This is a genomic window from Paenibacillus sp. NPDC058898 (genome assembly GCF_049316025.1).
Classification (GTDB): Bacteria; Bacillota; Bacilli; order Paenibacillales; family Paenibacillaceae; genus Paenibacillus_AQ.
The window spans coordinates 518,416-576,086 of the sequence record NZ_JBMOSM010000003.1; the positions used below are offsets into that span (position 1 = coordinate 518,416).

Consider the following 57,671-nt stretch of genomic DNA (forward strand, 5'->3'; position numbering starts at 1 on the left):
TCGATGTAATCCGGCACAACGACAATACCGCCGGGATGCTGGCCCGTGCTTCGCTTGACGCCGGTACAGCCTGACGCAAGCCGGTTCAACTCCGCGCCCCGCCAGCGCTTGTTGTTGTGTTCCTCGTATTTTTTAGCGAAACCAAACGCCGTCTTCTCTGCCACGGTACCGATGGTTCCGGCACGGAATACATTCTCCTCGCCAAACATCTCTTTGGTGAAATTATGGGCATGCGGCTGATATTCACCGGAGAAGTTCAAGTCAATATCGGGAACCTTATCCCCTTTAAAACCCAGGAAGGTTTCAAAAGGTATATCCTGTCCCTCGCCTTTCATCTTGTTTCCGCATTCCGGACAAGCTTTGTCCGGCAAGTCAAATCCACTCGGCACGCTGCCGTCCAGGAACCATTCGCTGTGCTTGCAGTCGCTGTTCAAGCAAATGTAATGGGCGGGAAGCGGGTTAACTTCGGATATGCCGAGGAATGTGGCAACGACGGATGAGCCTACGGAACCCCGTGAACCAACCAAATAGCCGTCCCGGTTCGATTTCTTCACCAGTTTCTCGGAAATCAAATAGTTCGCTGAGAAACCGTATTTAATGATCGGCTCAAGCTCTTTCTCCAACCGGGCCACTACGACCTCCGGCAAGTTCTCGCCATAAATGGACTTGGCCGTGTCGTAGCAGGTGTTGCGGATTTCTTCATCCGCGCCATCCAGAATCGGCGTAAACAGCTTATCCGGGAACAATTCCAACTCTTCAAAGCGATCGGCCAGCTCGCTAGTGTTCGTCACAACAACTTCATAACATTTGTTCTGTCCCAAAAACCCGAACTCTTCGAGCATCTCTTCCGTAGTCCGAAAATGCGCGTCAGGCTTGCGCATATCCTTGAGCGGGCTGAAACCGGTAATCCCATGGATGGTAATGTCCCGGAACAGCTTATCCCGCGGTTCAAGATAGTGCACGTTTCCTGTGGCGATGACTGGCTTGTTCAGCTTTTCCCCAATGCGCACGACTTTGGAAATTGCGGTTTTTATCTCTTCGGGACTGCCTACCAAGCCTTTGTCCACCAGATGCATATACATCGTCAACGGCAGAATCTCCAAAACATCGTAGAAGTCCGCAATCTCTTCGGCTTCCTCCTCCGTTTTGTTCAGCACCGTTTCGAAGAACTCCCCTTTTTCGCAGCCGGATAGCACCAGTAACCCATCTCGCATCTCTTGAAGCTTGGATTTAGGAATACACGGCACTCTCTTAAAATATTCGGTATGTGACATGGAGATCAGCTTGTACAAGTTTTTCTTGCCCGTCATATTCAAAGCATAAATACCGCAGTGGAAAGGACGGGTATTGGACAGATCCTTACCGACGTAATCATTGAGGCGGTCCAGCATCTTGACGCCTTTGGTTTTGTCCACATCGCTAAGGAGCCCGTTCAGGATTCCAGCCAGCGCAATCGTATCGTCAATCGCGCGGTGATGGCTTTCGAGCAGTACCTTATACTTATCTGCTAATGTGTTAAGACGATGATTTTTAAGTCCCGGATGCACCAGACGTGCAAGCTCCAGCGTATCCAGGTAGGGATTGTCAAGCGTATCCATCCCGGCATTCTTGAGTGCTGCCTGAATGAACCCCATGTCAAATCGAGCGTTGTGAGCCACAAGTACGGCATCCCCAACGAATTCAACAAACTCTTTCAATACCGGCTCCAATTCAGGAGCATCCTTAACCATATCGTCATTGATATTGGTCAATTGCTGGATATGATATGGAATTCGCTCATGCGGGTTAACGAAGGTTGCGTATCGATCAATCTCCTTGCCATCGTTCATCTTCACGGCAGCAAGCTCGATGATTTTGTTTGCGGTAATGGACAGACCTGTGGTTTCAATATCGAATACCACATAAGTGGCACTGCTGAGTTCAATCGACTGCGCCTGTTCCACGATGTTGACGGCATCATTCACGACATTGGCCTCAACGCCGTACATCATTTTAATCCCATGCTTCTTGGCGTTCTTTGCTGCATCAGGATAACACTGTACACCACCATGATCACTTACGGCGATGGCTTTATGTCCCCAGTTCGCCGCTGTTTTGATATAACGGTCGATCGGCGTGACCGCGTCCATCGTGCTCATGGTCGTATGCAGATGGAATTCAACCCGCTTCTCGGCCGCGTTATCCTTGCGCGAAGGAGGCGACGGTACTTCGTTGAGATCAGACGGGATCATCACCAGCTCAGGCACCTGCATAAACCGGTCGTATTCAACCCGTCCGCGAGCCTTCACCCACTTGCCGTTTTCAAGCAGGCTCAATACCTTAAGATCGTCCTTCGTCTTGCCAAACATTTTCATTTGCAAGGAATCGCTGAAATCCGTCAGATAGAATGTGAATAACGTACTGCCGTTACGAAGCTCCTTACGATCCAATCCGAAGATGGTCCCCTGAATCGTAATTTTCTTCTCTTCGTCTTGGATCTCCTGGAGCGGAACCGGTTGATCCTTGATATCATACCCAACCTGCAGCCGAACCGCGCCCTCTTCCTCATCCTCCGCGTCCAGCTCAGCTTCCATGCTGCTCATGATCTGCTCGATCACTTCGCGCTCTTCTTCTCGCTTCCTCTGCTCGAACTCCTCATAAGCTGCCTGACCATTATCACCAACCTGCATCTTCACACGCAGCGTCAGATCAAAATATTGTCCGAAAAAACGGGTAATGGCGGCATCGATCTGTTTCTTTCGGGCAAGCTCAAGTGACATGCCATCCGACATGGAGAGAAGGACTTGCCCATCCTCCACCTCGTATTTGGCCCTTGCCATCCATCCATTAACTGAAGGGATCTCCCGATGTGCCCACTCTAGAAACAATCCCCAATATTCTTGCACGATATCTGCTTCGGGAACGCCGCTTCCATATCGGAACACAAATTTGATCTTCGCGATATGCCCCATCTTCTCCTGAATTCTTAGACAAAATGTGCGATAGACCTCAGCTGGAACCAAGGTCTCCTTCAGGACGGTTATTCTCCAGTCCTTGCTGGCCCTGCTTGTCTCTACTTGCTCGATCACACCATCCAAAAAATAGGGTTCCACCAGATTGGCCGGAACATCTCCCTGCTTGACCAGCAGTTCAAATCGCTTCCTTTTATCTTCTGTTGTGTCCATGGTTCCCTCCCCCTGCATTGCACAAAGCTATAAGAAAAACTTCTATCGACGTACATCCACAGAAGACAAACTGCGTTTAGTCGATGTAAAAAAATAGAATAAAGCCTCCGCTGGCAGCACCCATTCGTCCTGCCCCAAAAAGAAGAGCGTCCGCCATACTGCCATCCGGAAGCTTACTCCAGATGATGAATCCCGGTTTTGGACGAAGGACTCCTCCCTCACCCAAACTTGCCGGGAACTCATATTATCGATTTACTAGTACGCTCTCGCGAACAGCACCGTATGTTTCGCATCATCACCGCATACGAGACACTTGGTTTTCTTCTCAGACGGTTCAAACGGAATGTTTCTGCTCGTAGCACCGGTTTCTTGCTTGACAGTATCTTCACAAGCTTCCGAACCGCACCATCCTGCCAAGGTAAACCCGCGTTTTTCTTCCATGCTTTCCTTCATTTCATCCAGCGTTTCCACGGAATAGAAATGATCCTCACGGAACTGCTTTGCGCGCTCGAACATTTCCTGGTGCACCTGCTCCAGCATATTCTCTACTTCCTGTGTCAGATTAGCCTGTTCTACGATTTTCTTCTCACCTGTTATGCGGGAGACAAGCACGCACACGCCATTCTCCATGTCACGTGGCCCGATCTCCAGACGCACCGGAACTCCGCGCATTTCATACTCATTGAATTTCCAGCCTGGACGCACATCCGGATTATCGTCAACGCGTACGCGGATGCCTGCTGATTTCAGTTCACGGAACAACTCGTCCGTACGACCCACAACCGCATCTCTCGTCTTCGGTGGACCGATTGGAATCATGATCACTTGCGTTGGCGCGACTTTAGGAGGAAGCACCAATCCGCGGTCATCCCCGTGAACCATAATCAAGGAACCAATGAGACGCGTGCTGACGCCCCAGGATGTTGTATGAGCGTATTCCAGCGTATTTTCACGGTTCAAATATTGAATGTCAAAAGCTTGTGAGAAGTTGGTACCCATATAATGCGAAGTACCTGCCTGTACAGCTCGTCCGTCTTTCATCATCGCTTCGATCGAGAATGTATCCACGGCGCCTGCGAATTTCTCCGAAGGTGTCTTCTGTCCTTTGATTACCGGAATCGCGAGATAGTCCTCTACGAATTGCTGATAGATATCCAGCATTTGCATGGTTTCCCCTCTTGCCTCAACTTCCGTTTCATGAGCAGTATGGCCTTCTTGCCATAGAAACTCGCTCGTGCGAAGGAATGGCAGCGTGCGTTTTTCCCAGCGTACCACGTTGGCCCACTGGTTGATCAGCACAGGGAGATCACGATAGGATTGAATCCATTTGGAATACATATGCCCGAACATCGTTTCAGAAGTCGGACGGATTGCCAGACGCTCTTCCAGCTTCTCTCCTGCCGCTTCCGTTACCCATGGCAGCTCCGGATTAAATCCTTCGACATGCTCCTTCTCCTTCTGGAAAAAGCTCTCGGGAATGAACAGCGGGAAATACGCATTCCGATGGCCCGTCGCCTTAAAGCGCCGATCCAACTCCTCCTGGATATGCTCCCAAATTTCATAACCGTCCGGTTTGAAGACGATGCAGCCTCTGACTGGAGAATAATCCATCAGGTCCGCTTTTTTGATGACATCGATATACCAGCGCGAGAAATCTTCCGCTTGCGGCGTAATCTCCGTCACGAATTGTTTATCCTTCGATTCCTTAGACATATAAATCGTGTGCCTCCCATTAATAAAACGCATGGTCAAAGCTCCTGATTCAGGCGGCTCGACTGGCGTTATTGGCGATATGTGTGAACGAGCTGCGGCTATAAAGCCAGCCCTTATAGTAACTCCATTTGCTAGATAGTGAAGCGTCATAATCTGCTAACAATAGAAAAGGTACGGCATTCGTTGCGGCTGGCGCACCGAGCCGTACCTTAGGGTTTATCCGTTGATCAAACGTAAAATATCGTTATAGGTTACGGCTATCATTAACAGGAACAGCATTGCAAACCCGATAAAATGAACCATGCCTTCTCGGTTCGGGTCAACTGGCTTGCCCCTTAAAGCTTCGATCCCTAAGAATACGAGCCGGCTTCCATCCAATGCCGGTATCGGCAGCAGATTGAATATGCCCAGATACAAGCTTAGAATGGCTGCCCAATAGGTCAGCTGTGCGATACCCTGTTTGGCAATTTGTCCCGTCACTTCGAACGTCCGTACAGGACCGCCAAGATCATCCATGGAGAACTTCTGAATCAACTGTCTGAAGCCCTGGAAAATAATATTCGTTGTATCTACCATCGCGGTCCCGGAACTGGTAATTGTCTCCCCAATCCCTGCGGATCGGGTAGGAAGCTTGGGAACTATCCCGACCTTGCCGCCTTCCTGACCCTCCATGGTCCGCGGAGTTAAGGTCAGATCAAATGACTCTTCACCCCGGCGTACCGTCCATTCCATCGGCTTGTCCTTGGAAGCCGCAATCAATTCGATCATCTTCTGATAATCGGCACCAATAGCGGTTCCGTTAATGCTCTCAATGATGTCTCCCTCTTTCAGATTGGCTTCATCGGCAGGCATGCCTTTGGTAATCTCGCCAATCTGTACATAGGTTGGATTCTCAACCGGTATACCGGCCATTTGGATGTGAAGAGCAAACAGCACGAAGGCCAGAATGAAGTTCATGACAGGACCTGCAAAAATCGCAAGCGCTCTTTGGCCCACGGTTTTGCTGCCGAATTGGCGGTCTCTCGGTGCGATCTGCGTCTCTACACCTTTGGCTACCGTTAAGGCTTGCGGATGGATTTCAAATTGCTGGAATTCACCATCCACATCAAGCCTAACCGACAAACGATCCACCATATCCATAAACTGGACTTCGCCGCGAATAACATTCTTACGGTTGTCGAGTTGATCCAGATAAATCTTTTTCACTTGATTCTCTGCATTCAATCGAACCGCAATCGTCTGACCGGGTTGAATCTCGACAAGTTCCGGATCTTCTCCGGCCATGCGGGCATATCCGCCGAATGGAAGAAGACGAAGCGTAAACTGCGTTTCATTGCGTTTATATGAGAACAGCTTTGGACCAAATCCAATCGCGAACTCGCGTACCAAGATTCCGGCACGCCGGGCAAAATAATAGTGACCCCATTCGTGCACGGTAACGATCACAAAAAACATGAGCACCGTTAAAAAAACGACCCGAACCATTTCCAATTCTTTACATCCCCCTTTTCCTCTGAGAACGCAGTATGTCCCTATAGATTATCATTATTCTCCTGTCGTCCACAAGAGAATCACAAGCTGTCCGCTTTTTTTTCAAGGGAGATTTCAAAAACACTTCAAATCCTATAGTCGGGAAGCTAATTCACGTGCGATTCGATCATTCTCTTCAATCGTCTCCAGTGCCGGTTCCGGCACAGCATGATGGCTTTGCAGCACTTCCTCAATGATCTCTTCTATCCGCAGAAAAGAGATTTCGCCGCGGAGAAACCGGGCAACCGCAATTTCATTGGCAGCATTGAATACCGTTGGCGCTGTCCCACCCATTTTACCACATTCATAAGCAAGCCTTAAACAAGGAAAACGTTCAAGGTCCATCTCCCGGAAATGCAGCTTGCCCGCTTCTACCAAAGATAGCCTTGGCGCAGGCGAAGACCAACGCTCCGGATAAGTAAGCGCATATTGAATCGGAACCCGCATATCCGGGTTGCCGAGCTGGGCAATAATACTCGAATCACGGAATTCCACAAAAGAGTGAATGATGCTTTCCGGATGAAGAAGCACGGAAATATTGTCATAAGGAATATCATACAACCAGTGGGCCTCCATCACCTCCAGCCCTTTATTGACCATGGTGGCCGAATCAATCGTGATTTTGGCACCCATGGACCAGTTTGGATGTTTAAGCGCATCCTCCACCGTAACGTTAACCAGTTGTTCACGGGTATAATCCCGGAATGAGCCTCCGGAAGCCGTCAGCGTGATCCGTTCAATATCTTCATGCCGCTCTCCGTTGAGGCATTGGAATATGGCGGAATGCTCACTATCAATCGGCAAGAGTTTTACCCCATTTGCAGCCGCTCGAGCCGTAACCAGATGACCAGCAGTTACCAATGTTTCCTTATTGGCAAGCCCGATTGTCTTCCCCTCATCGATCGCTGCAAGCGTAGAGGACAGCCCCATGCTTCCAACGACCGCTGTAACCACCATTTCCGCATCCGTCGCTGCCGCAATCTCGATCAAGCCTTCATGACCATGGAACACTTCGGTTCCGGCAGGAAGATCATGCCTGATGCTGTCAGCAAGCTCTTTTGTGGCAACGGACACTTTACGCGGAGAAAACTCCTTGACCTGCTGAAGCAGCAATTCCTTATTACTCCCTGCTGCAAGGCCCTCAATCTGAAAATGTTCCCGGTGTTTCCTCACGACATCCAAGGTCTGGGTACCAATGGAGCCAGTGGAGCCGAGTACGCTGATCTTCTTCATGCACATCTTTCCTTTCATTAGTAAGGCAGGAGACTCAATATATGTACAAACGGAAATACGACGATCCAACTGTCACATCGATCCAGTATCCCTCCATGGCCCGGCAGCAGTTTGCCCGAATCCTTGATGTCATACACCCGTTTATAAGCGGATTGCACCAAATCTCCGAGTTGACCGATAACAGCGCAGGAAAGTCCAATCAGAATCGCTTGTCCAGCCGTCAGGAATCCATCTGAGAAGAATGAAAAGAGCAGTGATGTGAACACGGCAATGACCACACCGCCGAGCGCACCCTCAACCGTTTTGTTCGGGCTTATGGAAGGCCATAATTTATGGCGCCCCATGGCGCGTCCGACAAAATACGCTCCCGCATCACTTGCCCAGATCGAGGCCAGAAGCAGAAAAGTCCAGAATACGCCATGGCCGTCAGGAGCATGTCGTGATTCGGCGATAAAGGAAAATCCGATTCCGATATACGCTGATGCCAAAAATAATAATGAAACCCGTTTGATATCAATTACATTCTTCGTCGTTACGGTCGCCAGCAAAAATAAAAGCAGCAGGAGCCAAAGTACATGTTCCCACGGGATCTGAATATTCAAATTAAGAGGTCCCCATGGAAATACAAGCAGCAGCACCCCCGCGTACCCAATCCATGCCGTTCCCCCGAACGGTGCCGTATTGGTCATGCGCACAAACTCATAATAACCGATTAGCGCCATCGCCAGAATAAGAAGATGGTACCATAGACCGCCTATGAAACATAATCCTAAAAAGACCGCTCCCGCTATAATTCCGGTAATCAATCGCTGTTTCAAAACGTTCCATCCTCCATCGGCTACGAAAGTCCACCGTAGCGCCTTGTTCTTTGTTGATAATCGGCTATGGCCTCCACCAAATGATCTTTGGTGAACTCCGGCCAATAGGCATCCGTAAACCATAGCTCACTATACGCTAACTGCCACAGCATGAAATTACTCAGCCGCAGCTCGCCGCTTGTGCGGATCAGTAAATCCGGATCCGGCAATTCGCCTGTGAGGAGCCGCTGGCCAATCAGTTCCTCTGTAATATCCTCAGGACGAAGAATTCCGTCTCGCACTTCTCGTCCGAGCGCCTTGACACTTTCGGTGATCTCTTTCCGGCTACCGTAATTGAGCGCAAAGTTAAGCACAAGCCCGTCATTGCCGGCTGTCTTCGCAACTGCTTCCTCCATCGCAGACACGGTATGGGACGGAAGGTCTTCCGGATGCCCCATCATGCGGACCTGGACATTTTTCTCGATCAGCTCCTCCAGCTCAATAGCCAGGAACTCCTGAGGAAGCTTCATCAGAAAATCGACCTCATCCTTCGGACGCGTCCAATTTTCTGTCGAAAAGGCATACATCGTCAATATTTTGATTCCCAAATCATCGGCAGCAATGGCCGCTCTTTTGACAGCCTTCATGCCATTCTGATGGCCTACGATTCGCGGCATACCGCGCCGTTTTGCCCAGCGTCCATTACCATCCATGATGATGGCAACATGATGTGGGATGTTGTCCGGAGAGAGCTGATGCGTCTGCTGACTGTCCTCCTGATTCAACCACGATCGAACCCGTTTGATCATTCCATTTCCTCCAGGCATCTTTCTGCAAAAAAAGAGACAAACCCCACCATTGACAGGAGGGGCCACAAGTCTCTTATACTTCCATAATCTCTTTTTCTTTAGCAACGAGGACTTTGTCGACTTCTGCGATAAATTTATCCGTCGCTTTTTGGATATCTTCCTGATGTCTCCGGGACTCGTCCTCGGAAATATCTGTTTTCTCCAATTTTTTGATGTCGTCGTTGGCATCACGGCGAATGTTGCGGATGGCCACTTTCGCTTCCTCGCCGAATTTCTTCGTCATTTTCACCAGCTCGGTTCTGCGCTCTTCTGTCAGTGCAGGTACGACGAGGCGAATTTGATTACCATCATTCGCCGGCGTCAATCCGACATCCGATTTCATGATCGCTTTCTCGATATCGGCCAAGGACGACTTGTCCCAAGGCTGGATCATGAGCGTTCTGGAGTCCGGCGTGCTGATGTTAGCCAGCTGATTCAGCGGGGTTGGTGCTCCGTAGTATTCCACCGTGATCCGGTCGAGTAGCGCTGGTGCTGCCCGTCCTGCGCGCAGCGTTGCCAGGTCACGCTTCAAAGACAGGATCGCTTTTTCCATGCGTTCTTCTGCATTCTTTTTCACCGATTGCGGCATTAATCTACACTCCCTTTGACGATCGTTCCGATTTTCTCGCCCAGAACGACGCGCTTGATATTACCTTGCTCCGTAATAGCGAAGACGATGAGCGGGATGTTGTTGTCCATACATAACGATGAAGCTGTAGAGTCCATTACCCCAAGGTTTTTGTTCAATACGTCTAGATACGTCAGCTGCTCGTACTTCTCGGCAGTTTCATCCTTAAATGGATCAGCGGAGTACACTCCGTCCACCTTGTTCTTCGCCATGAGAATCACTTCTGCTTCGATTTCCGCTGCGCGAAGCGCTGCAGTCGTATCGGTGGAGAAGTAGGGGTTACCTGTTCCTGCCGCGAAAATAACGACACGACCTTTTTCCAAATGCCGAATGGCTCTACGGCGAATATACGGCTCCGCAATTTGCTGCATGGAGATAGAGGTTTGCACCCGAGTCGGCACGTCGATCTGCTCCAAAGCATCTTGCAATGCCAAAGAGTTCATCACCGTTGCCAACATCCCCATATAATCTGCTGTTGCACGGTCTATTCCGTTCGCGCTGCCAGCAATACCGCGCCAGATGTTTCCGCCGCCGCACACGATCGCGACCTCCACACCAAGCTCGACAACCTCACGAACCTGCTCAGCGATCGATGAGATCGTCTCAGCATCAATACCATATCCATTCTGCCCTGAAAGGGATTCCCCACTGACTTTCAATATCACTCGTTTATATACAGGCTGTTCCAAATGATAACCCTCCACTTTAAGACGGCGCCTAAGTATACGACGCCCGTTTGAAAAACGACAGACAGACACACCGGCACACTGCTTGACGGTTTATAAAAATCGGGTAAACACATCCGTCTCAAGTAGAAACTTCTGGTCGTCTAATCAAGACTTAAATCCATACTTTCTTGTGAGATAAGGGTGCCTTTACTCCGAATTTATAACAATCTTATCTCTCTTATGCCTTTATATCTCTTAAAAAAGAAGGAACACAGGTGTGTTCCACTCTTTTCTATAACTTATATTAGCCTATTCGGCTTATTTATTCACCTGGGACATAACTTCTTCAACGAAGTTGTCTTGTTTTTTCTCCAAGCCTTCGCCCAATTCAAAACGAGCAAAACGACGGATGGAGATGTTCTCACCGATCGTGCTGATTTTTTCGTTAAGCAGCGTGTTGATCGTTTTGTCAGGATCTTTGATGAAGGATTGCTCAAGCAAGCAATACTCTTCATAGTATTTGTTGATGCGGCCTTCAACCATTTTTTCAACGATTTTTTCAGGCTTGCCTTCGTTCAGGGCTTGGTTTTTCAAAATTTCTTTTTCTTTCTCAAGCTCTTCCGTTGGCACTTCTTCGCGACGAACATATTTAGGGTTTGCAGCGGCAATATGCATCGCGATATCGCGAGCAAACTCTTTGAATTGATCTGTTTTACCTACGAAGTCGGTTTCACAGTTGATTTCAACGAGAACGCCGATTCGTCCGCCGCCGTGAATATAAGACTCGACAACGCCTTCAGTTGCAATACGTCCAGCTTTGTTAGCTGCTGCAGACAAACCTTTTTCGCGAAGTACTGCGACCGCTTTGTCGATATCACCATTTGTTTCATCCAGCGCTTTTTTGCAATCCAGCATGCCCGCGCCTGTTCTTTCGCGAAGTTCTTTTACCGCACTAGCTGTTACTGCCATTAGAATTCCCTCCAAATTGGTATGATGAAGTTTGCGTTTGAACCTCTCGAAAACCGTCATACGATTGTTCTCTCCAAGATTCAGACCGCGTTAAGTAGTTGTTCTTCCCCTGCGATGCCAGGCTCCAGATTCCACGCGTTATTCGCACGTCACCCGTTCTAACATCTTAAAAAAAGGGCAGTGAGAGGTTATACACCTACCAACCACCCTTTTCATTTAATTCATGATTTATACGTTTAATCCTGATTACGCAGTTGTTTCTTCGCCTTGGTGAGCTTCAACAACAGCATCGGCCATTTTACCAGTCAACAATTTAACAGCGCGAATCGCGTCATCGTTACCTGGGATTACATAGTCGATTTCATCCGGATCACAGTTCGTATCAACGATACCAACGATTGGGATACCCAATTTGCGAGCTTCCGCTACGGCGATACGCTCTTTGCGAGGATCGATAACGAACAATGCGCTTGGAAGACCCTTCATGTTCTTGATACCACCCAAGAATTTCTCAAGACGATCTTTCTCTTTGCGGAGAAGGATAACCTCTTTCTTAGGCAATACTTGGAACGTGCCGTCCTCTTCCCAAGCTTCGAGCTGCTTCAAGCGGTTAATACGCTTTTGGATCGTTTCGAAGTTAGTCAAAGTTCCGCCGAGCCAACGTTGGTTGATGTAGTACATACCGCAACGCTCTGCTTCTTCCTTCACGGAATCTTGAGCTTGTTTTTTCGTGCCGACGAACAGGATTGTACCGTTCTCTCCAGCTACGTTTTTCACGAAGTTGAATGCTTCTTCAACTTTCTTGACCGTTTTTTGCAGGTCGATGATGTAGATACCGTTTCTTTCAGTGAAGATAAATTTATCCATTTTCGGGTTCCAGCGACGAGTCTGGTGACCGAAGTGTACGCCAGCTTCCAAAAGCTGTTTCATGGAAATTACTGCCATCTTCACGCACCTCCTAAGTTTGGTTTTTGTGTGTCCCTCCGCCAAGATCATTTTTCATTAAGACTCCCAATCCTGGAAGCACCCTCAACGAAATCACTCTAGCGTGTGTTTTAACACCGTCAATTACTATAACATAACCATGGGCAGGTTGCAATGTCTTTTGTGTACTTGATCAGGTCCATTCCATCAACGGCTGCAACCAGATCCTGTAAAGAAAAAAACCACTCTCAACCGAAGGGCTAGTTGGAGGGTTTTGCTGTGATTTTGGTTATGATCGAATTGTAGCTCTCGCCTGCTGTGAACGAATATGTACCGCTTTGGATCATGGTGTTGATCTTTTTCTCGGTTGCCTTATTAATGAATGCTTGTTTGTTATCAATGACGCCAGCACGCAAAAGACTGTTTGCCACATCACTGAGATTATTTCCAGCTGGAATATTCACTTTGATAGGCGCTTCCGCTTTGGCTGGCGTTTTCGGCTTCGCCGGATCCGTCACTTTGAGAGTAGATTCCTGTTTCTTATCCACGCCCGCTTCAGGCTTCTCCGGCTGCTGCGGTGCTTCCGGCTTGTCCGTTTCCGTCTTCCGTGCAGGATTGGCCCCTTCTTCGGACTCACCAGCGCTCTCACCAAGCCTCTTCTCTTCCCACTGCTCCGCCGTCATCAGCTCGTCCGAACCTTCGACGACTTGCATATCCAAAGCTTCCGCTGCAGCCATCAGCTGCTCCTTCGTTAACTCCTGCGTCTCCGATGCGGCTGTGCCTTGACCGATCCACATCAGCTGAAGCAGCACTGCGCCGATCACGAGACCACTCCCCAGGCCCATCATAAATGTACGGTTCTTGATCACACGGATTCCTCCTGTTTGGCCAACTGGATAATAAGTTGAACTTCGCCTCGCTGAAGACCCGTGGTCTTGGCAATCATATCGATGGACTTTCCTTGTTCATATAGATCAAACAGCTCCGCGTATCTGGATTTGATGGAATGGACAAGTGGTGCAGGCTCAGCTTCGGAAGCCGCTGCAGCCTCTCCTGCAGACAAAAAAGCGTCCGCAGTCGTTTGCGCCAGCTTCTCTTCCGCTGTTCGAAGACGCGTTTGCGATTCGGTCATTTTCTGCTCCATGGCCAGCATGCGCTCCCGCAAATCACTGATCTGTTCTTGATGTGCTTGCTGCTTGGCATCAAGCTCTTTCTTCATCTGACCAACCAGTTCCACCAGCTGTTCGTTCTCGTTCTGGATTTCCGCCATATATCCTTCAAGCGTGTTCTCCACTTCTTTTACAACCCGCTCGCTGGACACGGCCTCTTCACGGCGTTTCGGCAGCATAAATGCATACAGCACGGCGGCAATGCCAAGCAGCACGATATATATCCATGGTTTCAAATCCATTAACTCCTTTGTGCCTATAAATTATCTAGAGCGAAACATCGAAATTTTTGCCTTTATAGGGATGCTCTGCCGGCTGCTCCAATGTCTCGCCCGTTTCCGCCGTTCCCCGACCTTGTTGCTGCCCAGAGGATTGACGGCTCCCGTCATCGCGCACGGCTGTTTCCGCCGTCTCACTCACTTCTGTACTTCGCTGGGCTTCCGCACGGCTGTTCTTGGATAACTCACCCGCAAGCAGCGTCTGATCATTCATCGGGCGCTGCTGGGATTCATTATGCATCTTGCCCGCTTCATTGGTTCTGGGGACCGCAATTTGCATCTCAACCGATTTCAAACTCAATGGAATCACCTCATGATATAGGATCATGTCCACAAGCATTTAAAACGTCTGTTCTGTCCTACAAGAGCGGTACCATAGTGATATCCCCTTCATGATAGTAAAAAGAAACCCGCTGCGTGGGATCCTTAACAAAGCGGGTATACCGCCCTATGACAATTTTGGCACCGCCGTAGATCGTCTTTACCACATTCACTCTTGCTTTGCCGGTATCCTCAAGCATCTTCTCGATTTCCAGCATTCGGTCCTTAATATCGGATTGTTCTGCCATGTTTGATTTTTTGGTGGCATTCAGTTTGATTCGCAGCGCCAGCTTGTCTGGCGACAATTGACCGGAGGAAGCTAACTGATTCAGAAGATAAAGCGCTTTATCGGTTTTATCCATACTTTCCAATGACTGTTTCAATTGGGCTCTAAGATCCGACAGTTCATTCCGCAGCTCGGGGAGAACACCAACTTCAATTACGGTAGCTGTCGACATGCTGTTTCCGATCGTTCGGGCAACCACTTTTTCACCCGCCTGCAAAATGCCGCCTACCACAAGGCCCTTCATACCGTTGCATTCGATATTCCGGACCGCCCGGATATTGGAGTGCATGATGCTCTGCGAGACAAATACGCTAGCGCCGGCTATGACGTTTCCATCCTGGATGAACGAGCTTTTGACATCCTGACCCGCCTTGACATAACCCTTGTTATAACCGATGATTCCGCCGGATATATCGATCGAGCCTTCAGCCTCCAGCTCGGCTCCTTCCACAAAGCCAGTGACTCGGATGTCCCCTGCTGCCTTGATTCTGAATCCAGTCAGCACATTGCCGCGAATGACCACCGTGCCGACAAAGTCGATATTGCCTATACTGTAATCAACATCTCCGTTAATCTCATATACCGGAAACACATTGATTTTTCCCTTTTCGGTTTTGGTGAGGAGTCCGTCAATTGCAGCGTACATGGCGGTTTTCTCGGCGTTAACAACGACGTTCTTCCCAACCTTGAAATGAGCTTCCTTTCCCGGTTTGCTCGGAATCTCCTCTCCGGTCACCGCCGTTCCAGGGACTCCCTTCGTTGGCGGGATTCGGGTGGCAAGCAGCTGCCCCTTCTTTACATTATTTAAACGAATCACTTCTTTATAATCCACTTTGCCATCTTCGATTTCAAGCGGCTTCAGATTCGTCTCATTCCCAAAATTAACGGTAAATTCGATTCTGCCGTTCTGTCCGTGCATAGGTTCCGTTCCCATTGCAATCGGCGTTCTACTATATTGATATTCCTCCGCATGATCTGCGATTCGCCGCAACGTATCATGTTGAAGTCCATATCGTATCTGGTGACTTCTCAGAAATTGTTCAAGAGCTTCTACAGAGCAAGAGAAATCCTTCTCCCATTTGGTGAACTGTATATAGGCGACGACCTTGTCATCCGATAGCGTAACGCTAAAGTACTGATCCAATGCATAATCTACAGACAATCCAGGAACCCCCTTCATATATGGCAAGCGTCAATCGTTTTGCATCAGCAAATCCCGATCTTTATCGAGCGCGCCCCGAAGTCTCAAAATCGCTTTGGAATGAAGCTGAGATATTCGTGAAGGTGATAGCGACATCACTTCAGCAATTTCGCTGAGTGATAAATCCTCATAATATAATAAGGAAACTACGGTCCGCTCTTTCGGGGTTAATTTACCGATACCCTTCATCAGGGCTTCTCGCAGGTAAAATTCATGGACCTTGTGATCCGGATTTTTCGCTTTCTCATCAACCAGGAGCGACATTCGGGTCTCAGACTCCTCCTCGCGGATCGGATCCTCCAGAGATGTCAATGTCATGACTGCTACTTCCTGCAGCATGTGCCGGAATTCCTTCTCAGTCACGTCAAGGTAATCACTCATCTCGGAATCACTGACGCTGCGTAAATACTTCTGTTCCAACTGCTGATATGCAGTTTCAATCTTCTTCGCCTTCTCGCGGACAGAGCGCGGCACCCAGTCCCCCTGGCGCAGCGAGTCCAGAATAGCCCCACGCACACGCCAAGAAGCATAGGTTTCGAATTGCAGGCCTCGTTTGTAATCAAACTTCTCGATGGCGTCAATCAGACCCATTACCCCATTGCTGGCCAAATCTCCCTTAGAAACGTTCTTCGGAAGACCGATGGCCAAACGGCTTGAAACATAGTCAACGATGTGTAAATGATATTCGATTAGTTTCTTCTTCGCTTCATGGTCTCCATCTTCCTTCCATGCGCTCCATAAATCCGCATGGTTCAGCACAGAAGCTTTACGTTCGTCCAATTGCCTTTACCCTCCTTATTTTTCCGTAAGGTGACGAACGGCCTTGGCCAGTTCTTCGGGTTCTTTCGTTGAAACCAGCTTAGGAGGATTTAGCGGTACAAAGTCTCCATTCTCTTTGCTGCTGGATTCGGAATGGATTAAATCCATCAATTCCCGATCCTCATCAGGCGTGGATAAATCAAGAACAGTCCCTCGGTCTTGCTCCCGCTGCGTGTCGGCGTCCCCTTGAACAGTGGCTCGCGGACCCGTAATGGCACCAAACACCCAATTCAACAGGAACGCCAGAAGAAACCAAATCGTACATGCAAGGAGAGCCCGATACATGCTAGTCATCCACAGATTGTTACGTATGGAGAAAATAAATGTGAACACAAATCCGGCAATTCCAGTCATCAGATAAAAACGAAGTTTTCCCATTAGCTACAATTCCTTTATGCCCTTTTGTACGCTTCGTATTGTAAACTTACCCGTTGCACAGTCCAACTCAACGGTTCTTCCGTAATTTCCTCCGGTATCCTCGGCAATTAGCGTTATCCCCATCTGCTCGAGCCCAGCCTTGCAGGACTCCACATTACGAGGACCGATGCGCATGGTGTCACCGGAGCCGGCAAAAGCAAACATTTGAGCTCCACCGGCCATTTTGGCTACCATACGTGCCGGGGAAGCCCCCAAGTTCCTCATCTTGTTCAACAGAATCGGAAGAGCCGTATCGGCGTATTTTGCCAGGTTTAGCTGCCCTTCTCTGGCAATCGCTGAAGATGGAAGCATCACATGCGCCATTCCACCAATCTTCGTCACCGGATCATACAACGTCAGTCCAACGCACGAGCCGAGCCCCGTTGTACGCAAAATACCGTTTGGACCTGCGACGTTCAGATCCGCCATGGCTACTTTCACTATGCTTTGTTCTTCAATCATGCTCTAAAGGCACTCCTAAAGCTTCGAAAATTTGAGCAAATGATTGTGGATCAGGTATGAGGAAGAACTGGCCTTCCACCTCGTTCTGCCCTTCTAGGAACGTCGTGTTGATTAAGAGGGCATCGTCTCCCATTTCTCCGAACTGCAGCAGTCCATAACTTAAGATGGCACCTGCCATATCCATCGCGAGAGCCGGCACCGTAGGTGTCATGGACAGATTGGTCAAATCAGCGAGCGACGATAAGTACGAGCCTGACAATATATTTCCGATCTCGCATAATGCGGACTGCTCCATCTCGGAGAATTGCTCCTCATCCGACACTTCAAAGCCCGCCAGATTCTGCAGCAAATTCTTCCCGGCTTCCGGACTCATAATAAAGAAGAGATTTCCCGGCGCACTGCCTTCTACCCGTAAAAATACGGCAAGAACGAGTTGTTCGCTCCCTCCTACACTTTCGGCAATCTGTTCAAAAGGCAGGAGTTGAACTTTGGGAACAGCCATATCAATCGGTTTGTTAAGCAAGCGGGAGAGGGCGGTTGCCGCATTGCCCGCTCCGATGTTTCCAACTTCCTTCAAAACATCCATTTTGATTTCCTTGCCATGCTTAAACAGTTCCACTGTCTACTCCTCAAGGCCTTCCAGCTGAATAATCTCACTTTTGTTCAGCACTTCGGACAGATTCAGCATGACGAGAAGGCGCTCCTCTCCTACCTTCGCGACACCGCGAAGATATTTCGCTTTAATTCCGCCGACAACCTCAGGTGGATTGTCAATGCTGTCCGTATTCAGATCGATGACATCACTTGCGGAATCCACGATAAACCCTACCTGCATGTCATTGACCGCCACGATGATAACCCGCGTTTGATCGGTTGCTTCAACCTCTTCCAATCCAAAGCGGCCGCGCAGATTGATTACAGGAATGACGACGCCGCGCAGATTAATAACCCCTTTTACGAAAGCATAGGTCTTGGGAACACGCGTAATGGGCATCATTCGCTCAATGGTCTGAACCTTGTCTACCTCGATGCCGTATTCTTCCTCGCCAAGTCTAAAGACAATAACCTTGATTTCTTCTCCCATGAATAAGTCCTCCTTCAAAATGTGTGGCCTGCCGCCTGAGTTATAGCAACCTGTTATTTGATAAATGCATTTGCGTCAATAATGAGAGCGACTTGTCCATCCCCTAGAATGGTTGCTCCGGATACTCCCTGAATGGCAGGCAGATATTTACCCAAATTCTTAATGACGATTTCACTCTGTCCAATAAAATCATCGATGGTAAGTGCCGCCAGACGATCCCCTTTGCGGATTACAACGATTTCTGTTTCTTCTTCCAGCTCCTCATCAAAATCCGGAATTTCAAACAAGCGGCTGAGCGAGATGACCGGAATCAGTGATTCTCGGAACTGGATCATGCGACTGCCGTGAACATGTTTGATTTGGCCACGCTTGATGATGCCCGTTTCAACAATGGAGGAAAGCGGAATCGCATATTTTTCAGATCCCATCCGGATTAACATAGCTGCAATGATAGACAGCGTTAATGGAAGCTGAACGGAAAAGTTTGTGCCTTTCCCCGGTGTCGAGTAGATGGTGACGTTACCGCCCAGGGCAACTATTTTGGATTTAACAACGTCGAGCCCAACACCTCGGCCGGATACATCCGAAATTTTCTCTGCGGTGCTGAATCCCGGTGCGAACAGCAGTTGATTGACCTCGTCATCGGTCATGGTCGCTGCTTCGGCCTCTGTCACAACGCCTTTTGCCAGCGCGTTCTTTAGAATTTTGTCACGGTAAATGCCGCGTCCGTCATCTTCAATCTCAATGAAAACATTGTTGCCGCTATGAAACGCACGCAGATGCACGGTACCGGTCTCCGGTTTACCAGCAGCGATGCGGTCGGCAACAGGTTCGACACCATGGTCAGCCGAGTTGCGCAGCAAGTGGACCAGCGGGTCACCAATCTCATCAATAACCGTACGATCCAGCTCCGTCTCAGCTCCGGTAATAATCAAATCAATCTTCTTGTCCAGTGTTTTGGCAAGGTCACGCACCATCCTTGGGAAACGATTAAACACCGTATCTACAGGAACCATGCGCAGCTTCAGGACGATATTCTGCAAATCGCTGCTCACGCGGCTCATATGCTCAACGGTGTCCGTCAGCTCCTGATTCTTGGACTCACTGGCCAATTGCTCTAGCCGTACCCGGTCAATCAGCAGCTCACTGAACAGATTCATTAATACATCCAGCCGCTCAATATCAACCCGGATCGTTCTCGAAGGATTACCTCCCCCTGCATTTCGGGCAGGTGCCTTGGACTCTTTGGCAGGCGCTGAAGGGCTCTTGGCTTCCGGTGAAGCCACAGCCGCTGGAGCTGCCTCTGAAACTTGCGGTTTGACAGCTTCTGCTGTTGCCGCACTCTCCTGAACCATTTGCTGCAAAGATTCATGATCGAGCGCCACAACCGTAGTAGTCTCGATCTCCGAAACGCCCAGAATCTGGCTTTCAATGTCTTGCGTTTCTCTTTGCGTTATGTAATACAACGAAAATACGCGATCGAATTCACCTTGTTCAATCTCTTGAACGTCCGGATACGTTTTGACGATTTCCCCGGATCTTTCCAGCGTTTCGAATACCATGTAGGCACGAACCGCCTTGAGTTGGCAATCCTCTCGCAATGTCACTTGTATATATAAAACCTTATGTCCTTCCGAAATCGATTGATCAAGCACGGAAAATTGAAACTCATCCAATTCAATTCCTTGGACGGCCACAGCGGAGTTATCTCCTTCGGCAGCTGCCCCTCCAGGCGAAGCTCCTTCACCACGTACAATCGACTGCAAGGAAGCCACGATTGAGGAAACATCCGCTTTCCCGTCTCCGCCTTCGGTAATATCCTGCACCATCGATTCAAGAGCGTCCAAGCTTTTGAAGAGCGTGTCAAAGATAAAATCCTGCATCTTTAGCTTTTCGTTCCGGACAAGATCCAGCACGTTTTCCATCTGGTGGGTAAGTGAAGCCAGATCTTCGTATCCCATCGTTGCTGCCATACCCTTCAACGTATGAGCCGATCGGAAAATAATCTGTACGATCCCGATATCGTCCGGGTTGCTTTCTAATTGAAGCATGTTTTCATTTAATGATTGCAGATGATCATTTGACTCATCAATAAACATTGTCAAATATTGATTCATGTCCATTGAGAGACACCTCCTCTTCAAGTTCACTTTCCGTTATTTACAGCTTGAACCATTCTAGGTGCAATATCATGAAGTGGCAGAACGTGGTTTACGCAACCGAGCTCAACAGCTGATCTTGGCATCCCGTATACGACGCAGGTTTGCTCGCTCTCCGCATAGGTGGATGTCACTCCTGAATCGTAAAGCTTCTTCATCATTCTCGCTCCATCGCTTCCCATGCCGGTCATCAGCACCGCATGACGTTTGATCATGGTCAACGGCAGTAGGGATTCGAACAGCACATCTACAGACGGACGGTGACCATTGCGAGTCTCATCCTGACTGATCCTGATTTGGTAAGCGCCGCTGTCCGAGCGGTAAACCCTCATATGGCTGCCCCCCGGTGCAATGTAGGCTTTCCCCGGTTCCAATACCATCCCTTGCTCTGCTTCCATGACCTCCAGTTGACTGAATGAATTCAAGCGCTGTGCAAGCGATCTGGTAAAACTCGGCGGCATATGTTGAACAATGACAATCGGGGCACAGAAGTCGCCGGGAATGGGCTCGAGAAAAGCTTTCAATGCTCTTGGCCCGCCGGTGGAGCAGCCCACCGCAACCAAATCCGTCAATTCCGTTGACTGCGGTATCTTGGCCTCACGGAGCTGACGACCCTCGTTCTCTGGAAGCACGACTGGAGCTAAGTCTGCAACAGGTTTACGATCTGCCCGTTTTCTCTTTGAACCAGAGGGCTCGGCGCCGTCCGTAACAGTAGGCATCTTCTTCTCAACAGTCCGAGATGACGGCAAACGAGGCGAATCCATTCGCTTGCTCCGTTGGTCAGTCTCGCGGACCGTCGTTCGCGTCTCGTTCAGCTGCGGCTTCTTGTTCAGCGTTTTGTCAGAAGGCTTTGGCGAAAGAGGAACCGTTATGTCCGCACTCCGTCGTCTCTGCTCTTCTTCTTCCCACAATGCCCTCCGCTGTTTAGCCTGCATCGCCGCATTCAGTTGTTTCATTAGTTCTGAACGCACCTGCTCAATATCAAGCGCATTAGAAATGGAAGGCTTTCGTATAAAATCAAATGCTCCTGCCTCAAGGGCAAGAATGGTCTCTTTCATGCCTTGCTCATTAATGCCGGACAACATAATGACCGGACGGGGGCCCGATTCCATAATGAACTTCAGAGCATCCAGGCCGTTCATTTCCGGCATTTCTACATCCAATGTAATGACATCCGGATTCAATTCCTTTACTTTCCGAACGGCGTCAAGCCCGTTATCAGCTGTTCCGACAACCTGAAAAGATGGGTCACGCTCGATGAAATCGGAAAAGATTTTCCTCATAAATGCGGAATCGTCAACGACAAGCACACGAAAAGGCTTCATAGATGTCCACCTCAGTTTCCATTAATCCAAGCAAAGAATCATTTCGTACGTTTGAGCCACCGATGCATAAATCCTGTGATTCCCTTCGGAGCTTTCGGCTCTGTGGCAGCAGGAACGGTCATGTAGCGAAGCGCGATCCGTCTGATATCACTAGAGGCGTTACATCGCGGATAAGCTGCTGTAAATGGGACCTGCCGCTTAACCGCCTGAACAACATGCGTATCATCGGCAATCGAGCCGAGCAGCTTGATGTCGATATCAAGGAAACGCTGGGCCGTCAAAATAATTTTGTTTGCTGCCTCCCGAGCCTCCTGTTCATCACCCGCACGATTGACAATTAGGCTGAACGGAACCTGGTTTTCCGTGCCGTGCACCACCTTGATTAAGGCATAAGCATCCGTAATGGATGTCGGTTCCGGCGTCGTGACGACAAGGCATTGATCAGCGGACGTAATAAACCTCATATTTTCCTTGGACAAGCCAGCTCCCGTGTCAAAAATGATATAGTCCATTTCCGAGGAAATAATTTCAATCTGTGAAATAAAATAATTCATTTCCTCTTCAGACAGGGACATCATGTCAGCCAAACCCGAACCTCCGGCAATGTAAGGAAGCTTGTCCGGTCCATATTGAATTACTTCTTCAATGCTCTTCTCCCGGCGAATGAGATGATACAAGCTGTACCGAGAGCTCACGCCCATAAGAACGTCAATGTTTGCCATCCCGATATCGGCATCAAACACCAACACCTTTTTGCCCATCGACTGTAAAGTCAGCGCAAAATTCAGTGTGAAATTGGATTTCCCAACCCCGCCTTTACCGCTGCTGACCGTAATAATCTTGGCCGTTCTTGGAGATGCTGCCTTACCGCTGTTCCCTGATTGCTGAGAAGAAACAAGCTGGCGGAGCGATTGAGCTTGATCCGTCATGTACGAATCTCTCCCAGCAGTAGATGGCATAACCGCTCGCTGTCGGCCATCAACAGATCATCCGGCACATTTTGACCATTGGTCATATAGGACAAGCGAAGGTTATGGGCATCTATCAGATTAAACAAGGAGCCGTAACTGCCGGTCTCATCCATCTTCGTGAAGATGACCTTATCGAGTTCGTATTTGCTGAAATGATCCGCGATTTCGATCATATCGCTGCTCTTGGAGGTCAGGCTGAGCACAAGATAGGTTTCGCTTTGATCGGAATGGGAGAACAGGCTTTGAAGCTCGGAAACGAGCAGCTCATTCCGATAGTTCCGGCCTGCTGTATCCATCAACACCAAATCACACTCCTGCAGCTTCTGAAGGGCTCGCTGCATATCACCAGGCGATTGCACGACTTCCATCGGCACATTGAGAATGGATGCATAAGTACGCAGCTGTTCAACGGCAGATATCCGATACGTATCGGATGTAATAAAACCTACCTTGCGTTGGTTACGGAACAGCTGCTCTGCAGCGATCTTCGCGATCGTGGTAGTCTTACCGACCCCTGTCGGTCCAGCGATATATACAATCCGCGTCTCGGGTTGAACGCCGGCGCCGATACGCCCCTCAAGGAACGCCTCAGCTTGCTTGTAAATCACGTTCTGCAGCTCGGCCTCACTCATCTGCATATGATTAGCTTTCCAGGCTTCCTCCGCGGCCGTGAGCCACTCTTCCGTCAGTTTGGCCGAAAGATCCTGCTTGAGCAGCTGATCCCGAATGAAATGCAGCGGCTCAGGAAGATGCTGCGCTTCAAGATTTTGCCTGGATAATCGCGCAATCCATTCCTTCATTTCCTTAAGTTCTTCAAGGACTCTTTGTTCGGATTCGCTAATTCCTAGACGGGAACTTAAAGACTCCTCCTGTCCCCCACGGGATGATTGAACCGATTGAACAGATTCAACGGAAGCTGCTGTTTCCGTTTGATCGTTTCGCATCGCTGCTTGTGCAGCTGCTGCAGGCTGTTGCACATGGCCCACTTCGTTCTTTTGCCTGTTAACTTCCTCCTCGGAAGCTGCAACCTGGCTCAGAATCTCGGCAAAAAGACTATAGTCATCCTCATGCTGTACGCCGGAAGCTGTATCCGTGTTACTCGCAGAATTCGTGGAGGTCTGTGTACCGGGCTTCGAAATTTCAGCCGTTCGTTGATAAGCCTTGGGTACAGCACCAGAAGGTACAGCAGGCAGAACTTTGGACTTCATCGGAGCAGAACCTTTGGATTTCTCCGCTTGCTCTACTGCCGCGATCACCTCGATCTTCTTACGGGTAAACATCCCCAGGAATCCGCCTACCTTGGTTTCCTTCGTACTCAGTATGACGGCATCCGCACCCAAATCCGTACGAATGTGCTGCATCGCCTCAGGCATCGTGTCGACGATATACCTCTTCACTCTCATAAGTTCACCACTCCGACACTTTGAATTTCGACGTTCGGCTCCAGCTCACTATAGGACAACACCGGAATATCCTGCATGCTTCGTTCAATGACCTGCCTTAAATACATTCTTATGGCCGGTGAGGTAAGCAGAACAGGCTGCTGTCCCATCTGAATGATCCGGTTAACCTGTTCACTGAGCTTCTGAAACACACTCTGTGTCGATGCCGGGTCCATGGCGAGATAGCTTCCTTGGTCACTCTGCTGGACGCTTTCGGCGATCTTCTTCTCCAGCTGCGGTCCAACCGTGATAACCCGCATGGCCTCGCCCTCTTGAGCATATTGCTGTGTAATTTGGCGAGAGAGGGCTTGTCTAACATATTCGGTAAGGACATCTGGATCTTTCGAATAATGCCCGTAATCCGCAAGGGTCTCGAGAATTGTGACCATGTCCCGGATTGAGATTTTTTCGCGGAGCAGCTTAGCCAATACCTTCTGTACTTCTCCAATGGTCAGCACAGAAGGAATAAGCTCGTCCACAAGGACCGGATAGCTTTCTCTAATATTGTCAACCAATGCCTTGGTCTCCTGGCGCCCAATCAGCTCATGGGCATGTCTCTTAATTAACTCAGTCAAATGGGTAGCTACAACAGATGGTGGATCAACAACCGTATAGCCGGCAAGATCCGCTCGCTCTTTCATGGCTTCATCTATCCAAAGAGCAGGAAGTCCGAATGCCGGTTCGGTCGTTTCGATCCCCGTTACGGAATCATCCTCGTACCCAGGGCTCATGGCGAGATAGTGATTTAATAATAATTCACCACCGCCGACAGCATTCCCTTTTATTTTTATGACATATTCATTCGGTTTTAGTTGAATATTGTCGCGAATTCGGATAACCGGTACGACGAGTCCCAGCTCAAGTGCGCATTGTCTCCGAATCATAATGATCCGGTCCAATAAATCTCCACCTTGCTGCGCGTCTGCGAGTGGAATCAACCCGTACCCGAATTCGAATTCGATCGGGTCCACCTGAAGCAGGTTGATCACACTTTCCGGACTTCGAACCTCTTCGATTTGCTGTTCCTCCTCCAACTGCTCCACTTCGACCTGCTTGCGATCCAGATTGTTCTGCATCCTCCGTGCCGCAATGAATAAGATGAGAGCAATCGGTGCGGTCGTAATCAGATGAATGGGTGTGAAAATCCCTAGCAACAGAACGGTTCCTGAAACAATGTACAATAGATGAGGGTAGGAGAAGAGCTGCCCTGTTAGATCCTCCGCCAGGTTCCCTTCCGAAGAGGCTCTTGTAACAATCAAGCCCGCTGCAGTGGAAATCAGAAGCGCCGGAATCTGACTGACCAATCCGTCCCCGATCGTCAGGATGGAGTAAGTGCTCATCGCGTCTCCGAATGACATTCCATGAATCGAGATCCCGATGATAAACCCGCCGATCAGGTTGATCAGCATGATGACAATCGTGGCGATGGCATCACCCTTAACGAATTTACTTGCACCATCCATAGCCCCGTAAAAATCGGCTTCCCGCTCGATTTTTCTTCTACGCTCCCTGGCTTGCTGCTCATTGATCAAACCTGCGTTCAAATCCGCATCGATACTCATCTGTTTACCAGGCATCGCATCGAGCGTAAATCTTGCCGCAACCTCGGCTACCCGCTCCGAGCCTTTGGTAATGACGATGAACTGTACGACAACGAGAATCAAAAAGACGATGAAGCCAACCGCAATTTCACCATTCGCTATCCACTTACCAAACGTGGCTACAACCTCACCCGCGCTAGCTTCCGACAGGATCAGCTTCGTTGTCGAAATGTTAAGCGCTACACGAAACAGTGTCGTGATGAGCAATAAGGAAGGGAAAATGGAGAAGTCCAGGGCTTCCTTCGTATTCATGGCCACCAGCAAAATAATAAGCGCCAGCGAGACATTGATAATCAGGAGTACATCGAGCAGCCATACCGGGATCGGAAGAATCATCATGAGTACGATGCCAATGACACCCGCAAGGACAGATAGATCTTTTATTTTCACTGCACTGACGCCTCCGGTCCCTAATTATTTCACTTTACCTTTTAGTTTATATACATAGGCCAGCACTTCCGCTACGGCCTGGAACAGGTCTCCCGGAATCGAATCCCCGATTTCCGACCGTTGGTACAAAGCGCGTGCCAGCGGCTTGTTTTCCATCGTTATAATTCCGTGTTCCTTCGCTATTTCTTTAATCCGCAAGGCCATGAAATCCTGGCCCTTCGCAATGATCTGCGGAGCTTCCATCATGGACCCGTCATATTTGATCGCCACTGCAAAGTGGGTCGGGTTTGTGATGATAACGTCGGCATTCGGGACTTCCTGCATCATCCGCTGAAGTGCCATCCGACGCTGGCGTTCCCTGATCTTTCCCTTAATCAGCGGATCGCCCTCCATCTTCTTGTACTCGTCTTTGATGTCCTGTTTGGACATTCGAATGTTTTTTTCGTAATCATATTTCTGATACATATAATCCAGAATGGCTAGGATAATCAGCCCGATGGCAATCTTGAAACCCAGTGACATGGTGATATCGGCCACGAAATGAAAAATGGTGTCGGGTCCCATCGTTGACAAGGAAGATAGTCCTTCCCTCGCAGCCCACAAGGTGGTGTACACGAGGTAACCGATGATGGTCAATTTAATGACCGATTTCAAAAATTCGACCAAGGAACGCATCGAGAATATGTTCTTGAACCCTTTGATGGGATCGATTTTACTGAACTTCATTTTCAAAGTCTCGCCCGTCAGCATAAACCCGACCTGCAAATAATTAGCCACCAGCGCAATAACGAACACCGAGATAAACAACGGAGCCAGCAGAAGCAAGATTTGGACACCATACTCCCCAAATAACTGCATCACATTGTCTTTCGTAACGTCCATGGAGAGCCGATTAATATAAATGTCGGTGAATAATCGAACGATGCGGTCTCTCATATACCCGCCGAAAATTAACAAGCAAAAGAATGCGGCCAGCAAAACCGATGCACCCGATACCTCCATACTCTTGGCAACTTGGCCTTTCTTACGCGTATCCTGGCGTTTCTTCGGTGTTGCTTTCTCCGTCTTTTCACCAGCGAAAAGCTGTAAGTCGACCGGATACCGGTATGACATCTGCTTCACCTCCATCCTCCTTAAGTCGGCCCGTCTCCAATAACGCCGAGCAACTGCCGGAGTGCTTCAAACATTTTGGCAAACAGATGATCAAATAGTGACACCAGCATCGGCATGAGCAGCATCAGCAGCACGAGTCCAACGATGATTTTGATGATAATACCTATAACAAATACATTGAACTGCGGTGCCGTCCTTGCCAGAAAGCCAAGCCCGACATCGGTCAGGAACAGGGCTGCTACCAGCGGAGCCGCCATTTGAAGTGCCAATACAAAAGAGTGCGAGAATGTCCGTACGAGAAAATCCGTTACATTGCCGTCATGGATCTTCCCAAACACATCACCCGTAATCGGAATCCAATCATAGCTGTACATGATCGCATCGAGCAGATAATGGTGACCATTCATGCTCAGAAATACCAGTAGAGCCAGATAATACTTGAAGGTACCGATTAATGGGGTTGAAGTCCCTGTAAATGGATCGATGACATTGGCCATGCTGAACCCGATCTGAATATCAATTAATGCTCCTGCCGTTTGGACGACGGTCATAATAAGATAAGCAGTGAAACCAAGAAGCAGTCCCACCAATACTTCCTGGACAATCAATATGACATAAGACAGATCTTGCGGAACCACTTCTCCGAGCCCGAACGAAAAATATACGATCAGGGCAATGATGGCCGAAAGGCCTATTTTGTAAGAAGCAGGTATACCGCGTGAAGTAAACACTGGCGATATTACAAAAAAAGCTGTTATTCGACAAAAAATAAGCATGAAAACAGGTAAACTTTGCTGTAACCATTCCATGGACACTCAGCCTATCCGATATATTTGTAGAGATTGTCCAAAATCCCGTGGGTAAAATCCACTAACGTCGTTAATATCCAAGGACCAAACAGCAGTAATGCTACAAGAACAATAATAATTTTTGGTACGAAAGCCAGCGTCTGTTCCTGGATTTGTGTTGTCGCTTGAAAAATACTGATGATAAGTCCGACAACCAGTGCGAGAACCAGCATCGGTGCACTCACCTGGAGCACAATATAGACCGCTTGTCCTGCCAGACCGATAATAAATTCAGCGCTCACGGCGAGTCCCCCTGTATTCGAATTACTTGCCGCTTATTGCTACGTGTTAAAGCTCATCAGCATGGATTTCACGACCAGATACCAGCCGTCTACCAAAACGAAGAGCAAAATCTTGAATGGCAGCGAGATCATAACTGGCGGCAGCATCATCATACCCATCGCCATCAGCACGCTGGCAACCACGATATCGATGACCAGAAACGGAATGAAGATCATAAAGCCCATTTGAAAGCCAGTCTTCAGCTCACTAATGGCAAATGCCGGTACCAAAACCGTTAACGGAATATCCTCGTAAGATTCGGGTTTCTCTGCGCCTGTGTAATTCATGAACAACAATAGATCCTTTTCCCGTGTGTGCGCGAACATGAACTTCTTCATTGGATCTTGAGCCTTATCCAGCGCTTCCGCTTGGGTAATCTCACCTTTTAGGTAGGGCTGGAGCGCTACATCATTTATCGACGACAACGTTGGAGCCATTACGAATAAGGTAAGAAACAGGGCCAGGCCGATCAACACTTGGTTTGGCGGTGTTTGCTGTGTGCCGAGCGAAGTGCGGACAAAGCCAAGCACGATAACAATCCTTGTAAAACTAGTCATCAGCACCAGTATCGCCGGTGCAATGCTAAGAATGGTGATCAGGAGTATCAAGGACAAGGAGCTTGTCCCCGGTGTGTCTCCCTCATTGCCGATTTGAATATCGATGTTTGGAATCGGATCCGCAAATGCTGTATGGGAAAACAGAAATCCAAACAATATGAAAATCGCGATAGCGTACGAGATCTTTTTATTCATGAATCTTTTTGATCCTCCCGCAGCAATTCTTCGACCTTTTCTTTCCGGTTCGGTACGCTGCGCAGCTTGGATTCGAACACTTCATGGAAAGAAGATGTATCGTCCAATTCCATTTCTTCCGGTGGTTTGCCTTTACGGAGTTTTGCCGCCAATTTCGTTATGAAAGGCGGCAGTGCCCCATTATGTATTCCAGAATCCTGTTCAAATGCAGCTTGGATAAGCGCAACTTCAGCTGGATCAGAAATTTTGTCCACCAACCGGACGTCTTCGCCAACTCCGATCACATAGATGATGCCCCCAATTTCGACGAGCTGAAGGGACTTGTTAGGGCCCATCCCAACCGCACCCAAAGTACGAATGGAGCGGCCCTGCATCCAGCTCTGATTCTTTCTGCTGAGAAAGCGAATCAGGAACACGATCAACGCAACAATGATGGCAAGTACGATAAAGACATAAAATAACTGTAAATAATACCCGGTAGTACTACTTGAGCTTAATCCATCAGAAGCTGCCATCATCATAAGAAGAATCCTTATACGCCAAGCGTCTTATTGATGGCTTCAATGACTCTGTCCGATTGGAACGGTTTAACGATAAAGTCCTTGGCTCCAGCTTGAATCGCATCAATAACCATCGCTTGTTGGCCCATGGCAGAGCACATAATCACTTTTGCGTTCGCATCGACTTTTTTAATCTCTTTCAGCGCTGCGATACCATCCATTTCCGGCATCGTAATATCCATCGTAATCAGATCTGGACGAAGTTCTTTAAATTTCTCGATTGCTTGCGCACCGTCCTGTGCTTCTCCCACAACCTCGAATCCGTTCTTGACCAATATGTCACGGATCATCATTCTCATAAATGCAGCATCGTCCACAATCAGAATTCGGTTAGCCATTGATAAAAATCCTCCCTAAAATGTTTGTGCTATTGTAATTTTTGAATCCGGTCCCATTGGCTTACGATATCCGTCACGCGTACACCAAAGTTCTCATCGATAACAACGACCTCGCCTTTGGCAATCAGTTTATGATTGACAAGGATGTCTACAGGCTCACCGGCAAGCTTGTCCAACTCGATGATCGAACCTTGTGACATTTCCAGGATATCCTTAATTTGCTTTTGAGTCCTCCCTAATTCTACGGTGACTTTAAGGGGAATGTCCATCAGTAAGTTCAGATTGTTTTCATCCACCTGGGTGTATGGCGCAGATTGCAGATTAGCGAACTGTACGGGCTGTACATTCACATTACGATTTGGCATGCCGCCATACTGTTGCGGCTGCCCTTGGTAAGGCATCTGCGGCTGTCCATATGGCATGGACTGCGGGATCTGTCCTCCCTGTCCTTGCACTGGCTGGCCGTAGCCTTGTCCGTAGTCGAATCCTTGGCCCATGTCATTGCCATTAACAGGGTTAGCCGGTGCTTGAGCCGGTTCCTGTGTACTGACAGGTGCTTCCACCGTCGGCGCGGCTTCCTGCTTCGCAGGCTGCGGCTCTTCCGTCCCGTTGATAAGCATGTGAACCATATCCTTGGAAAAATGAACGGGAAGCAGCTGCATAATGGTTGAATCAATAAGGTCACCGATAATTAATCGGAATGAAATCTTAATCAATGTTTCATCCGGCGGAAGGTTGTTAACCCCTTCACCATTGGCCATATTCAGAATGTCAATGCCTGGCGGCGATATATTGACAAACCGGTTAAAAATCGTTGACATGCTCGTTGCGGAAGAGCCCATCATCTGGTTCATCGCTTCCTGAACGGCACTGATATGAATCTCGTTGAGTTCCTCTTCCACGGGGTTGCCTTCCCCGCCTAACATCAGATCAGCAATGACCTGAGCATCACGTGTTTTAATGACTAGAGAGTTAATTCCTTCAAATCCATCCACATAAGTAACATGTACCGCTACATGCGGCTTCGGAAATTCTTCCTCAAACTCGCTTCGCTTAATGATCGACACTTTGGGTGTCGTGATATCCACTTTTTTGCCCAGCAAGGTAGACAGAGCGGTTGCAGCACTCCCAAAGGTAATGTTACCAATCTCACCAAGCGCGTCCTGCTCTAGAGGTGTTAATACATCATCGACAGTCGCCGCCGAAGGAATTGATGCTGGTGATGCCATTTCCGACTGTTTTAACAAAGCGTCGATTTCTTCCTGGGATAAATAGTCTTTACTCGTCAAATTCTTCAGCTCCTTCGATGACAATTTCATCGATTTGTACAGCAACCCGGTCTTTTATCGTTCCGGGACTGCCAATAAACTTTAATCTGTCCCCAACCTTTATGGAAAGTCCATCATGCATCGGTTTGTTTAATGAGATGACGTCGCCGACACTCAATCCTAAAAATTCGGACACGGTAAGCTGTGAAACGCCCAGCTCGGCAACAATCGGAAGCTTGGCTTTACTTACACGCTGCTTAAGAGCGTCTACTTCCTCCGGAACACTCGCTTTTTTCTCCGAGATAAACCACTGATGCGCCGATAGCTTGGACATGATCGGTTCCAGCACCACATGCGGGATACACAGATTAATCATCCCCGTGGTATCGCCGATTTTGGTGCTAAGGGAAATTAGCGCAATGGTTTCGTTCGGAGAAACGATCTGCATAAATTGCGGATTCGTTTCCAATGCCTCAAGGCGCGGTGAGATGTCCAGCACCGTTTTCCACGCTTCCTGCAGACTATCGAATGCCCGGCTGAAAATGCGCTCCATGATGATTGTCTCGATTTCGGTCATCGAGCTGACGGAAGAAGGAGCAATACCCGTTCCTCCCAGCAAACGGTCCAGCATCGCGTAAGCAATGTTCGGATGGACCTCAAGCACCATGCGCCCGACAAGCGGTTCCGCCTCGAATATATTAAGAACTGTCATTTTGGGTATGGAGCGAATAAATTCATCATATGGAAGCTGTTCAACCTGCACCACATTGATTTGCACAAAAGTACGTAATTGCGCTGAGAAATAAGTAGTAAGATATCGTGCAAAATTCTCGTGAATGCGGGTCAAGCTCCGAATATGATCCTTGGAAAACCGGAGTGCCCTCTTAAAATCATAAGAACGAATTTTCTTTTGCGTTTCCTCTTTTTTCAGTTCTTCAGCATCCATTTCCCCTGAAGAGAGAGCGGCCAATAAGGCATCGATCTCATTCTGCGATAAAACATCAACCATCTACTCACCCCCTTACAGGTCGTCCGACGAACAGTCTAGATACCTACGATCATTACTTCTGTCATTTCGATTTGAATTAACTGCCCGGACGTTAACGACTTATTGATCAGGTTCTGCAGCTTGCCAATAAACTGTTCGCGCCCTTTGGAGTCATTAAGCAACTCGGGTTTCGTGTCGGCCAACGTTTTGATAATAATCGGTTTGATTTTAATCTCCTTGATTTTATCGAATTCTTCCTTTGCTTTTTTGTCATTAAGCTGAAAAGCAAAGGCCATCTGGGCAATATGTTCAGGATCAGCGAGATTCGTCTTGATCCCGGTGATTTCCGAGGTCATCTTGACGATCTCATCGGCTGACAACTTGGATAAAGCCGCTGCATTAGCCGAAGCCTGACTTTTACTGTTATCGAATTTGTCCGACAATAGGAAAATCGCGACAACAATCAACGTAATAGATAACAGGATCGTAATTAACCAGGGGAGCATCTTTTTCATGAAGGTTCCTCCAATTGCTGCACTTTAATGGTAGCTTGATGAATGCCTACCTCGTGATGATACGCCTTAACGGAAGCGATGATTTCATTTGCACGTTCAAGCACAATCATGCGCTTTCCATTAATCAATGTAATGTAGGTGTCAGGAGTCTCCTCAACCATTTCTATCAACAGCGCGTTAAGCCACAACTGCGAACCATTTAACCTCGTTACCGATATCATGGACAGCCTCCTTGTTTAATGAGGGAGGGGGCTCCCCCTCCCTCTCCATCCTTATCGTTTCAGATTGACAACTTCTTGAAGCACTTCGTCCGAAGTCGTGATAATCCGGGAGTTGGCTTGGAAGCCGCGCTGTGAGACAATCATTTCCGAAAATTCGCTGGTCAGGTCAACGTTGGACATCTCGAGCTGTCCAGCGATAATGGCACCCGTCCCTGCCTCAGCGTCGTTCGCTTCAAACCTTACGGCATCCAAGTCGCCATCCGGGATTGCATTCAGCGTTACGCGATATAAATTGCCGCCGATCTTCTCCAGACCTTCCGGATTCGGAATTTTCGCAACGCCGATGATGGCTCCCTCTTCCGTTGTCCCGTCACTCATCTTCTGAATGATGGCGCCATTCTGCGCAATCGTGAATGCCGTTACATCATCGTCCAACTGGATAGGATCACCGTTCGAATCAAGAACGAGCATACCGTCCGAAGTGACCAGGTTACGCGCAACGTCTACATGAAAGTCACCTGCGCGGGTCAAGAAAGCCATATCTTGATCCTCGCTAAGCTTCACCATGAAAAATCCGTCTCCGTCGATTCTCAGGTCCGTTGGTTGATTGGTAGTCATTGCGCTCCCTGGTGAATGCAATGTATCGATCGAGCCGATCGATACACCAAGACCGACCTGCTTCGCGTTTACACCACCGGTAGGATCGTCGGTTCCCGGTGTAACACCGGACATCGTTTGGCTGAGAATATCTTTAAACATGACACGTCCCGCTTTAAACCCAACTGTGTTTACGTTGGCAATGTTATTACCAATGACATCAAGCTTGGTTTGGAAACCTCTCATTCCGGAAATACCGGAATACATGGATCTTAACATCGATTTTCCTCCTTTGTTATGGACCGCTTCTGTCGATCAGCGGCCGCCTGGCTTCCTCACGGGCCAGCCAGATTTATGAGATAATAACTGCACTATCAATTTGCGTGAATACGTTGTCCTTCATCGCTTTACCATCCATCGCAGTGACCACGGTCCGATTCGGAATATTTACAATGAGAGCCATATCCTTCATCAGAATGAGTGATTCCTTACTCCCCTTCGCAGCAGCTTTGTCCACCGCGCTCTGGATCTGCGCAAGCTGATCACCCTTTAATTCAATGCCGCGCTGCTGAAGTCTCTTCGCCGCATGATTGCTGATTTTAAGCAGATTCTCATTTAAAAGTTCCTGGAACGTCCCGGCGGGTGGATAAGCCTGAGCTTGTCCTATCTTTCGCTCATTATGAAGAGCCGCGGGATGTATTTTTCCAGGGTATAGATGGCCTATCATCATGCGGTCACTCATGGCGCTGTTCCCCCAGGCTCTTCTCCCCCTCGTCCGGGATCTCCGGCTTCAGGAACTGACGGATCGGGATTGCCTGTTTCGGGTACGGAAGGATCCGGATTGTTTATTTCAGGATCTGTCGGACCTGAATTCAATGCATCTGGATCATTCTCGGTTACAGCGTTCTCGATTTTCACAATCTGGTCAAGCGATACTTCACTGTCACCGACTTTGGCATAATGGACGCCTTCACGAACAATGATGGAATCTACGATACCGCTCTTCATGACGGACTCCGAACCATCCTCCGGCTTGAACATCCAGCTGATCTGTTTACCGATCAAACTTGAAGCAGCGCCCAGAGACTGACTCATCGCCGTTAATTGAGTATTGATATTCATCAGCTGCTCCAGGGAAGTAAACTGGGCCATTTGGGCAATAAACTCCCGGTCCTGCATCGGCTGAAGCGGATCCTGGTGCCTTAATTGCGTAATCAGGATGCTCAAGAACTGATCCTTTCCAAGCTCCTGGCCGTTTCCGTTTTTACTGCTGACATTCCCTTTAGCATAGTTGGGCCACATATTTTTCGTAGATACCGGATTAGTTGCCATCCAAGCTCACCTCCTCACTGTTAGGCTTTCGCGGTAAATGTTCCTGCTTGTACAAGTTCATCGTCGGCTTGATGCTCAGCAATCCAATCGTTCAATTCTTCCGTCAGATTTGCGGCCAGCACGGCATCATCGGAAGGTCTATCCTTCTCCTTTGAGCGGTGCTGCGGCTGCTGCTGGCCTGATCCAGGCTGACGGCCGTCTTGATAAAGATTCGCATTGGAAGGCTGGCTGCTCTGCGTAACTTCAATTTTCTCGATCTGCAGCCCTTGAGCTTGCAATGCGCTTCGAAGCTGTGCCATTTGCTGGTCAATCAGCTCTTTAGCATCCGTCGAACGTGTCATGAACTGGGCGATTAATTGGCCATTCTGCATCGTAAGTTTGATATCTACTTGACCCAGATGTTCCGGATTCAAGGAGATTCTCGCTTCCGTAAAACCGGTTTGTTTCACGATTTCGAGCTTATTAATAATGAAGGAAGTCATTTCGCTTCCAAAGTTCTCAACAGGCACCGGCGGAGCTGCAGGCTTTACTGCAACTTGCGTACCTGAACGCAGGGCTAGCTGACCGGCAGTGACCGTTCCTTGCCCCAACAGCGAATCGCCTTCGTTAATCACGAACTCAGTTGCTGTACCATCAGCGTCGGTACTTGTCGTCAGCGATGACCACTTGGCATTCGCTTGGCCCGTTGTTTGTGATGAAGCCGACTGTCCTGAAGTATTCGTGGATACGTTAGACTGAACGGCATCCGGTTGCTTTTGGGCCAGAATGTTATCAAAACTGCCGCTTGCCTTACTCTCCCCGGTCCCTGTTCCTTGACCAAGCAGACTATGGAAAGATTGGACAAGCTGTTTTACAGCAGCTTCGGTAGTCAGATCCACCTGACCAGATTTGGACAGCATCGATGCCAGCTGGCTGATCGTATCCTGTACTGCAAATCGAATGGTCTCTGGTCTGGAAGCCAATGGAGATATCTCATTCCCATCCGAATTTTCTTGTGCTTGAGGAGAAGCTCCGCTCAGCATAAGATTCGCTTGCGTTAGCCAGTTCTGCAGCTCTTGCAATAAGGATGGATCCTCCATTAATGCCTGATCCATGGTGTCCAGCTCCTGCAGCAAACCTTGGAGCAATTCCATCAAGCCTTCAAGTGATGCATCGGTTTCCGAAGAATACTGTGTTAGCAAGGATTCCAGCTTGGCAGCGACTTCCGTCGAAGTTGTTGAAGCGCTGTTACCGCTGCTGTTCATCTGGTAAGCCAGTGTCGCATCAAAGGAAACAGCCGCTGTCGTTTGACCCGCCGCGCTTGTCTTTCCGCTTCCCGAGGGACTGCTCACGGATGAAGACATGTTTTGTACCGTTATTGTCATCGTCTTATTTCACCTCCTTTCCTGGGGATGGAGATTCATTTCAGAGCTTATTTAGAGCCCATCAGGCGATTCAATATCTTTGCTGCCAGCTCCGCATCTTTCGAGGACATCGCATTTAAAATCCGTGAACGAGTAGCATCATCCACTGTATTTAAAATGGTCATGGTCTTAGCGGGACTGATCTTGTACGTTTGCATCAGCAGCTCGGCAGCATTGGCGGGTGTCATTCCGGCAAAGGTCTGATTCAACTGGTTTTTATCCAGATTGTCGGATGACTTCTTCTGCGCTGCCTCCGTTTCGTTCTTCTTGAGTCTGGATTGCAAAGCCGCGATGGCCAAATCTTCAGAAGTCTCAGCATCTTTAAGCATCATGGTTACATCCGCTGCCGTTTTCGGATCCATTTTCTGCAGAATGGCAACCCGGTTGCTGCTCTTCATCTGACTAAGCATAAGCACCATTTCTTCCTGCGTAAGGTTTTGCATAATCGGTGCGGCTTTGCTTGGACTCATGTCGGCGTAGAGCTTGGACAGTTCACGAATCTGCTTGGTATACGCGTCTTCCTCTTCTGTCTCACCGCTTGTCGGTGTGCTCTGCATCGAATCAATCTGGGTTTCCAGCTCTTTCACCTTGTTTTCCTGTGCTGCCTTTTGCTCTGATACTTCATTTAATGTTTCTTCACGTTCGGCAAGCTGCTTCTTGAGTTCAACAATCGTTGCTTCCGCGCTTTCTTCCTGCTGCTTCGCTTCTTTGAGTTTCTGCTCTTCCGGGGTCAGCACCGGATCCGGGACCCAGTTCTTGATAACCGGAATTTTATTAGCTACATCGATTAGTCCATCCCGCACATCGGCTCTAAAAAATACGGCAAGCGCCCCGAGCAGAACAATCGTGAATATAGCAGGTACCAAAATCAACAGTATCCGTTCAAATCCTCCGCCTGATTCTTCCTTATCAAGCGGCATGTCTTTTCGTGCCACTCTCATTCCTCCTTCGCGGTCATAACCCTTCGGTGTTTGCAAACCTTATCGGGCTTTGATCGCAAAACGTACCGTCGCCATTTCGTCCAGCTCGTTTTGTTCCCGAAGGAGACTTTCATGCCGGAACTTTTCTTGGGATTTATCTCTTGCCTTTAACCACACTTTTTCGTCAAGCATCTTATCAGACAATACCTTTTGTTTCTTCGTTACATTGACATGAGCGATTCGTATGTCATCCCGTTTCCGCTCAATGCATTCTTCCAAGTACTCTGCATATACCTGAATGTTTCGGATCTCAGCAACCGGCACGCATCGCGATGCCACCTCCTGCTGAGCGCGATACATTTGATCCCGCATCTCATACAGCTCATTCAGACTTTTCTCTTCTGCCTGCAGCTTCCCGATGGCACTTGACAGCATCCATTCGGCTTGCGTTTTCTCGTTGCTTTTCAGGTCTACGATTTTCTGGAATGCATAATGAAATTTCATTCTTCAAAGTCATCTCCTTGAAAACTCGGAAATCAAACGTTCCTGAACCTCATTCAATGTTGTCTTCTCATTCACTTTTTGCTTCGTGAAATCCCATATTTGGCCGATATATTCAATCGATTCATCGATATCAGCATTCGAGCCCTGTTGATATGCCCCAATATTGATCAAATCCTCCGAGTCCTTGTATATCGCCATCAGCCGCTTTACGTTCTCGGAAGCATCGATTTGTTCCTCCGGCGAAATATCTTTCATTACGCGGCTAATGCTAGCCAGCACATCGATAGCCGGGAAATGCCCTTTGTTCGCTATATTCCGGTTTAAAACGATATGACCATCGAGGATCCCCCTGACCGCATCCGCGATCGGTTCGTTCATGTCATCTCCGTCTACCAGCACCGTGTAAAAAGCGGTAATCGAGCCCGTTGGCCCTGTGCCTGCGCGTTCCAGAAGCTTCGGCAGACTTGCAAAAACAGACGGAGTATAACCACGCATGGCCGGCGGTTCTCCTACGGCAAGGCCTACTTCACGCTGCGCCATCGCATAGCGGGTAACGGAATCCATCATCAGCATCACATTCAGGCCGCGATCCCGGAAATATTCAGCGATCGTTGTAGCAATCAAGGCTCCCTTAATACGGATGAGTGCCGGTTGATCCGAGGTCGCTACAATCACGACGGACCGTTTTAACCCCTCGGGGCCCAAATCCCGTTCTATGAAGTCCAGCACCTCGCGTCCACGTTCTCCGATCAAAGCAATGACATTGACATCGGCAGATGTGTTTCGAGCGATCATTCCCATCAGAGTACTCTTCCCGACACCAGATCCGGCGAATATGCCGACCCGCTGGCCTTTGCCGATAGATAGCAATCCGTCAATCGCGCGGACGCCGATGCTGATCGGCTCCTGAACCCTCGGCCTATTGAGCGGGTTCTGAGGGACATTATGGGTTGAATAATGCGGCATACGCGCCGGAATGATAGATCCGTCCAGTGGTTGTCCCAATCCGTCGAGCACTTTGCCCAGCAGTTCCGAACCTACCTGCACGCTCAGGGGTTTGCCGGTACCGACTACATCACAGCCGGGACCAATAGAGTGAAGCTCGCCGAGAGGCATCAGCAACACTTTGTTGTCTCTAAAACCCACAACCTCCGCTTTGAGCGGCTTGGATTGCTTCGTGGGATAGATGTAACAAACATCGCCGATGCTTGCATCCGGACCTTCGGACTCCACCATCAACCCGATAACCTGCGTAACTTTGCCGTTGATGCGAACGGGGTCCAGATGTTTCAGATAATCCATATACCGCGCGCTATTCAGCTTCTTCATCTTGATTTCTCCGTTCCTCATCATCAAGAGCGAACCGCACGAGTTCTTTTTTGATCTCGGCTAGCTGTGTATCGATGCGGGCATCCACGCTTCCGAAGGAAGACCTGATCACGCACCCTCGATCTTTAACCGTGGAATCCGGCAAAATTTGAAGTTCTGCCTGAGAATCGATCGATAATCCGAGCTCTTCCCGTGCTGCGTATACAAATTCGAATTGCTCAGGAGCTACGCAAAGGGAGATGACTCCTTTTTCCCGCTTGCGTGCCAGGTTCTTTCGAATCAACTCCAGCGTGAAATCAGGTTCAATCGCAAGCTGATGATCCAGTACTTTTTCCGCTATGCTGCAGCTGAGCTCCACCAAGAACGGCTCCGCTTCCTGAATTAAATCATCCTTAGCTTGATGGGCGAGCTGAAGCAATTCACTCGCTTGCAAAGTCGCTTGCTCCATCAGTTCCTTCATCTCAAGTTCTGCCTTGGCTGAGCCCTCGGCGTATCCTTGGTTAAACCCTTCCATCTTCAGCGTTTCAGACAAATCCTCGTCCTGAAGCCTTCTTTCGGTCCACCACGCTTCAATCTGCTGCTGCGCTTCACTCAACAGCCGCTCCGCCTCTTCCGAAGCCTCACGGATTTGCCTTTCGGCAAACTCTTGAGCATCCTTCAGCATCTCATGCTTTAAGCGTTCAGCTTCAGCCAGCGTCTGTACAACAGCCGGCTCGGCAGTCGGGGGAGTATATTCCTCGACCGTTTCCTGGGTTGGTGACGCGTAACGACGAGCAAGATCCAACTCTTTCAACACATCCATCGGTTTATAGTGGGACGATTTGATCAAGTTAGACAATGATGTCATCTCCTCCGCCGCGAGCAATAATGACCTCGCCCGCTTCTTCGAGTCTTCGGATCGTGCTTACAATCCGCGTCTGAGCTTCCTCTACATCACGCAGCCGCACCGGTCCCATGTATTCCATTTCTTCGCGGAAGGTTTCGGCCATACGCTTGGACATGTTGCGGAAAATGACATCCCGTACCTCTTCGCTTGCCACCTTGAGTGCAAGTTGTAAATCGGCGTTCTCGACATCGCGGATAATACGCTGTATCGAACGGTTGTCCACGTTGACTATATCTTCGAATACGAACATCCGCTTCTTGATTTCTTCTGCGAGCTCAGGATCCTGGATTTCCAGAGAGTCGAGGATTGTTCGTTCCGTTCCTCGGTCAACGCCGTTCAAAATTTGAACGATGGATTCAATGCCACCCGCACTGGTGTAATCCTGCGTAACCGTCGCCGACAGCTTCTGTTCCAGCACGCGTTCCACCTGAGCGATGACTTCTGGTGAAGTACTGTCCATGACTGCAACCCTACGCGCTACTTCGGCCTGCTTCTCTTGCGGAAGCGAAGATAGGATCGCGGATGCCTGCTCGTATTGAAGATAGGACAAGACGAGTGCAATGGTCTGTGCATTTTCGTTCTGTATAAAGTTCAGGATTTGGCTTGGGTCCGCTTTGCGGGCAAAATCAAACGGTCTTACTTGAAGCGTTGCTGTCAGTCTGTTGATCACTTCCATCGCTTTTTGCTGTCCAAGTGCCTTCTCCAAAATCTCTTTAGCGTAATTAATACCGCCTTGCGAGATGTATTCCTGGGCTAGACAAATTTGATGAAATTCCTGAATAATGCTATCTTTCTCATCACTGTCGACTTTGCGAACATTCGCAATCTCCAGCGTTAATTGTTCAATTTCTTCATCTCGAAGATGCTTAAATATTTGAGCGGACACTTCCGGGCCAAGTGTAATGAGCAGTATAGCCGCTTTTTGACGTCCGCTTAACATTTGGTTATTTCCCTTAGCCAATGCTTCCACCTCTATTCCTCAGCTAGCCATGTGCGAAGTAAATTCACGAATTCATCTGGCTTCTTCTTCGCCAAGGTTTCGAGCTGCTTACGAACCTGGCTTTCATTGGTTATACTTTCGAGATTAATCGATGGGAATTCCGTAACTGGCGGAAGCTGAATGTCATCTTCAAATTCTTCCTGCTGCTGTCTGCGTCTGCGGATGATGAAATAGGCTCCTCCAGCAATTAACGCTAACGCAGCGATACCAATCCCCCATAATACAGGTTTTGAAAAAACGGTTTTCGGATTTTCATCCGCATTTACATTAAATACCTGTGAAATAACCGAAACTTTTTTGGACAAATCAGCGTCTGTATAAGTAGAGTCTGTATCCGAGAGCGACGCTCGTACAATATTAACCAGAATGTTCTGTATTGCCGTTCTTGTTGCATCATCCAAAGTTTGTTGTCCGGCAGGTGGTTCAACCGAGACATTAATGGTTAAATCTTTAACAGTATATGGACTTGCTATGATATCCTTCGTAATCCGGTTGACTTCATAGTTAACGGTTTTGGAGAGCTCTTCCGAGTTCGTTTCTCCACTTCCAGAATCGCTAGGATATCCCGGAACAGCTTCTTCGCCTACACCGGCCACTCCGCCGGTTGGACTACTGGTTCCCGAATAGTTCTTCTGGATCTCCTGAACACTGAGCTCAATCCCCTTCATTTCTTCTTCATCAACAGGGGTTACGATGTTTTCTTTGCTCTGCACCTGATCAAAGTTCAGTTTCGAGGCAACCAGGACATTAACTTTATTCGATCCCATGTATTGCGAGAGAAACTGCTGAACATTTTGCCTAACATCGCTTTCGAATTTTTTCTGAAGCGCGAAGTTTTCTTCCACCTTGCCCATCAATCCACCTTGACCGCCTTTAGCTGTTGCGAGCAGCTCGACTTCGTCATTGGTGATTGTAATGTTCTCAACCGGCAAGTTTGGAATGGCTGTCTTCACCAGGTTGTAGTACCCGTCAATGACTTCTTGATTAGGACGATAGCCCGGTTTGAATTGCACAACTACGGAAGCACTGGCTTGATCTTCGTTTCCGTTCTTGGCAAATACACTTTCTTTTGGCAGATTTAATAATACCGTTGCATCTTGGACGCCCTGCATTTTCTCAAGCAGTCGTTCTACTTCGCCATTCAGTGCATTTACATATTTCACTTCGAATTCGTTATCTGTCATCCCGATGGCCGATGCGTTCTTCTCGAAGGTTTCGAATCCGATCGTACCATTCTGTACAAGTCCTTGAGACCCTACATCAATCTGGACTTTAGCTGCGCTCGTACTCGGAACCAGGATGCTTCTGCCATCCTCGCTCAGCTTGTAGGAAATCCCTTGAGTCTCCAGGTGGCTGATGATTCCTGCGGCATCGCTGGAATTTAGATCCCGGAATGCTACTTCGTACTTCGTCTTAGAGAACTGCATCGTTAGTACGATTAGAGCAATCAAAACAAATGCTATTGTAGCGATTAACATTATTTTTTGTTTGTTGCTGAATTGGTTCCAATACTGGGTCATTCTCTCCCTATATTGGGTAATTCTCTCGTTCACATTGTCACCCCATCCGAAACTTTGCTAGAAACATTTAGATTTGCGTGCGCATGATCTCTTGATAGGCTTCTACCACTTTGTTTCGGACCTGTGTTGTGAGCTGAATGCTCAACAGAGCCTGTTGGGCGGATATCATCGCCTGATCTACGTTTACTTGTCCAATCATTAATTTATCGCTCATGACATGAGCATTTTGTTCCTGTGCTGCCACAGAGTTCAGTGCTTCATTCAGGTAAGAGCCAAAATCGCGAATCGATTCGGAAGGAGTCGCTCCATTTTTCACTTGCTCCTGCAGTTGAAGCGGCTGTACGCCCTGAACACTGAACATTGCATTTTGAATCATCTCTTTCTCTCCTCCTACAATATGGGCTTATGTATTTTCACTTGTTATCTACCGATCTCCAATGCCTTCATAATCATCGCTTTCGAAGCATTTATCGCAGTAACGTTAGCTTCGTAAGAACGTGTAGCCGCTAGCATATCCACCATTTCCTTCGTAATGTCCACGTTAGGCATAAAGACATAGCCTGCCGCATTTGCATCAGGATGTGTAGGGTTATATACCTGTTTCAGCGGGGTTTGATCTTCCCGTACCTGGGCAACCTTTACCCCTTGTCCCACATTCTGTCCATTCATCTGTGCTCTAAGAAGTCCTTCAAACGATTCCTGCTGCGGCTGTAACACAACTGTCTTTCGGCGATACGGAACGGCTTGGCCATTCTCGATTCGTGCGCGTGTAGTTTCTGCATTGGCTATGTTGGAGGAGATGACATCCATTCGAAGCCGTTGTGCTGTTAGAGCTGATGCATTAATACCGAAACTATTGCTAATATTCATGAACCCTATCTCCCTTCAATAGCTGTACGCATCATTCGAATCTGCTCATTTACAGCTTGTATGTATGAATTATAACGGAGCTGATTCTCTGCAAGCAGCGACATTTCTCTGTCTGCATCGACATTATTCTGGTTGTTATTCATGGAGCTGCTGCCATCCTTCATGACTGAAGCATCAGGAATCCCCCCGGTTGGACCAATGACAAAATGCCTGGGATCTGTTCTTCTGCCCTGAAGTGACAATTGGGCCCCATCCATTTCTTTTTTCAGAAGACTCTCAAAGGATACCTCGGATCTCTTAAAATGAGGAGTATCCACGTTGGCGATGTTGTTTGCAATCACATTGTTTCTGAGATTTGCTGCATCCAACCCGCTTTGAAGCCGTTGAAAAGAACTATTATTCAACAGGTTCACTAGCTCATTCCTCCTGACTGGACTTTGCAGAAAGGTATTCCACTCTTCCTAGCTAAATCCTCTTTTTTCGACAAATCATATAATCCGTATGAACTAACCTAGGTCTTAAGTAGAAAAAGACAACATGATGTCACATAAACTAAGTTTCTTAAAGATTGGGACTTTTTACAATAAGAAAAAAGCCCTATCTTTTACCAAAAAGAAGGGCTTTGTGTTCATTTTTATCCGGTTTTTTTCTATATTATTGCAAATCGTACCACTAAATCTGTAAAATTTAAGCGATTTTTCCCGAAGGGTAGGTCCTGCTACGAACCATAAAATTCACAAAAAATTACGAAATCCGTCCCGATTCCTTCCAACATGCGAAAGCGCTTCGACAACTTGCTAGTAGGGTCATGATGAATATCGACAATTATTTCCTTTCGCATACCCGGAAGATAGACCTATATGCATGCAACTACAGAATATACTGGCTCAGATCCCGGTCCTGGGCGATGCCGGCAAGTTTCTCCCGGACATACTGCGGCGTGATCACCATGCGGTCCAGCGTCAACTCAGGCGCTTCAAATGACAGGTCTTCGAGGAGCTTCTCCAATATCGTATGAAGTCTCCGCGCGCCTATATTCTCCGTGTTCTGGTTAACCGAAGCCGCGATTTGGGCGATCTCCCGTATTGCTTCTGGGGAAAACTCAACCTCAAGATCTTCAGTACGCAGCAGATTGACGTATTGCTTGGTTAGTGCATTTTTCGGCTCGGTCAAAATGGATACAAAATCGTCGAGTGACAAGCTGCTGAGCTCCACCCGAATCGGAAAACGCCCCTGAAGCTCGGGTATCAAATCCGATGGCTTCGCAATATGAAAAGCACCGGCAGCGATAAAGAGGACAAAGTCCGTTTTTACCGGCCCGTATTTCGTCATAATCGTGGAGCCTTCAACGATAGGCAAAATATCGCGCTGCACACCTTCTCTGGACACATCTGGACCTGATTGACGGCCCTGGCTGGCAACCTTGTCGATCTCGTCGATAAAGATAATACCGGATTGCTCTGCCCGACGAATAGACTCCTGAATGACATCATCCATATCGATAAGCTTACCAGCTTCCTCTTGCGTCAGCACTTTCCTGGCTTCCTTGACGGACAGCTTGCGGCGCTTTGTGCGCTTTGGCATCAGATTACCGAACATTTCCTGCATGTTCATCCCCATCTGATCATTGCCCTGCCCCGCAAACATATCAAACATGTTCGGAGCAGCATCCTCGACATCAATCTCAATCGTTTCATCTTCAAGCTTACCGGACAGCAGGTTAAAACGAACTTGTCTCCGTTTCTCTTTGAGACTAACGTCCTTATCGTCCGCATCCTCATCTTCGGCCTGGGTATCGTTATTGGCACCGCCAAACAGCATCTCAAAGGGATTGCGCTGACTTTTCTGTCCTTTGGTTGAAGGTGCCAACAGCTGAACTATCCGCTCGTTCGCCATTTCCTCGGCTTTGTCCTTTACCTTCTCGGTACGTTCCAGCTTCACCATCCGGATCGCGGTTTCCACAAGATCACGTACCATGGATTCCACATCACGCCCAACATAACCAACCTCGGTAAACTTTGTCGCCTCGACCTTGACGAACGGTGCATGGACCAGCTTGGCAAGCCTTCTTGCAATCTCCGTTTTGCCGACGCCGGTAGGACCGATCATCAGAATGTTCTTCGGTACGATTTCATCCCGCTCGTCATCTGTAAGCAAACTCCGGCGATAGCGGTTCCGAAGGGCTACAGCGACCGATTTTTTAGCGTCCTTCTGCCCTACGATGTATTTATCCAGCTCGGATACAATCTGTCTTGGCGTCATCGATTCTTTACTCATCGCGAATACCTCCACCCCTGATATGGCTATATGTTACTGTATGGCATCCTTACAGCTCTTCGACAATAATGTTGCTGTTGGTATAGACACACACCTCAGAAGCGATCTGAAGTGCCTCTCTGGCTATATCCTTTGCTTCCATATGTCCGGCATGTCGCTTAAGCGCCCGACCTGCCGACAAGGCAAAATTGCCGCCTGACCCTATGGCCAGCACATCATCATCGGGCTCGATGATTTCGCCGCCGCCTGAAATCAGGAGCATTCCTGTTTTATCCATAACAATCATCAAAGCCTCAAGTTTGCGAAGCACACGGTCTTGACGCCAGTCCTTCGCGAGCTCAACAGCGGCACGCTGCAGGTTTCCATGGTGCTCTTCCAGCTTGCCTTCGAATTTCTCAAATAACGTAATTGCATCCGCCACAGAACCGGCAAAACCGGCGACAACTTGTCCCCGGTAAAGACGGCGCACTTTCTTGGCGGTCTGCTTCATGACTACACTTTCACCAAATGTAACTTGGCCATCGCCGGCAATAGCTGCTGTGCCATTATGCCGTACTGCGCAAATCGTCGTGGCGTGAAAAGTCATTTCCATGATGGCAAGACCTCCCTAAGAAAATAAGATTAGATTGTATTTAGTTCGTTAGCATTAATAAATATTCGTACTCCGTCAAGAGCTCGGCTCGCAAGCGCTTCGTTTTTTTCCTTTTTGTTGCGAATGCGCTTCTCGAGACTCGGAAGAAGACCGAAGTTCGCATTCATCGGCTGGAAGTTATCGGGATCTGCATGGGTGATGTAGTAGGCCATACTTCCGATGGTTGATTCCTGAGGGAATACAATCCCCTCCTGCCCCTGAGCTGCTCTTGCTGCATTGATTCCAGCAATCAATCCGGATGCCGCCGATTCAACATATCCTTCAACACCCGTCATTTGTCCCGCCAGATACAGATTAGGCCGTGTTTTCACCTGATAGGTTTGTTCCAGCAGTCTAGGCGAATTAACAAACGTATTGCGGTGCATGACGCCGTAACGCACAATTTCGGCGTTCTCGAGTCCCGGAATCATGGAAATGATCCGCTTCTGTTCGCCCCACTTCAAATGAGTCTGGAAACCGACAAGGTTGTAGAGAGTACCTGCCGCATTATCCTGACGGAGCTGCACCACAGCGTGTGGCAGCTTGCCTGTATGTGGGTTCACCAATCCAACAGGTTTCATGGGGCCAAACAAGGCGGTTTGTTTACCACGCTTCATCATAATCTCGATCGGCATGCAGCCTTCGAAATAAATCTCCTTCTCAAACTCTTTCAATTGAGCGACTTCGGCATTGATAAGAGCGTCATAGAAAGCGTCAAACTCCTCTTCCGTCATGGGACAATTCAGATATGCCGCTTCGCCTTTATCGTAGCGGGATGCCAGATAGACCTTGCTCATATCGATGGAATCCTTTTCCACGATCGGAGCAGCCGCATCGTAAAAATAGAAATAGTCCTCACCCATCAGCTCACGAATCTGTGATGACAATGCGGGCGAAGTCAGCGGCCCTGTGGCAATAACAACGATGCCTTCTTCAGGTATATGCTGAATTTCTTCATTTACAACCTCAATTAAAGGATGCTGATGCAGGGTTTCCGTAATTTCTCCCGAAAAACCGTCACGGTCAACAGCCAATGCGCCCCCAGCCGGGACGGAATTGCGGTCTGCCGAACCGATGACAAGCGAGTTCAGCATCCGCATCTCTTCCTTCAATACTCCGACTGCGTTGGTTAAACCGTTCGCGCGAAGCGAATTACTGCATACAAGCTCAGCGAACTTGTCCGTATGATGAGCCGGCGTCTTCACGACCGGCCGCATCTCATATAATGTAACGGGTACGCCACGGCTAGCGATCTGCCAAGCAGCTTCACTGCCAGCAAGCCCTGCACCGATAACCGTAACCCTCTGTGAATCTGTCAAAGTCATTACCCCCTGTATGCCTTACAAATCTGCTGCATCGTCCTGTTCCTCGACCATTTCGGAATAATCACAAGAAGTACATTGAAGCTTGATGCCTTGCTTGCTTTTCTTCTCTACCATCAAACTACTGCAATTCGGACATGGCTTCGTTGATGGTTTATCCCATGATACAAAATCACATTCGGGATAACGATCACACCCAAAGAAGACGCGCCCCTTCTTGCTCCGGCGTTCCACGACATGACCTTCCTTGCATTTCGGGCACGCCACGCCGATATCTTTCACGATCGGCTTGGTATTCCGGCAATCCGGGAAGCCTGAGCATGCAAGAAACTTACCAAACCTGCCCAGCTTATACACCAATGGCTTACCGCATTTTTCGCAGATCTCATCGGAAACCTCATCTTCGATTTCGATTTCCTTCATTTCTTCCTCTGCTACTTCAAGCCGCTTTTCAAAGGATTCATAGAACTCTGCCAATACTTTGACCCAATCTTCGGAGCCCTCCTCCACATGGTCGAGGTCTTCTTCCATGTTCGCCGTAAACTCCACATTGAGAATTTCCGGGAAGAACTGCTCCATCTGTTCGATGACAAGTTCACCGAGCTCGGTTGGCATGAATTTTTTCTCTTCGATGGCAACGTAGCCTCTCTTCTGGATCGTCTCCAGCGTCGGTGCATACGTACTAGGACGCCCTATACCGAGCTCCTCCAGCGTTCGGACAAGACGTGCTTCCGTATAACGCGGAGGCGGCTGTGTGAAGTGCTGCTTCGGCTCAATATCCTGTTTCTCCAGAATGTCGCCACTATGAAGCTCTGGCAGGTATTTATCTTCCTCAGTCGTCCCGTCGTCGTTGCCTTCAACGTAGACCTTCATAAATCCAGGGAAACGAACCTTCGAACCCGTTGCGCGGAAGACTGTCTTGCCCGCGGTAATGTCCACAGAAAGCGTATCCAGCACAGCAGAAGACATCTGACTCGCCACAAAACGCTCCCAAACCAGTTTATACAGGCGAAGCTGATCACGACTCATGAACGGCTTCACGGATTCAGGATCCCGCAGCACCGATGTAGGTCGAATCGCTTCATGCGCGTCCTGAGCGTTGGCCGCTTTTTTCGAGTATTGTCTCGGGCTCTCCGGAACGAACGGATCACCATACTTCTCGGTGATGTATTCTTTCGCTTCTTCTTGAGCCGTGCCTGAAATGCGCGTAGAATCCGTACGCATATAGGTAATCAAACCGACGGTGCCTTCCTTGCCAAGCTCGACGCCCTCGTACAGCTGCTGGGCGACGGACATGGTCTTGGCAGCCCGGAAACCAAGTTTACGTGCAGCTTCCTGCTGCAAGGAACTCGTCGTAAACGGTGGAGACGGGTGGCGCTGACGTTCGCGTTCTTTTACTTCGCCGACTTGGAAGGAAGCATCCCGAATCGCTTCGAGAATTTCATTGACTTCCTGTTCATTGGTCAGCTCCTTCTTCGCGCCGTTAAGCTGCGTGAATTTGGCTTCGAATGCGGATCCTTTAATGGCCAGCTTAGCCGTAATGGTCCAATATTCTTCCGGAACGAAAGCGCTTATCTCATTCTCACGGTCGAGAATGATTTTGACGGCTACCGATTGAACGCGGCCGGCAGAGAGTCCCTTTTTTACTTTCTTCCATAGAATAGGGCTGATCTTATAACCAACCAGACGATCAAGGATACGTCTTGCCTGCTGCGCGTTAACCAAATCCATGTTAATTTTGCGCGGCGTCTTGAAGGCGTCCTTCACGGCCGTTTTCGTTATTTCATTAAATACAACCCGCAGGCTTTGAGTATCATCCAGCTCCAATGCATGCGCAAGATGCCATGCAATGGCTTCCCCTTCGCGATCGGGGTCAGCTGCGAGGTACACTTTTTTCACCTTTTTGCTAGCATCCTTAAGTTCCTTTAAGACAGAACCTTTTCCGCGGATCGTAATGTATTTCGGATTGAAGTCGTTTTCCACTTCAACCCCGATCTGGCTCTTCGGCAAATCGCGAACATGACCCATCGAAGCCTTCACGATATACTTGCTGCCGAGATATTTGCCAATCGTTTTCGCCTTAGCAGGCGACTCTACGATGACGAGTGAATCCGCCACAGGTTCATCCTCCTCTCCAACATTCAAACTTTCCCATTAAATGATCATATATATAGCACCGGGTAATTGGGTAATCTGCTTTTTTATGATTAAAGATAACAGAACTGAATGCAAATGTCCAAAATCCCACCGGGTGCGCTCGATCATCTCATCCAGCGACCCGGGACCCTGTTCGAGCATATGGTATATTTGTCGTTCGTCATTTGTCAACCCGGCTAGTTCATCCGGATGCTCCTGACGAGGGGCCCGCCGCTCCTTATTGTATGTATCCGAAGCCACTTTTGGCAACCAGGAATCATATTCTTCTATTATATCACTAGCTTGCGTGACCATCTTGGCCCCTTGCTTGATCAAATCCAAGGTCCCTCTACTCTTGGGTGAAGTGAGAGGTCCCGGAACGGAGAACACGTCCCTTCCTGCCTCCAGGGCTAAATCCGCCGTAATCAACGATCCGCTGCGGGCATCCGCCTCTACCACCACAGTACCTAGCGTGAGTCCCGCAATAATCCGGTTTCGCTGCGGGAAGAATCCCGGGAGCGCCTTGGTGCCAGGCGGGTATTCGGAAATGATAAGTCCCTTTGCCGCGATTTCTTCATACAACGATCGGTTCTCCGGTGGATATATCACGTCAATGCCGGCTCCGAGAACCGCTACTGTCGGTCCCCCGCTTCGCAAAGCCGTATCATGGACTACGCTATCAATGCCTCTGGCCATGCCGCTGACAACCATGAATCCTGCCCCTGCCAACTCCTCGGATAGCATCGTTGCAATCTTGCGCCCATATGCAGTAGGCATTCTTGTACCTACCACCGCAATCCCCGGCCTCGACAGCAGATGAGGATCGCCTATGCAATACAATACCCAGGGTGCCTGTGGTGAAGATTTTAACATGTCCGGGTAGATATCATCGAGGGCTGTTATAATACGTATTTTTGAACGGTTTGTCAAATTCCATACCCCAGCTTCATGTTGTCGAAACCCGACATCATCCGCACTCGAAAGATCGATCTGCTTTCTTTCGACAACGGTAGAAAAATCTTTGGCCAGTTTATTCGCTTTTTCGACAGATAGGCCACAGGCTCTCCAATCATTTGCATCATATGACAGCAGCCCCTGATGCAGTTCACCGTTCAATATGATTCGATTAATGGTCTTCCATCCGATACCTTCGCTTTCATGCAATGCGATGAGCAGTAAGCTATCCAGCTTCATAAACGGGACCTCCTTAAAATATAAAATCAAAAGCAAAAAAGCAACCCTTCATTCCCTATTCAGGAAATAAAAGGTTGCTTACCTTAAATTATAACCATAGGCTTAGCCTAGGATTGCATAAGAATCTAGTTCTAGTGAGTCGTGCAAGACTCCAAAAGACCTTTCTCCTCAAGCACGCTAACCAGGGTTGAGCCCATTTCAGCAGGTGTAGGAGCTACCTTGATACCGCAAGCTTCAAGTACAGAGATTTTCTCCTTGGCTGTTCCTTTGCCGCCAGAAATAATCGCACCTGCGTGGCCCATACGTTTTCCTGGAGGCGCCGTTGCGCCGCCAATGAAGCCTACCACCGGTTTAGTCATGTTCGCTTTGATCCATTCAGCCGCTTCTTCCTCTGCGGTACCGCCGATCTCACCGATCATAATAACCGCTTTGGTGTTAGGATCTTCATTAAAGAGTCTCAATACATCGATAAACTCCGTCCCTTTGACCGGGTCGCCGCCAATCCCTACGGCGGAGGATTGTCCGATGCCGCGAGCTGTCAGCTGATGAACGGCTTCATATGTCAGGGTACCACTGCGCGATACAACGCCGACGTGTCCTGGCGTATGGATGTAGCCAGGCATGATGCCGATTTTGCATTCACCCGGTGTAATGACACCAGGACAGTTAGGACCGATCAGACGAGTTTTCTTGCCTTCCATATAGCGGGATACTTTTACCATATCCAGCACCGGAATGCCTTCCGTAATACAAATAACCAGATCCATCTCGGCATCAACAGCTTCCAGAATGGAATCGGCTGCAAAAGCCGGAGGTACATAAATTACGCTAGCGGTTGCACCTGTTTTGGCTTTGGCTTCCTCAACGGTGTTGTAAACCGGCAATTTGACGGTTTCGCCGTTCTCAAGCGTAATTTCAACTTCGGTTCCACCTTTGCCGGGTGAAGTTCCCCCGACCATCTGTGTACCGTAATCCAGGGCGCCTTTTGCATGGAAAAGGGCTGTTTTACCTGTAATCCCTTGCGTGATAACTTTTGTATTTTTATCGATCAAAATACTCACGATTGATTCACATCCCCTATTGTTATTTGAAAATGAAAGCAACCGCACGGCAGGGCTTTCGAAGCCCATCGTGCCATGCCCCTTCAGGAATGAAATATTACTGAACGAGGGAGACGATCTTCTGTGCTCCGTCGGCCATGGAATCAGCAGGTACGATATTAAGACCGGACTCAGCCAGAATCTGCTTGCCGAGGTCTACGTTCGTTCCTTCCAAGCGTACAACAAGCGGACGAGTTAAGCCCAGCTGTTTTGCAGCTTCGACAACACCGGTAGCGATAACGTCGCAGCGCATAATACCGCCGAAAATGTTGACAAAAATTCCTTTTACTTGAGGATCGGACAAAATAATCTTGAAGGCTTCCGTTACCTTCTCCGTTGTTGCACCGCCCCCAACATCAAGGAAGTTAGCAGGGTCGCCGCCATAATACTTGATAATGTCCATCGTAGCCATGGCAAGACCTGCGCCGTTAACCATACAGCCGATGTTGCCATCGAGAGCTATGTAACTCAAATCGTATTTGGATGCTTCGATTTCCTTCTCATCTTCTTCGTCCAGGTCCCGCAGCTCAAGGATGTCTTTATGACGGAACAACGCGTTGGAATCGAAATTGAGTTTGGCATCGAGAGCCATGACGTTTCCGTCCCCGGTTACGACTAGCGGATTGATTTCAGCGATAGAGCAATCCTTCTCTACAAATGCCTTATACAAGGCCAGCATGAACTGAACGGCTTTCCCTACCAATTCATTCGGAATATTAATGGAATACGCTAATTTCCGCGCTTGGAATGTTTGAAGTCCGATCGCTGGATCTACAACCTCTTTAAAAATCTTCTCAGGAGTTGCTGCTGCAACTTCTTCAATCTCGGTACCGCCTTCTTCGGACGCCATCAAAACGACACGACCGGTAGCACGGTCAACGACCACACCGATATAATACTCTTTGCGAATATCGCAGCCCTCTTCAATGAGGAGACGCTTGACTTCCTTGCCTTCCGGACCTGTTTGGTGAGTCACCAACACCTTGCCCAGAATTTCTTCAGCATAAGCACGAACCTCATCCAGGTTCTTCGCCACTTTAACGCCGCCGGCTTTACCCCGACCGCCTGCGTGAATCTGTGCTTTGACAACGGTTACGGGACTGCCCAAAGATTGTGCAGCTTCAACTGCTTCTTCTACCGTAAACGCTACCTTGCCGTTCGGAACAGCTACTCCATATTGCTTCAGTACTTGTTTTCCTTGATATTCATGGATATTCATTCTCGAATCCTCCTATCAACATGACTGGAACAAGGCTGGCTAACACGGAACTAATCTATGAAAGATTACCCTGTCAACCTTTATATATTAAACCCAAGCTATTGTAACATGTTTTTAAAACGCTTACCTTAAAAAGTTCACAGTTTATCCACTCTATTTGGCATGGGTATGATTCCTTCCAGATATAAATTGGAGAAATATGTAAAAATCATTTGTTTTTCCGTGCAAAGAGTATCAATCCAATGATCCCCAATGCGACAACGGCAATACCTAACAATCCTGCTAGCATAATCATAATATTTCCCCATAATATGGTCATCCCGCTTCCCTCTCCTATCCGAAATAATTAGTATATCGATTACTATTATACCATTAAATCCCTTTTCATTTAAGTTAAACTGTGACGCAAAATAAAACTCTTTATCCTTTTTCCGCTATCCGTTAGAATGATTGAAAGATTAGTGAACGCATTCATAAGGAGATTCAGCATGAGTTGGTTGAAGTCATTTTTTCCACTCCATTCATTATTTGTTAAAATGCTGGTGTATTTTCTCATCGTGATTTTCCTGCTCTCCTCCTACAATTTATGGTCGATGACATTCTACTCCCGTAATGTAAACAATGAAATTGTCAAATATAATCTGACCCTGATTCGAAATACCGTAGATCAATTTGAGAAACAATACTCTACTTGGAAGAATCTCCTCCTCAACCTTCAGCACGATGAATTTGTCGGCAATATCAGCAGGCAGGCCGATTCCGGCGGAAAGAAGGGCATCAATTATCTGCAGGTGGATATGGTGATGGATCAGATCCGGACCTTGGTAAGCCAGCCCTACTATCACTTGAACAATGTCATGATTTACTACCAGAATCATTCCTTCCTGCTTGAACGGGATGGCATCGTTGACGATGACCGCATGTTTAAGCATTACTACATAAGCGACTCCTATCCATACGAGTTCTGGAAACAGAGAGATCACACAACCGGTTTTCTGCATATGCTTCCCAGCAGCATTTTCTCCATCGGGACAGAGAAGAGCGAGTTACACCTGATGCCTCTAATTACAAACGTACAGAGCAGTCCCTGGAAGATCATAGCTCTCGTAAATATGAAAAGCTGGTATGAATCCTATAAAGGAATGACCGGTTCCCGTTTTCTGCTGATGGACTCGGAGGGAGAAATTCTGTTCGAATCAGCCCCGGATGTGAAAACCCAGCCACTGCCGGAATGGGACGGCCAATCGGAATGGATGATGGAGAAGGGATCTTATTACTTTTTCGAAAAGGGCACCCGCTCCGGCCTCACCTACGTCTCCATTATTCCGCATAACGAACTCAACCAAAGCATCAGCCGCATGAACTGGATTGCCGTGCTGTTATTTGCAGCTACCCTGCTCATCGGGATTCTGGCATCTTGGGTATTTTCCCGCAAAATCAATCGGCCGCTCAAGAGAATGGTTACAGGACTGGGCCAGGCGGAGATGGAGCTATATCAAGGGAGCATTGCCGAATTCAGCGCCATTTCCAACCACCTGAAGGGTTTGCAGCATGAACGAAAGAGCATCAAGGAATGGATGGACCATACCAAACCGCTCTTAACCAGCTACCATTATTTGGCCCAGTTCAAAAACTTTGCACTTGATACCGCCGCTGCCAAAGAGCTTTGGGTCGGCGAGGGTGCATTCATGGTTATCGTTTATCAGTTGAGGTACCGGCACGTCCCTTCGCGTCAGCTTGATGCCTTAATGACAAGAGCAACCGGCAAGATCAAAGATATGATCACGCTGCAAATACAAGAATCGTTTCCCCTATCCCACACCCTTCAGATGGAGGGCAAGCAAATCTTGTCCATTGTGTATACTCAAGAAAAATCTGATATGCTGCAGCAGTGTCTGAGTCAGCTCAAACAGATTTTTGATCAAGATCAAAGCACTTATCTCGTGAATATTGCGGTTTCGTCCGTGTTCCAGCAAACCTCTGATTTTGACCGGGCTTATGCAGAAGCCATGTCGCTCCTGCAACAAGCCATGCCGATTGAGGAAACCCAGATCATCTGGAAGAAGGAACGCCGTGAAGATATAACAGGATTCACTGCCGAGCAAGAGCACGAGTTTTACGTGAATTTACAGGCCGGCAACGAGAGCAGCTGCCAATCGCTCATTGAGCGCGCCCTGGATCGATTGCAGCGGCAAGAGGCCACGGCCGATCAACTAAGCCACTTTGCCAAATCGGTCTCGGTCCGCATGAGAAGGACAGTAGAACTGCTGAAAATCAATATCGACGCACTTCCGGACTACGCAGAAAAGCTTGCATACAGCGTGACCCCTGAGCAATACCGCGACATCCTTCTCGACGAGCTCGCCCATGCAGCCCATGCGATCCGTCTGAAACGAGAGGAACATTACGATATCATTCAATATGTCTTTCATTATCTGGAGTCGCATTACGCTGAAGAAATATCGCTCGAACAGCTTGCTTCTAAACTCAACATGTCGCCTACTTATCTGTCAGGGTATATTAAAGAGAAAACGGGGAGCAACTTCAGCGACCAATTGAATGCGATTCGAATAACAAAAGCGAAAGAACTACTGCAGACAACAAATATGCCGATACAGGAAGTAGGCAACCGGATCGGCTACCGCAATGTCACTTCCTTTATCCGCATGTTCAAAAAAGTAACCGGCCAAACACCAGGTGATTACCGGAAAACCAACTGGATCCGATAACACACAGGTGAGCGGCCGGCCGCTTTAACCTGTAACCTTTAACCTTTAACCTTTAACCGAGCCAATCAAAGCCCCTTTTACAAAATACTTCTGTATAAACGGATAGACAAGCAGGATCGGCAAGGTGGACACCATAATGGTAGCGAATTTCAAGCCATCCTCCACCACCACGATATCGCCTACAACCGGACCATCCGTTCCCGTCAATTGCCCCGACAGCACGATGTTTCTTAAAATCACCTGGAGCGGCTGCATATCGGCATCCCGCAGATACAGCAGCGGCCCCATGAAATTATTCCACATCCCGACGGCATAATACAATCCGATGGTAGCCAGCACCGGCTTGGAGAGCGGGAGCACAATCCGGAAGAAGATTCCGATTTCGGACAACCCGTCTATTTTTCCGGATTCCTCTAGCTCTTGAGGCATACCCATGAAGAAAGTTCGCATGATGAGCAGATTCCAGGTGCCTACCGCTCCGGGCAGCACCATACCCCATATAGTATTGACAAAGCCAAGCTCCTTCACGACCAGAAACGTCGGAATCATCCCACCGTTAAAAAACATCGTAAAGACGATTAGCATCAAGATCGGTTTGCCCATGACCATCTTGGTCTTGGACAGCGCATAAGCCCCAAGTGCCGTTACAATCAAAGAAATGGCAGTTCCTGAAATCACATAAATCAGCGTGTTCTTATATCCTTTCAGCACCCGTCCGTCTTCGAACACATACTGATACATATCCAGGTTGAAGCCCCTCGGCCATAGCCATACTTCCCCGGAGGCGATGGATGCGGAATCACTGAGGGACACGGCCAGCATATAAACAAACGGGTATAGACACGCCAACACAATCCCGGACAAAATCAAGGCATTGAGCGCGTCAAACCAGTTCCATTTCGGTTTCATCACGTTCCTCCTTTACCAGATGCTGCTTCCGCTGACTCGTCGGCTGAACGAATTGGCCGCGATAATGAAGATAAAGCTGATGATGCCGGTAAACAGATCAATTGCCGTGGCATAACTGTAGTTGCCTTGCGTTAATCCGACCCTGTACACATAGGTGGATATAATATCGGCTGTCTCATAAGTGGCCGGAGTCGAGAGCAGGTATACTTTCTCAAAGCCGATCTCCAGTATTTTTCCGATATCAAGTATCAAGATAATCACGATCGCCGGCGCGATGCCGGGAAGTGTGATGTTCAGCGTCTGCTTCCACCGATTAGCCCCATCCATCCGTGCCGCCTCATATAATTGCGGATCGATTGCCGTCAAAGCAGCCAAATAGATGATAGTGCCCCATCCAATATGCTGCCATACGTCAGTCGTTACATAAATCGATCTAAACCAGGAGGCCTCAACCAGAAAGTTGATCCGCTCGACTCCAATTGCGCTGAGCAACTGGTTGACCACTCCAC

At 48.5% G+C, this 57,671-nt stretch carries 57 protein-coding genes (2 of these 57 only partly in view); 1 reads left to right on the forward strand and 56 read right to left on the reverse strand.

Translation table 11 applies throughout. The annotated features are described in order from the left end of the window. The 54 genes from ACOZB4_RS10775 to sucC all read right to left on the reverse strand — a co-directional run. Positions 1–3,164, reverse strand: the 5' portion of a protein-coding gene (locus ACOZB4_RS10775) for a PolC-type DNA polymerase III (RefSeq protein ID WP_379404659.1). Its footprint begins 1,153 nt before the window's first position; 3,164 of the gene's 4,317 nt are visible here — the first part of the coding sequence; the start codon lies at positions 3,162–3,164; its stop codon lies off the left edge, out of view. A 255-nt stretch (positions 3,165–3,419) separates the two neighbouring features. Then, complete coding sequence (gene proS, locus ACOZB4_RS10780; protein ID WP_379404661.1) at positions 3,420–4,877, reverse strand: proline--tRNA ligase; 1,458 nt, start codon at positions 4,875–4,877, stop codon at positions 3,420–3,422. 216 nt (positions 4,878–5,093) lie between these two features. Next, positions 5,094–6,362, reverse strand: a complete 1,269-nt coding sequence (gene rseP / locus ACOZB4_RS10785; RefSeq protein ID WP_372238818.1) for an RIP metalloprotease RseP — start codon at positions 6,360–6,362, stop codon at positions 5,094–5,096. Positions 6,363–6,500: 138 nt separating this feature from the next. Next, positions 6,501–7,640, reverse strand: coding sequence for a 1-deoxy-D-xylulose-5-phosphate reductoisomerase (locus tag ACOZB4_RS10790; RefSeq protein WP_379404663.1), 1,140 nt, complete (start codon positions 7,638–7,640; stop codon positions 6,501–6,503). Between the two features lie 17 nt (positions 7,641–7,657). Beyond that, positions 7,658–8,458: a phosphatidate cytidylyltransferase gene (locus ACOZB4_RS10795; protein ID WP_098747006.1), complete on the reverse strand. Its 801-nt coding sequence runs from the start codon at positions 8,456–8,458 to the stop codon at positions 7,658–7,660. A 20-nt stretch (positions 8,459–8,478) separates the two neighbouring features. Further along, positions 8,479–9,246, reverse strand: coding sequence for an isoprenyl transferase (locus tag ACOZB4_RS10800; RefSeq protein WP_339266204.1), 768 nt, complete (start codon positions 9,244–9,246; stop codon positions 8,479–8,481). 73 nt (positions 9,247–9,319) lie between these two features. Then, positions 9,320–9,874: a ribosome recycling factor gene (frr, locus tag ACOZB4_RS10805; RefSeq protein WP_071220110.1), complete on the reverse strand. Its 555-nt coding sequence runs from the start codon at positions 9,872–9,874 to the stop codon at positions 9,320–9,322. Continuing rightward, complete coding sequence (gene pyrH, locus ACOZB4_RS10810; protein WP_006211297.1) at positions 9,874–10,602, reverse strand: UMP kinase; 729 nt, start codon at positions 10,600–10,602, stop codon at positions 9,874–9,876. Before pyrH ends, frr begins: the two co-directional genes overlap by 1 nt. A gap of 297 nt (positions 10,603–10,899) precedes the next feature. Then, positions 10,900–11,550 (reverse strand): translation elongation factor Ts, encoded by a 651-nt coding sequence (gene tsf / locus ACOZB4_RS10815; RefSeq protein ID WP_076325251.1) that lies wholly within the window; start codon positions 11,548–11,550, stop codon positions 10,900–10,902. Positions 11,551–11,796: 246 nt separating this feature from the next. Next, positions 11,797–12,495 carry a 30S ribosomal protein S2 gene (gene rpsB, locus ACOZB4_RS10820; RefSeq protein ID WP_036642081.1) on the reverse strand — a complete coding sequence of 233 codons (699 nt, stop codon included), beginning with the start codon at positions 12,493–12,495 and terminating at the stop codon, positions 11,797–11,799. 239 nt (positions 12,496–12,734) lie between these two features. Further along, entirely contained in the window at positions 12,735–13,343 is a 609-nt protein-coding gene (locus ACOZB4_RS10825) for an endolytic transglycosylase MltG (RefSeq protein WP_379404667.1), read from the reverse strand. After that, entirely contained in the window at positions 13,340–13,885 is a 546-nt protein-coding gene (locus ACOZB4_RS10830) for a DUF6115 domain-containing protein (RefSeq protein WP_379404669.1), read from the reverse strand. The genes ACOZB4_RS10825 and ACOZB4_RS10830 overlap by 4 nt, the downstream gene beginning before the upstream one ends. 25 nt (positions 13,886–13,910) lie before the next feature. Continuing rightward, on the reverse strand, positions 13,911–14,222 hold the full coding sequence (locus tag ACOZB4_RS10835; protein WP_076324971.1) for a hypothetical protein: 312 nt from the start codon (positions 14,220–14,222) through the stop codon (positions 13,911–13,913). Between the two features lie 58 nt (positions 14,223–14,280). After that, the gene (locus tag ACOZB4_RS10840) at positions 14,281–15,690 is read right to left on the reverse strand and encodes a DUF342 domain-containing protein (protein ID WP_076324972.1); all 1,410 of its coding nucleotides are present in this window, start codon (positions 15,688–15,690) and stop codon (positions 14,281–14,283) included. Positions 15,691–15,720: 30 nt separating this feature from the next. Then, on the reverse strand, positions 15,721–16,509 hold the full coding sequence (locus tag ACOZB4_RS10845) for a FliA/WhiG family RNA polymerase sigma factor (protein ID WP_071220103.1): 789 nt from the start codon (positions 16,507–16,509) through the stop codon (positions 15,721–15,723). A 15-nt stretch (positions 16,510–16,524) separates the two neighbouring features. Continuing rightward, positions 16,525–16,926, reverse strand: a complete 402-nt coding sequence (locus ACOZB4_RS10850) for a hypothetical protein (protein ID WP_379404672.1) — start codon at positions 16,924–16,926, stop codon at positions 16,525–16,527. Between the two features lie 3 nt (positions 16,927–16,929). Continuing rightward, on the reverse strand, positions 16,930–17,427 hold the full coding sequence (locus tag ACOZB4_RS10855) for a chemotaxis protein CheD (protein ID WP_006211305.1): 498 nt from the start codon (positions 17,425–17,427) through the stop codon (positions 16,930–16,932). Beyond that, on the reverse strand, positions 17,420–18,013 hold the full coding sequence (locus ACOZB4_RS10860) for a chemotaxis protein CheC (RefSeq protein ID WP_251035541.1): 594 nt from the start codon (positions 18,011–18,013) through the stop codon (positions 17,420–17,422). The genes ACOZB4_RS10855 and ACOZB4_RS10860 overlap by 8 nt, the downstream gene beginning before the upstream one ends. 36 nt (positions 18,014–18,049) lie before the next feature. Then, complete coding sequence (locus ACOZB4_RS10865; RefSeq protein WP_076324974.1) at positions 18,050–18,511, reverse strand: chemotaxis protein CheW; 462 nt, start codon at positions 18,509–18,511, stop codon at positions 18,050–18,052. 53 nt (positions 18,512–18,564) lie between these two features. Then, positions 18,565–20,634, reverse strand: coding sequence for a chemotaxis protein CheW (locus ACOZB4_RS10870; RefSeq protein WP_379404675.1), 2,070 nt, complete (start codon positions 20,632–20,634; stop codon positions 18,565–18,567). Positions 20,635–20,657: 23 nt separating this feature from the next. Beyond that, positions 20,658–21,995, reverse strand: a complete 1,338-nt coding sequence (locus ACOZB4_RS10875; RefSeq protein WP_379404677.1) for a protein-glutamate methylesterase/protein-glutamine glutaminase — start codon at positions 21,993–21,995, stop codon at positions 20,658–20,660. A gap of 38 nt (positions 21,996–22,033) precedes the next feature. Next, positions 22,034–22,924, reverse strand: coding sequence for a MinD/ParA family protein (locus tag ACOZB4_RS10880; RefSeq protein ID WP_379404679.1), 891 nt, complete (start codon positions 22,922–22,924; stop codon positions 22,034–22,036). Beyond that, on the reverse strand, positions 22,921–24,369 hold the full coding sequence (gene flhF / locus ACOZB4_RS10885; RefSeq protein WP_379404681.1) for a flagellar biosynthesis protein FlhF: 1,449 nt from the start codon (positions 24,367–24,369) through the stop codon (positions 22,921–22,923). Before flhF ends, ACOZB4_RS10880 begins: the two co-directional genes overlap by 4 nt. Then, positions 24,366–26,399, reverse strand: coding sequence for a flagellar biosynthesis protein FlhA (gene flhA, locus ACOZB4_RS10890; RefSeq protein ID WP_076324979.1), 2,034 nt, complete (start codon positions 26,397–26,399; stop codon positions 24,366–24,368). Before flhA ends, flhF begins: the two co-directional genes overlap by 4 nt. Before the next feature lie 24 nt (positions 26,400–26,423). Further along, on the reverse strand, positions 26,424–27,512 hold the full coding sequence (gene flhB / locus ACOZB4_RS10895; protein WP_098747031.1) for a flagellar biosynthesis protein FlhB: 1,089 nt from the start codon (positions 27,510–27,512) through the stop codon (positions 26,424–26,426). A 20-nt stretch (positions 27,513–27,532) separates the two neighbouring features. Further along, complete coding sequence (gene fliR, locus ACOZB4_RS10900; protein ID WP_076324980.1) at positions 27,533–28,321, reverse strand: flagellar biosynthetic protein FliR; 789 nt, start codon at positions 28,319–28,321, stop codon at positions 27,533–27,535. Positions 28,322–28,332: 11 nt separating this feature from the next. Next, positions 28,333–28,602: a flagellar biosynthesis protein FliQ gene (fliQ, locus tag ACOZB4_RS10905; protein WP_009594725.1), complete on the reverse strand. Its 270-nt coding sequence runs from the start codon at positions 28,600–28,602 to the stop codon at positions 28,333–28,335. Positions 28,603–28,641: 39 nt separating this feature from the next. Further along, positions 28,642–29,394 carry a flagellar type III secretion system pore protein FliP gene (fliP, locus tag ACOZB4_RS10910; RefSeq protein ID WP_100538065.1) on the reverse strand — a complete coding sequence of 251 codons (753 nt, stop codon included), beginning with the start codon at positions 29,392–29,394 and terminating at the stop codon, positions 28,642–28,644. Next, complete coding sequence (locus ACOZB4_RS10915) at positions 29,391–29,915, reverse strand: FliO/MopB family protein (RefSeq protein ID WP_076324982.1); 525 nt, start codon at positions 29,913–29,915, stop codon at positions 29,391–29,393. Before ACOZB4_RS10915 ends, fliP begins: the two co-directional genes overlap by 4 nt. 11 nt (positions 29,916–29,926) lie before the next feature. Further along, complete coding sequence (locus tag ACOZB4_RS10920) at positions 29,927–30,292, reverse strand: response regulator (protein ID WP_006211317.1); 366 nt, start codon at positions 30,290–30,292, stop codon at positions 29,927–29,929. A 29-nt stretch (positions 30,293–30,321) separates the two neighbouring features. Further along, the gene (fliY, locus tag ACOZB4_RS10925; RefSeq protein WP_339266224.1) at positions 30,322–31,581 is read right to left on the reverse strand and encodes a flagellar motor switch phosphatase FliY; all 1,260 of its coding nucleotides are present in this window, start codon (positions 31,579–31,581) and stop codon (positions 30,322–30,324) included. Next, positions 31,571–32,569 (reverse strand): flagellar motor switch protein FliM, encoded by a 999-nt coding sequence (fliM, locus tag ACOZB4_RS10930; protein ID WP_076324984.1) that lies wholly within the window; start codon positions 32,567–32,569, stop codon positions 31,571–31,573. Before fliM ends, fliY begins: the two co-directional genes overlap by 11 nt. Before the next feature lie 35 nt (positions 32,570–32,604). Next, complete coding sequence (locus ACOZB4_RS10935; protein ID WP_076324985.1) at positions 32,605–33,063, reverse strand: flagellar basal body-associated FliL family protein; 459 nt, start codon at positions 33,061–33,063, stop codon at positions 32,605–32,607. Next, positions 33,060–33,284, reverse strand: coding sequence for a flagellar FlbD family protein (locus tag ACOZB4_RS10940; protein ID WP_379404687.1), 225 nt, complete (start codon positions 33,282–33,284; stop codon positions 33,060–33,062). Before ACOZB4_RS10940 ends, ACOZB4_RS10935 begins: the two co-directional genes overlap by 4 nt. 51 nt (positions 33,285–33,335) lie before the next feature. Beyond that, positions 33,336–34,160: a flagellar basal body rod protein FlgG gene (flgG, locus tag ACOZB4_RS10945; protein WP_379404689.1), complete on the reverse strand. Its 825-nt coding sequence runs from the start codon at positions 34,158–34,160 to the stop codon at positions 33,336–33,338. A gap of 73 nt (positions 34,161–34,233) precedes the next feature. Beyond that, on the reverse strand, positions 34,234–34,623 hold the full coding sequence (locus ACOZB4_RS10950; protein WP_076324987.1) for a TIGR02530 family flagellar biosynthesis protein: 390 nt from the start codon (positions 34,621–34,623) through the stop codon (positions 34,234–34,236). Beyond that, positions 34,620–35,213 carry a flagellar hook capping FlgD N-terminal domain-containing protein gene (locus ACOZB4_RS10955; RefSeq protein ID WP_379404692.1) on the reverse strand — a complete coding sequence of 198 codons (594 nt, stop codon included), beginning with the start codon at positions 35,211–35,213 and terminating at the stop codon, positions 34,620–34,622. The genes ACOZB4_RS10950 and ACOZB4_RS10955 overlap by 4 nt, the downstream gene beginning before the upstream one ends. Positions 35,214–35,233: 20 nt before the next feature. Further along, positions 35,234–36,577 carry a flagellar hook-length control protein FliK gene (locus ACOZB4_RS10960; protein ID WP_379404694.1) on the reverse strand — a complete coding sequence of 448 codons (1,344 nt, stop codon included), beginning with the start codon at positions 36,575–36,577 and terminating at the stop codon, positions 35,234–35,236. 47 nt (positions 36,578–36,624) lie between these two features. Then, complete coding sequence (locus ACOZB4_RS10965) at positions 36,625–37,557, reverse strand: kinesin (RefSeq protein WP_379404696.1); 933 nt, start codon at positions 37,555–37,557, stop codon at positions 36,625–36,627. A 39-nt stretch (positions 37,558–37,596) separates the two neighbouring features. After that, positions 37,597–38,040 (reverse strand): flagellar export protein FliJ, encoded by a 444-nt coding sequence (fliJ, locus tag ACOZB4_RS10970; RefSeq protein ID WP_098747053.1) that lies wholly within the window; start codon positions 38,038–38,040, stop codon positions 37,597–37,599. A gap of 9 nt (positions 38,041–38,049) precedes the next feature. After that, positions 38,050–39,369: a flagellar protein export ATPase FliI gene (gene fliI / locus ACOZB4_RS10975; protein ID WP_379404699.1), complete on the reverse strand. Its 1,320-nt coding sequence runs from the start codon at positions 39,367–39,369 to the stop codon at positions 38,050–38,052. Beyond that, positions 39,353–40,207 carry a FliH/SctL family protein gene (locus ACOZB4_RS10980; protein ID WP_379404701.1) on the reverse strand — a complete coding sequence of 285 codons (855 nt, stop codon included), beginning with the start codon at positions 40,205–40,207 and terminating at the stop codon, positions 39,353–39,355. Before ACOZB4_RS10980 ends, fliI begins: the two co-directional genes overlap by 17 nt. Then, on the reverse strand, positions 40,200–41,216 hold the full coding sequence (fliG, locus tag ACOZB4_RS10985; RefSeq protein WP_071220479.1) for a flagellar motor switch protein FliG: 1,017 nt from the start codon (positions 41,214–41,216) through the stop codon (positions 40,200–40,202). The genes ACOZB4_RS10980 and fliG overlap by 8 nt, the downstream gene beginning before the upstream one ends. 11 nt (positions 41,217–41,227) lie before the next feature. Continuing rightward, positions 41,228–42,808: a flagellar basal-body MS-ring/collar protein FliF gene (gene fliF, locus ACOZB4_RS10990; protein ID WP_379404704.1), complete on the reverse strand. Its 1,581-nt coding sequence runs from the start codon at positions 42,806–42,808 to the stop codon at positions 41,228–41,230. A gap of 34 nt (positions 42,809–42,842) precedes the next feature. Next, positions 42,843–43,151, reverse strand: a complete 309-nt coding sequence (gene fliE, locus ACOZB4_RS10995; protein WP_076324995.1) for a flagellar hook-basal body complex protein FliE — start codon at positions 43,149–43,151, stop codon at positions 42,843–42,845. A gap of 44 nt (positions 43,152–43,195) precedes the next feature. Continuing rightward, complete coding sequence (gene flgC / locus ACOZB4_RS11000; protein ID WP_076324996.1) at positions 43,196–43,645, reverse strand: flagellar basal body rod protein FlgC; 450 nt, start codon at positions 43,643–43,645, stop codon at positions 43,196–43,198. Between the two features lie 5 nt (positions 43,646–43,650). Beyond that, positions 43,651–44,058: a flagellar basal body rod protein FlgB gene (flgB, locus tag ACOZB4_RS11005; protein ID WP_076324997.1), complete on the reverse strand. Its 408-nt coding sequence runs from the start codon at positions 44,056–44,058 to the stop codon at positions 43,651–43,653. Positions 44,059–44,515: 457 nt separating this feature from the next. Next, positions 44,516–45,922, reverse strand: coding sequence for an ATP-dependent protease ATPase subunit HslU (hslU, locus tag ACOZB4_RS11010; protein ID WP_076324998.1), 1,407 nt, complete (start codon positions 45,920–45,922; stop codon positions 44,516–44,518). A gap of 49 nt (positions 45,923–45,971) precedes the next feature. Next, entirely contained in the window at positions 45,972–46,514 is a 543-nt protein-coding gene (gene hslV / locus ACOZB4_RS11015; protein WP_006211334.1) for an ATP-dependent protease subunit HslV, read from the reverse strand. A gap of 29 nt (positions 46,515–46,543) precedes the next feature. Beyond that, positions 46,544–47,878 (reverse strand): FADH(2)-oxidizing methylenetetrahydrofolate--tRNA-(uracil(54)-C(5))-methyltransferase TrmFO, encoded by a 1,335-nt coding sequence (gene trmFO, locus ACOZB4_RS11020; RefSeq protein WP_372238816.1) that lies wholly within the window; start codon positions 47,876–47,878, stop codon positions 46,544–46,546. 15 nt (positions 47,879–47,893) lie between these two features. Then, complete coding sequence (gene topA / locus ACOZB4_RS11025) at positions 47,894–49,993, reverse strand: type I DNA topoisomerase (protein WP_076325000.1); 2,100 nt, start codon at positions 49,991–49,993, stop codon at positions 47,894–47,896. A 36-nt stretch (positions 49,994–50,029) separates the two neighbouring features. Further along, entirely contained in the window at positions 50,030–51,205 is a 1,176-nt protein-coding gene (gene dprA / locus ACOZB4_RS11030) for a DNA-processing protein DprA (protein ID WP_379404709.1), read from the reverse strand. A 131-nt stretch (positions 51,206–51,336) separates the two neighbouring features. Beyond that, complete coding sequence (sucD, locus tag ACOZB4_RS11035; protein ID WP_071220478.1) at positions 51,337–52,266, reverse strand: succinate--CoA ligase subunit alpha; 930 nt, start codon at positions 52,264–52,266, stop codon at positions 51,337–51,339. 97 nt (positions 52,267–52,363) lie between these two features. After that, positions 52,364–53,524: an ADP-forming succinate--CoA ligase subunit beta gene (gene sucC, locus ACOZB4_RS11040; RefSeq protein ID WP_006211339.1), complete on the reverse strand. Its 1,161-nt coding sequence runs from the start codon at positions 53,522–53,524 to the stop codon at positions 52,364–52,366. 488 nt (positions 53,525–54,012) lie between these two features. Between sucC and ACOZB4_RS11045 the strand changes: the two genes are divergently transcribed. Beyond that, the gene (locus ACOZB4_RS11045; protein WP_379404712.1) at positions 54,013–56,253 is read left to right on the forward strand and encodes a helix-turn-helix domain-containing protein; all 2,241 of its coding nucleotides are present in this window, start codon (positions 54,013–54,015) and stop codon (positions 56,251–56,253) included. Positions 56,254–56,298: 45 nt separating this feature from the next. On the opposite strand, the gene ACOZB4_RS11050 is transcribed toward ACOZB4_RS11045, so the two are convergent. After that, positions 56,299–57,162 (reverse strand): carbohydrate ABC transporter permease, encoded by an 864-nt coding sequence (locus tag ACOZB4_RS11050; RefSeq protein ID WP_379404714.1) that lies wholly within the window; start codon positions 57,160–57,162, stop codon positions 56,299–56,301. A gap of 12 nt (positions 57,163–57,174) precedes the next feature. After that, positions 57,175–57,671: the 3' portion of an ABC transporter permease gene (locus tag ACOZB4_RS11055; RefSeq protein ID WP_379404716.1), read on the reverse strand. 421 nt of this gene lie beyond the right edge of the window; only the last 497 of its 918 coding nucleotides appear in the window; its start codon lies off the right edge, out of view — the gene reads right to left on this strand; the stop codon is at positions 57,175–57,177.

Excerpts from the sequence above, each read along its gene's own strand:
- proS (WP_379404661.1), bottom strand. The coding sequence starts at position 4,877 with ATGTCTAAGGAATCGAAGGATAAACAATTCGTGACGGAGATTACGCCG.
- rseP (WP_372238818.1), bottom strand. The coding sequence starts at position 6,362 with ATGGTTCGGGTCGTTTTTTTAACGGTGCTCATGTTTTTTGTGATCGTT.
- ACOZB4_RS10790 (WP_379404663.1), bottom strand. The coding sequence starts at position 7,640 with ATGAAGAAGATCAGCGTACTCGGCTCCACTGGCTCCATTGGTACCCAG.
- ACOZB4_RS10800 (WP_339266204.1), bottom strand. The coding sequence starts at position 9,246 with ATGATCAAACGGGTTCGATCGTGGTTGAATCAGGAGGACAGTCAGCAG.
- frr (WP_071220110.1), bottom strand. The coding sequence starts at position 9,874 with ATGCCGCAATCGGTGAAAAAGAATGCAGAAGAACGCATGGAAAAAGCG.
- tsf (WP_076325251.1), bottom strand. The coding sequence starts at position 11,550 with ATGGCAGTAACAGCTAGTGCGGTAAAAGAACTTCGCGAAAGAACAGGC.
- rpsB (WP_036642081.1), bottom strand. The coding sequence starts at position 12,495 with ATGGCAGTAATTTCCATGAAACAGCTTTTGGAAGCTGGCGTACACTTC.
- ACOZB4_RS10830 (WP_379404669.1), bottom strand. The coding sequence starts at position 13,885 with ATGGATTTGAAACCATGGATATATATCGTGCTGCTTGGCATTGCCGCC.
- ACOZB4_RS10850 (WP_379404672.1), bottom strand. The coding sequence starts at position 16,926 with ATGGGAAAACTTCGTTTTTATCTGATGACTGGAATTGCCGGATTTGTG.
- ACOZB4_RS10855 (WP_006211305.1), bottom strand. The coding sequence starts at position 17,427 with ATGATTGAAGAACAAAGCATAGTGAAAGTAGCCATGGCGGATCTGAAC.
- ACOZB4_RS10860 (WP_251035541.1), bottom strand. The coding sequence starts at position 18,013 with ATGGATGTTTTGAAGGAAGTTGGAAACATCGGAGCGGGCAATGCGGCA.
- ACOZB4_RS10865 (WP_076324974.1), bottom strand. The coding sequence starts at position 18,511 with ATGGGAGAAGAAATCAAGGTTATTGTCTTTAGACTTGGCGAGGAAGAA.
- ACOZB4_RS10870 (WP_379404675.1), bottom strand. The coding sequence starts at position 20,634 with ATGGACATGAATCAATATTTGACAATGTTTATTGATGAGTCAAATGAT.
- ACOZB4_RS10875 (WP_379404677.1), bottom strand. The coding sequence starts at position 21,995 with ATGAAGCCTTTTCGTGTGCTTGTCGTTGACGATTCCGCATTTATGAGG.
- ACOZB4_RS10880 (WP_379404679.1), bottom strand. The coding sequence starts at position 22,924 with ATGACGGATCAAGCTCAATCGCTCCGCCAGCTTGTTTCTTCTCAGCAA.
- flhF (WP_379404681.1), bottom strand. The coding sequence starts at position 24,369 with ATGAGAGTGAAGAGGTATATCGTCGACACGATGCCTGAGGCGATGCAG.
- flhB (WP_098747031.1), bottom strand. The coding sequence starts at position 27,512 with ATGTCATACCGGTATCCGGTCGACTTACAGCTTTTCGCTGGTGAAAAG.
- fliR (WP_076324980.1), bottom strand. The coding sequence starts at position 28,321 with ATGGAATGGTTACAGCAAAGTTTACCTGTTTTCATGCTTATTTTTTGT.
- fliP (WP_100538065.1), bottom strand. The coding sequence starts at position 29,394 with ATGAATAAAAAGATCTCGTACGCTATCGCGATTTTCATATTGTTTGGA.
- ACOZB4_RS10915 (WP_076324982.1), bottom strand. The coding sequence starts at position 29,915 with ATGATGATGGCAGCTTCTGATGGATTAAGCTCAAGTAGTACTACCGGG.
- ACOZB4_RS10920 (WP_006211317.1), bottom strand. The coding sequence starts at position 30,292 with ATGGCTAACCGAATTCTGATTGTGGACGATGCTGCATTTATGAGAATG.
- fliM (WP_076324984.1), bottom strand. The coding sequence starts at position 32,569 with ATGGTTGATGTTTTATCGCAGAATGAGATCGATGCCTTATTGGCCGCT.
- ACOZB4_RS10935 (WP_076324985.1), bottom strand. The coding sequence starts at position 33,063 with ATGAAAAAGATGCTCCCCTGGTTAATTACGATCCTGTTATCTATTACG.
- ACOZB4_RS10940 (WP_379404687.1), bottom strand. The coding sequence starts at position 33,284 with ATGATATCGGTAACGAGGTTAAATGGTTCGCAGTTGTGGCTTAACGCG.
- flgG (WP_379404689.1), bottom strand. The coding sequence starts at position 34,160 with ATGTTAAGATCCATGTATTCCGGTATTTCCGGAATGAGAGGTTTCCAA.
- ACOZB4_RS10950 (WP_076324987.1), bottom strand. The coding sequence starts at position 34,623 with ATGAGTGACCGCATGATGATAGGCCATCTATACCCTGGAAAAATACAT.
- ACOZB4_RS10955 (WP_379404692.1), bottom strand. The coding sequence starts at position 35,213 with ATGGCAACTAATCCGGTATCTACGAAAAATATGTGGCCCAACTATGCT.
- ACOZB4_RS10960 (WP_379404694.1), bottom strand. The coding sequence starts at position 36,577 with ATGACAATAACGGTACAAAACATGTCTTCATCCGTGAGCAGTCCCTCG.
- ACOZB4_RS10965 (WP_379404696.1), bottom strand. The coding sequence starts at position 37,557 with ATGAGAGTGGCACGAAAAGACATGCCGCTTGATAAGGAAGAATCAGGC.
- fliJ (WP_098747053.1), bottom strand. The coding sequence starts at position 38,040 with ATGAAATTTCATTATGCATTCCAGAAAATCGTAGACCTGAAAAGCAAC.
- fliI (WP_379404699.1), bottom strand. The coding sequence starts at position 39,369 with ATGAAGAAGCTGAATAGCGCGCGGTATATGGATTATCTGAAACATCTG.
- fliE (WP_076324995.1), bottom strand. The coding sequence starts at position 43,151 with ATGATTCAAAATGCAATGTTCAGTGTTCAGGGCGTACAGCCGCTTCAA.
- flgC (WP_076324996.1), bottom strand. The coding sequence starts at position 43,645 with ATGAATATTAGCAATAGTTTCGGTATTAATGCATCAGCTCTAACAGCA.
- hslU (WP_076324998.1), bottom strand. The coding sequence starts at position 45,922 with ATGAGTAAAGAATCGATGACGCCAAGACAGATTGTATCCGAGCTGGAT.
- hslV (WP_006211334.1), bottom strand. The coding sequence starts at position 46,514 with ATGGAAATGACTTTTCACGCCACGACGATTTGCGCAGTACGGCATAAT.
- trmFO (WP_372238816.1), bottom strand. The coding sequence starts at position 47,878 with ATGACTTTGACAGATTCACAGAGGGTTACGGTTATCGGTGCAGGGCTT.
- dprA (WP_379404709.1), bottom strand. The coding sequence starts at position 51,205 with ATGAAGCTGGATAGCTTACTGCTCATCGCATTGCATGAAAGCGAAGGT.
- sucC (WP_006211339.1), bottom strand. The coding sequence starts at position 53,524 with ATGAATATCCATGAATATCAAGGAAAACAAGTACTGAAGCAATATGGA.
- ACOZB4_RS11045 (WP_379404712.1), top strand. The coding sequence starts at position 54,013 with ATGAGTTGGTTGAAGTCATTTTTTCCACTCCATTCATTATTTGTTAAA.
- ACOZB4_RS11050 (WP_379404714.1), bottom strand. The coding sequence starts at position 57,162 with ATGAAACCGAAATGGAACTGGTTTGACGCGCTCAATGCCTTGATTTTG.